Raw genomic sequence first — 57671 nt, forward strand, 5'->3', positions numbered from 1 at the left:
TTTCCGTGAGGGTGGAACATGGTCTTGCCTCTGGTTTGACTCGGTAGGATTTGATGCAGGATAATGTATACATATTTTGGATGATGCAACCCGTTTCCCGTCGCGGCCTGATCTCGGGGTGAGAGCAGGGTTCTGTCAGTTGGCTTGATCGCCTGCCAGAGCGCGGTTCTCGGCAACAAGACGCAGCAAGGCATCCTTGGTGCGCGTGATGTGATCGCGCAGCGTGGCGCAGGCTTTTTCGACATCCCGCGCCTCGGCGTAACGCAGCAGGTCGCGATGCTCTTTCTTTGCGGGTTCGCGTTGCTCCATCACGCTCAGATGCATCCGCACGAACCGATCCGAGTGCAGGCTGATCCCCTGCAGCACGTCATTGGTCAACTTGCGATCCGCAGCTGCATAAAGCGCCGAGTGATACTGGTGGTTCAAGGTCCCCCATTTGCCCACATCGTTGGCATCATAGGAGGCGTCCATTTCCTCGAGCAGTTGATAGCACAGGGCAAAATCCGTGGAGGTCATGGCCGGGATCGCGCGGCGGAACAGATCGACTTCGATCAGGATGCGCAGGTCAAAGATCTCGGCAATCTCCGGCAGGGAGTGCTTGGTGACTGAAGCGCCGCGGTTGTTGGTGAATTGAACCAACCCTTCGGCATCCAGGCGTTTAAGGGCCTCGCGAATGGGCATGCGCGAGACGTCATATTCATCGGCTAGGCTTTCTTGGCGAATGATCTCGCCTTCGGCGAGCTCACCGCTGAGGATGCGCTCTCGCAGATCATTGGCAATGACATCCGGAAGGGTGTTGCGAGAAACCGCGCGTTTGCCAGCCATGAGAATACACTTTGCCCTATTTGTCGGTATTTTGGATACGTTACGGAATTTTCCTATTCTTTCAAGTTGAAAACCCCACGTGCGGACACGGCGGGGGTAGCCGTGTCGACTTGCATGATGTATCCCGTATCCATCACGCAAGTCGAGAGGGTGAGGATGACGCAAACTGAAGATGCCACAACGCAACTGACGCTGGACGAGGTGCGCGCACTCGCCGAGCGAGTCCTGACACATTGCGGCTACGCCTCGGCACATGTCGCGGCCATTTCCGAGATGCTTTATCGCTGTCAGCTTGATGATTGTCAGTCACATGGGCTGTTTCGTCTCTTCATGTGCGCCAACACGATGAAGGACGGAAAAATCGATGCGGCTGCGAGCCCTCGGATCCACTCCGAGGACACTGCGATCATTCGGGCAGATGCGCGCGAAGGGATGTCCCTGCTGGCCGTCCAAGAGGCAATGCCCACGTTGATTGAAAAGGCGCGACGCTATGGTTTGGCCGCGCTTGCCGTGAACAATTGTTTTCATTTTTCAGCGCTCTGGCCAGAGGTTGAGGCGCTGTCAGCCGCAGGTCTTGCAGGTCTGTCCATGGTGCCAAGCCATTCCTGGGTGGCGCCCGCAGGTGGCACAAAAGGGACCCTGGGCACCAATCCGATAGCCTTCAGCTGGCCACGCCAGGGACAAGACCCCTTTACCTTTGATTTTGCCACCAGCGGTTTTGCGCGGGGGGAGATCGAGCTTTACAAGCGGGCCGGAAAACCACTGCCCGAAGGGGTAGCTATTGATGAACGCGGCCAACCGACCTGCGACCCCGACGCGGCGTTGAACGGAGCGATGCTCACATTTGGCGGCCACAAGGGATCTGCACTGTCGATCATGATCGAGCTGATGGCGGGGCCGCTGATTGATGACCTCATCAGTCTGGAGAGTGAAGCCGCTGCCGGGCGCCCGGGATGCGCGCCGTATCATGGGCAAATCATTCTGGCGTTCGACCCAGAGAAATTCTCTGGCGGGCGCGTAGCGCAGAATGATGCACGAGCAGAGCGTCTCTTTGCCGATATTATCGCTCAAGGTGCGCGGCTGCCGTCTCAGCGACGCTATGCAGCGCGTGCGCGCAATCTGGAGCGTGGCTATCTGGAAATCCCGAGCGCATTGTATCGCGATCTTGAAGCGCTGATGGAAAGCCCCATCGGAACAAGCTGACAACCGGCCGAAAGAGAATAAATCAGCGCGCTCTCACGGGCGGTCTCAACGGGGCACTGGCCAGTTGTGACGTGGAGCACTCATCTCGTGGATCAGTCGCCGCGTGCCAGCAGGCTTTGTGCCAACGCGGCGACCAGATCATCGGCACAGGCCTGCGCCTCCGGGCGAAATTTTTTGGTGCGCAAGAGTTTGGCAAACCGCGCACCTTTCTCCATCGCGCGATCATAGAGCATCAGGAGCGCCATTTCATGCAGCCGATGCCGCACCTCGGCGATCTGATCGGCGGAGAGATGCGTCACCGCAGCATCGGGGAGCTCTGTGTCCTTCAGCAACGTCTTGAGCGTGAGTCCATGTTTCGAAGTTTCGGCTTGATCGATCACCGTTTCCACAACTCCGGCCATCTCGGCGAGGAAGGCCGCATAGCCGACCCGCGCCGATTTTTTACTAAAGCCGACTTGGCGCGACAGCAGCAGTTCATCCTGGCGTGGATCATAGGCCACCGACAGGCCGTCAAGCGTGAGCTCCGCAGGCGCGGGGCTGCCATAGATCCTGCGCAGATCGCAGCCCTCGCAAAACAGCACAAGCTGCAACAGGTCATCGCGCGACAGGTCCGCCGAAATACGACTGATGCCGCTTGCGCCCTCTGCCTTGTGAGTGAGGGAAATCCGGCCACTGCCATCGTCGCGGGTACTGAGAATGAGGATCTTTGACGCCATGGCAGGGAGTTACGTCTTCGTCCTGTGTGGTGCAAGCCGTGGAGGTATGCGCGATCACAGAGCATCGGCGCTGTTTCGCCGGTGGTGTCCCACTGTACAGCTTAGGCGTTCTGCTGGGCAGATGGGCGTTCACAAATTGGCAACGCGCGCGACTGGCTTTCTCGGCAAACCTGAGTGTAGATGATGGCAAAGAAATTTTATGCAGGCCCCCTCGGGGGTGGGGCAGCCCCCATAATCGGGTAGCACCCAGAGACGACAAAGGACACAGCATGACGGATTGGAAAGCGGCGGCTTCGGCTCTGTATGATGGCGGGTTTCGCCCGATGTTCATCAACGGAAAATGGTGTGAATCGCAATCCGGCGAGGTGATCGAGGCCCGTAATCCTGCGAGCGGCGCTTTGCTGGCAACGGTGCCCAAAGGCGGCGCAGCGGATGTTGATGCGGCTGTCGCGGCGGCGCGCGCGGCTTTTGAGGGGCCGTGGTCGAAATGGACCCCCTTTGAGCGTCAGGCCCTGCTGCTCCGGATCGCGGATCGCTTTGAGGCGGAGTGGGAAACGCTTTGTCTGTCCGACACGCTTGATATGGGGATGCCGATTCAGCGCACGCTCGCCAACAGCCGCCGTGTTCTGGGGATGCTGCGCTTTTATGCGGGGCAGGCAGTCACCATCCATGGCCACACGATCCCCAACTCCTTTCCGGGGGAGATCCATTCCTCGACCGTGCGCGAACCGGTGGGCGTGGTGGGCGCGATCATTCCTTGGAACGCGCCGATCGCGGGTTCGATCTGGAAGATCGCGCCAGCCATCGCAACCGGCTGCACGGTGGTGCTGAAACCTTCCGAGGAGGCCTCTTTGACGGTGCTGATGATTGCCCGGATCATGCAGGAAGCGGGCCTGCCCGATGGGGTTTTGAATATCGTCACCGGGTACGGCGCCGAGGCGGGTGCGGCGCTGGCGGCGCATTCTGATGTCGACAAGATCGTCTTTACCGGCTCCACCGCGACAGGGCAGGCCATCGCCCGCGCGGCAACCGGAAACCTCAAACGGGTTTCGCTGGAGCTTGGCGGCAAATCCCCGGTGATTGTCTGCCGGGATGCAGACATTGACAAAGCGGTGCCCGTCGCAGCCATGGCGGTGTTTGCAAACTCGGGCCAGATCTGCATCGCCGGGTCGCGGCTGTTTGTGGCGCGCGAGATCCACGACGAATTTGTGCGACGTGTTGCGGAATTCGCTGCCAATCTGCGTATTGGTCACGGCATCGAAGAGAGCACGGACGTAGGCCCGATCATCTCTGCACGACAGGCAGAGCGTATTGCGGGCTACCTCGCTGCCGGCCCAAGCGAAGGTGCGGAGATCCTGACCGGTGGCGCACGGGTGGAAGGCGCGGGTTTTGAAGGCGGACACTTCATCGAGCCAACTGTCTTTGGTGGCGTCACGGACGAGATGTCCATCGCGCGCGAGGAGATCTTTGGCCCGGTGATCTCGGCGCTGCCGTTCGACAGTCTCGATGAGGTTGTCGAGCGGGCCAACGCGACACCTTATGGGTTGGCTGCTGGTGTGTTCTCGAACCACCTCGGGACCGCGCACAAATTGGCGCATCGCCTGAAGGCGGGATCGGTCTGGGTCAATATGTACCACGCGATCGACCCTGCGGTGCCCTTCGGAGGCGTCAAGATGTCAGGCTACGGGCGCGAAGGCGGCACCGAGCACATGGAAGAATACCTCGATACCAAGGCGATCTGGATCAACACGGACTGATCGACTGAGGCATCAGGGAGGAGCGCCCCGGATCTAGGTCCGGAGCAGGGCCGCAGCGCTGTGGCCGCAAGGATGAGGAGTGACATCATGCATGTTGGTATTATCGGCGTCGGGCTTATGGGCCACGGCATCGCCCGTAATGTTTTGTCGCGCGGTGGGTTTGCGCTGAGTTTTCTGGATCATCCGGGCAATCAGCCCGTAGATGAAATTGTTTCACTGGGTGCCGTGGCCTGCGCGACACCTGCCGAAGTGGCTGCGATGTCGGATGTGGTGATCCTCTGCGTGACCGGCTCACCTCAGGTCGAGGCCATTGTTGCTGGCGATCAGGGCGTGGCGACTGCATTGCGACAGAACGCTGTGATAGTCGATTGTTCGACGGCTCTGCCCGAGTCGACTCTGCGCATGGCCGAGATAGTGCGCGCCGCAGGAGGCGATTACCTCGATGCGCCGATGACGCGCACGGCCAAACACGCCCATGAGGGCACGCTGAACCTGCTGGTCGGGGGTGCGACGGACACGCTGGAGCGGGTGCGTCCGGTGCTTTCATCCTTTACCGAGGAGGTGGCGCATGTGGGACCGCTCAGCCACGGTCATCGCCTGAAGCTCCTGCATAATTACGTCTCTGTCGGGTTCATGACCCTCTTGGCTGAAGCTGCTGCGCAATCTGCGGATGCGGGCGTTGATCCTGCCGTCTTTGTCGATGTGCTGGCCTCTGGAGGCGGGGCAAGTGTCGCGCTCGAACGCCTTGCGCCTTTTATTACCGAAGGAGATCGCGAGGGTCTGCCGTTCTTTGTGTCCAACGCGCAGAAGGACATCGATTATTACCGTGCGATGTCAGAGCAAGCGGGAGCACAGCATACCGTTGCAGACGGCGTGTCGCAGGCTCTGGCCGATGCGGTAGCCGATGGCCACGGTCAAGCCTATGTGCCAGAGCTCTGCGCCTTGTTCAAAAACAGCTCATCCTAAGGCAGCCACACGGCTGACCGATGTTTAACCCTGCATGTTTGTGACGTGCAGGCTGGGGAAGCTTGTGAAAAGCCCCCTTATTTCAAAACCATGGACCAACACTAGAGAGGATTACCATGACCGTTTTTTCCCGCAGTCTCCTGGCCGCAGGTGCCAGCTTTGCCTTTGCCGTTCCGCTGGCCGCACAGACTGAGATCAAGATTGGCTATGCACTTGCAGAGGACAGCCATTACGGCGTGGCTGCCAAGACATTCGAGGAGGTTGTGCTGGAGCAGACCGGTGAGGATTTCAGCTTCACGCATTTCCCGTCGTCCGGTCTGGGCGGTGAGCGCGATGTGATCGAGGGCCTGCAGCTGGGCACCGTCGAAGTCACCATCGTGTCTTCCGGCACGCTGGCCAACTTTGTCCCTGAAACCGGTGTTTTCGACATCCCGTTCCTGTTCCGGGATCTTGGCCACGCCCGCTCAGTGCTCGACGGCCCCATCGGTCAGGACATCCTTGAAAAGTTTGACGCTGTTGGCCTACATGCGCTGGCATGGGGCGAGCAGGGCTTTCGCCATATCACCAACAACCGTAATGCAATCAACACTCCTGCCGACGTTCAGGGGCTGAAGCTGCGCACAATGGAAAACCCTGTCCACCTCGCGGCGTTCAACGCGATGGGCGCCGCGCCGACACCGATGGCGTGGCCCGAGGTGATCTCTTCCATGCAGCAAGGGGTGATCGACGGGCAGGAAAACCCGCTCTCGGTGATTGTTTCGGTGAAACTGGACGAAGTGCAGAAATACCTGACCCTCTCCGGTCACGTTTATTCGCCTGCGATGCTCTTGGTGTCCAAACCCTTCTGGGAAGGTCTGAATGACGAGCAAAAGGCTGCGTTTGAAGCTGCCGCCGCCGACGCCGTGGGTGCCATGCGCGGATACGTCGATGGCATCGAAGCCAGCGGTGTTGAAACGCTCAAGGAACGCGGCATGGAAGTGAACGCGCTGAGCGCCGATGAAAAAGCCGCGTTCCAAGCGTCAATCCAGTCTGCCTACGAGGGCTATTACAAGACCTATGGCGAGGATCTCGTGAAATCGATCGTCGCGGCTGAGTGATGAACACACGACTAGCGCTGTTGGTGCAGCGCTGGTCTACCCCCGGGGGCGTGAAATGAAGAAGCTGGAACACTACTTTGTGGCGCTGAATGGCGGCCTTCTGATGGTGTTGATGGCAGCGATGACCTCCGTCGTCGGTGCCAATATTGCGCTGCGGTATTTTACCGGGCACTCACTGCCCTGGGCGGATGAGGCCGCGCGGTATCTGATGATCTGGATGACCTTTTCCGGCGCGGGGCTTGTCTTGCGCGCAGGGGGGCATGTGGCGATCACAAATCTGCAAGACGCATTGCCGAGCTTGGGACAGCGGCTCTTGAGAGGAGCGATCGTGTTGGGGCTGCTCTTGTTCTTTGGATTTATGGTCCACGTCGGTCTGCAATATGCGCAGAGGATGCAATATCAGGTCACGCCTGCGCTGCGCCTGCCGTTTCTCTATATCTATGCGGCCATGCCCGTCGGGTTTCTTTTGTTAATGGTGCATCTGCTTCTTGTAGCGCATCCGTTCATCACGGCTGGACGTTTTAAGCCCACAGGCAAGCCTTCTGATGCGCCAACCGCTTTGCCAGGAGGCGCAAATGGCTGAGATCCTTTTCCCTGCACTTTTTGTCTTGCTGGCGCTTGGACTGCCGGTGGCCTTTGCAATGATGATCGCTGTTTTTCTGGCACTGAGCTTTGGGTCGTCTTACCCGCACCTCGTTGTGGTCAAAGAGATGTTCTCTGGCCTTGACAGTTTTCCGCTCTTGGCGGTGCCTTTCTTTATCCTCGCGGCAGAGATCATGACGGGCGGGGCCGTCACCATGGCGCTGTTGCGATTGGCGCAGTCCTTCGTCGGGCATCTGAGAGGTGGGCTGGGGCACGCCAATGTGGTCAGCTCCGCCATGTTTGCAGGCATTTCCGGGAGCGCCTTGGCCGATGCGGCTGGACCCGGCTCGATGATGATCCGGATGATGGAAAAAGGCGGGTATGATCGCTCTTATGCCGGGGCGCTCACGATTGCCAGCGCGGTAGTCGGGCCCATCATCCCGCCTTCGATCACCATGATCATCTACGCCATGCAGGATCAGAATGTCTCTGTTGGGTCCTTGTTCATGGCGGGGGTGTTGCCGGGCGTCTTGATCACCTGCATGGTGCTTGTCGCCAACGCTTATGTGAGCCGCAAGCGTGGCTACATGAGCGGTGATGTCATGCCGACCTTCCTCGAGATCGGGCGGATTTTTGTCTATGCGCTTCCTGCGCTTTCGCTGATCGTCCTGATCGTCGGAGGCATCAGGTTTGGGGCCTTCACGCCCACAGAAGCCTCGGTCATCGCGGTATTTTATGCGCTGATTGTGGGGATGTTTGTCTATCGTTCGCTGCGGATTCGTGACCTGCCGAACATCTTGCTCAAGGCCGCAACGACCTCCGGGGCGGTTCTGTTGATCCTGGGGGCGGCGCGGGCCTTTGCCTGGGTGCTGATCATCGAAGGCATCCCGCAGCAACTCGCCGAAACGATCATCAGCTGGGAGCTGTCGCCAGTGGTGTTTCTGTTGGCTGTGAACCTGCTGCTGCTGGCTTTCGGGCTCTTCATGGATCCGTTGCCGGGCGTCATGATCCTTGTCCCGATCTTGGCCCCGATCAGCTTTGCGCTTGGGATCGACCCAAACCATTTTGCCATCATTGTGATCGTGAACCTGACGATGGGGCTGACCACGCCCCCGGTCGGGAGCCTGATCTTTGTGGTGTCCTCTACGGTGCATCTGAAGCCGTCCGCTCTGATCCGCGAATTGCCGCCTTTCTTTCTGGCCTTGGTCGCGGCGCTTTTGCTGATCACATTTGTGCCGAACCTGGCGACCTGGCTTCCTGAGGTCAGCGGGTTCTGAGGTCGAACATATCTGTGCGCGTGCTCCGGTTGCCGGGGCACGCGTCAGTCATAGAAGGGCCAAGGGCCGGGATAATCTCCGATGGGAAGCAAGTCGCTGACCAGGCCGCCTGTGTCCTCGCGCCAGTTGTAGACCGTCACTTGACCCGGCTCCAGCACGAGGCTGTTGACCGCATCTGCGCGCTGATCGAGATGCACCGCATGGCAGGGTGCGGGGGCCACCTGATGCAGAATCCCGTCTACGAGGGCGCTCATGGCGCGGTGCAGGTGGCCGGAGATGACGTGCACCGGGGCGTTATGTTCGCGCAGAAGATCCAGCATTGCGGGCCCGTTGCGTAGATTGTTGCGGTCCATGTCCTTCATACCCGAAGGAATCCAAGGATGATGCGTCGCGACCACAACCGGCTGGTCCGGGGTGGTCTTCAGACAGTGCGCCAGAAACCCAAGCCCGGCCTCACACAGCATCCCGTAGGGAGCGCCCTCAACCAATGTGTCGAGGCCCACCATCGCAAAGGGACCAAAATCGTGATGCCATTGAATTGGGCCAGACGCAGGCATCCAATCTTCGGTGGCGAAAGCTGCACGCATGGCCTCGCGCGTGTCGTGGTTGCCGGGGATAGCCCGCAGAGGCACGTTCAATGGCGCAAGCAGTTGGCGCAGATGTGCATATTCCTCCGCGCTGCCGTGATCCGTTAGATCGCCTGTCACCACCACGCAGTCCACGGGATCGAGGACCGGCAGTCTGCTGTTGATTGTGTCCACCGCGCGCGCCAGCGCCGTCGCGGTATCCGAGCGCCCATAGGCGAGTGAACCTTCAGAGACGATATGCGTGTCGGTAAGTTGAATGAAGGACGTCATGTGCAAACTCTAGTGTTGGGGGAGGCAAATCAGGGCCTCAGGCGGAATGGACAGGTGTAGGGTGTCGCCGACAACGGGCGCAGAGATTCCGTGGTGCAGGGCAAACAGGCGCTGATCCGTCAGCCCGGTGAGCCCAAGCCGGTAATGGGTGCCGAGGAAGGTGACAGTTTCCACCTGTGCCCTGAGCGGGCCTTTTGGGTCGACGCGCAGATCTTCTGCACGCACATAGACAGCACCGTTTGCGGCATTGTCCGGCAGCGGCAGGGCACCGCCGGGGAGACGGAGCGTCCGGTCGGAAATTTCTCCGCGCAATGGCATCGCGTGGCCGACAAATTCCGCCACGAAAGCGGATTTGGGATTGCGATAGAGCTCTTCTGGAGTGCCGATCTGGCGGATATGCCCCCCCTCCATCACTGCGACCCGGTCCGCGATGGCGAGGGCTTCGTCCTGATCGTGGGTGACAAAAATCACCGTGGTTCCGAACTGGCGCAAGAGCGCGGCCAACTCGTCGCGCAGCTCCAGACGAAGGGCGGCATCCAGCGCCGACAGGGGCTCATCCAGCAGCATCAGGCGCGGGCGTGGGGCAAATGCGCGGGCCAGTGCGACCCGTTGGCGTTGCCCGCCAGAGAGCGCGGTGATCGCGCGGTGGGCGTAAGGTTCCAAGCGGCACAGCGTGATGACTTCGTCGACACGGCGCTGGATCTCGGCCCGCGGCAGGCGCTGCATCTTGAGACCATACCCGATGTTGTCGCGCACGGACATGTTGGGAAACAGCGCATAGGATTGAAACACCATGCCGATATTGCGCTTTTCAACGGGTAGGCGGGTGACATCCTCGTCGCCAAACCGAATGTTCGCACCGTTATCCGGTACTTCAAGCCCGGCAATCAGCCGCAAGAGGGTGGTCTTGCCGCAACCTGAAGGGCCAAGGAGCGATATGATCTCGCCGGGATCAATTTCCAGATCAGTAGGATTGAGGGCGCGGGTGCCATCGCCATAGGTTTTGGCAACGCGGCAGAGGGTAAGGGTCATGACAGTATCCTTTGGGCGCGGGCAGAGGCCCATTGCATCGCCATCAGAAGCGGGACGATCATCACGAAAAAGACCAGTGTATAGGCGGAGGCGATTTCCAGCCGCATCGAGGCGTAGGAATCCGCAAGCCCTACAGGCAGGGTTTTTAAAAGCGGCGTGTGAAGCATCCATGTGAGATTGAACTCTCCGATAGAGAGTGTGACGACCGTGAGGCTCCCGGCAAGAATACCGGGCAGGGCGTTGGGAACCACAATATCGACAAAGCGCCGCGCCGGCCCTGCGCCAAGAGATGCCGCCCCTTCCTCAAGCGTCTTGAGGTCGATTGCAGCCAGCACAGCCTGCACCGCGCGCACCATGAAGGGCAGGGTGTAAAGAACATGCCCGACAAGGATAAAGCTCCAATGCGCGCGAAACCCCTGCTGCGCGCCGTAGAGCTGCAAGAGCGCAAGTGCGAGCGCCAGCCCCGGCACGGCCAGCGGCAGGGAAATGAACTCTTCCAGGATACGCGACAGTCGGCCGGGATTTCGGGCCAGCGCATAGGCTGCGGGCACGCCCAGGATCAGCGTCATCACAAGGCATGCGACAGCGAGCCAGATGGAGAGAAAGATACTGTCTGCATAAAGCGTCCAGACCTCAGCCACCCATTTGAGTGTAAGACCCGAAGAAAGGCCACGGAAGTAGTTGGCGGTCAGCCCCGCGAGCACCGATTGCACCGTGGGCACCAGCAAGAAGGCGCAGGCCAGCAGCGTGACCATGAGTGATAAGAGATGAGGCAGTCGTCGCATGTCTTATCCTCCTGCAGCTATCGCGCCGCCGGAAAAGCTGCGCGCAATCAAGAGGACTCCCCATGTGACAATGCCCAATGCGATGGAGAGCGCCGAAGCCATGGCGAAATTCGCCGATAGCGTGAACTCGGTGTAGATCACCATCGGCAGGACATCGATGTCCGTGGCCAAGGTGAAGGCAGTACCAAAGGCCCCCATGGCGGTGGCAAAGGCGATCGCCCCCGCCGCGACCATGGCTGGGCGCAGCGCTGGCAAGAGTACATCCCAGAGCACTCGATGGGCTGGCGCGCCAAGGCTGCGCGCGGCTTCTTCCAGTGCAGGATCTATCTTCTCGGCCGCGGCCATCACGGTCAGCAGCACCCGTGGGATGGAGAAATAGAGATAGCCGAGGAAGAGCCCAAAGGTGGAATAGGCAATGACCACGTGACTTGGGGTGATCTGGTTTACCAGCCCCTGCCGACCCCCGAGAAGGATGATCATAAAGCCGACCACAACACCGGGAAACGCGAGGGGCAGTGTCAGGATCGACAAGAGGGCACTGCGTCCCCAGAACCGATTGCGGGTCAGAAAAAGCCCTGCAGTGGTGGAGACGGCCAAGGCCGCGAGAGTCACCGCGCCTGAAACCAGAAGGGTTTGCAGAAGGGCTGAGAGATACCGCGGGGTTTGCAGCATCCTGACATAAACGCTCCAGCCCTCTGCGCCCTCGGAGGAGGACAGCACAAGGCGCACCAAGGGTAGCGCGAGAAAAGCGAGCGTGAAGATCAACAGAGGAAGGAGGCATAAAACGCCAAAGGAACGGGCCGTCACGGGAGTTCTTTCCTGAAGTACCGGGAGCACACAGGGACGCGCGCTCCCGGTGTTGGATTATTTAACTTCGTTCAGGTAGCGTTCGCCAAAACCGGCCTGCGCCTTTTCCATCTCTGCATAGTTCACAGCCTGTGCACGGGCATAATCGCTGGCGGGCAGGAATTTCTCCGCCACCTCAGCAGGCAGCTCAACCGGGCGCGCGGGCTGCAGATAGGCGTTGGTCCAGATCGCCTGCCCTTTGTCAGAGAGAATGAAATCCAGAACCTTCTTGCCGGTCTCGCCGTTAGGCGCATTGCCCACGAGGCTCATGACATAGGGTACACGCACCGACCCCTCGCAGGGCAGGACAAATTCAAAATTTCCATCTTCTTCGTATTTCGCGCGATAGGCGTTGAAGTCGTAATCAAACAGGATCGGGATCTCTCCCGAAACGACCCGCGCATAAGACGTCTGCTTGGGCACGATCGGTGCGTTCTCTGCCAGCTCGGAAAAATACTCGATTGCGGGGTCAAAGTCTTGCAGATCGCCCCCAAAGGAAAGGTTGACGGCGACGGCCCCGGCATATCCGACAAAGGCCGACGAGGGATCCAGATAACCCACCATTCCCTGATAGGCAGGCTTTTTCAGGTCTGCAAAGCACTGCGGGACGGGCGCGCCGCCAAGGGCGTCCACATTCACAAAGAACCCGATGGTGCCGTAATGCACTGCGAACCACTTGCCTTCGGGGTCTTTGAGCCCCTCCGGGATCTCGTCAAAACCTGCGGGCTTGTACGCCTCGACCAGACCTTCCTTGCCCGCCTTGATGCCGGTGGTCACACCGTAATAGGCCACATCTGCCACGGGGCTGTCTTTTTCAGCCACAAGCTGTGCAAATGTCTGGCCGGAGTTCTTGTTGTCATGCGGAAGGCTGACACCGATCTCGGTCTCGATGGCCTCCAGCATGGACGCCCAATCCGCCCATTGCGGGGGGCAATTGTAGCAGATGGCGTCTTCGGCCTGCGCCGAAGATGCAAAAGACGCGGTCAGCGGTGCCGCAAGAGCGGTTGCAGCCAGAACCGTAAGAGCGATATGTTTCATGGGTTCATCCTTGTTTGTCGTTGGACGTGAACGGGGGAACAGACGGCGACTGGGCAGCACCCCGGTCGTCGTCAGGGCTTTTCGCGCGGGGTCCGGACAAGGTTGCCCCGGCGCGGAAAGTAAAAGGCAGGGGCGCAAGTTCTGTCATTGCGCCGCCCTGCAGTCCGGTCAAAAGCGTCTGTGCGGCCTGGCGACCCATTGCCTCTGGGGTGGTCTCGATCGTGGCAAGCGAGCGATCCAGCAAACGCCCGACCTCGATCCCATCGAACCCCACAACCGACAAATCCTGCGGGACATGCCGCCCCATCAAAGGCGCGGCCTTTTGCACGGCGATTGCCAGGAAGTCATTGGAGGCAAAGATCGCGGTCAGATCCGGGTGGTTCGAGAGGCGCTGAGCAAGGATACTGGGCGTGTTGGCTTCGGTCTCGGTGATCTCGATCAGCTTGGGTGGGGCCAGATTGAGGGCGGCACATTGCGCCCGAAACCCGTCAAACCGGTTGCGTGAGCGGTCCGAGGTCGAAAATCGCAACGCCAGAAATCCGGTGCGCTCGTGGCCGTAGAGGGCAAACTGGCGCGCGACTTCTGCGGCGGCCTGCGCGTTGGACACATGCGCGCTGGGCCAGTCGGGCAGAGGGTCGTGAAACATCAGGCAGACGGGGATGTCGCGCGCCCGAGCCTGTGCGAGCGGTACACTCTCCTGTGGCGCGGCCATTGTCACCAACAGGCCGTCTACATCCTTACTCAGGAGAGTTGTGAGAATGTCATTGTCCGTTTCGTCATCGTAATTGGAGCTGGCGACCAACAGCTGATACCCGTGGCTGCGCAACTCTTCCTGAGCCCCCTGCACGGCCTCCGCAAACACCGGGTTGGCGAGCGACGGAATAAGGCAGCCGACGGTCATGCTCTTGCGGCTTTGCAAGGCGCGTCCGGTCGCGGAAAAGACAAAACCCATGCGCCGCGCTGCATCTTCCACACGTGCGCGGGTCTCAGCGCTGGCGGGGCCGGATTTATTTAGCACGCGACTCGCGGTTGCGACGCCACATCCGGCAGCGAGGGCGACATCCTTGATGGTTATGCGGGTCCTGTCGGTCATTTGAACCTTTTGCGAGTCGTGAGATGGAAACGTTTCCAGCCCAGCAAATAGCGGGATAGGGGCACAGTTTTGTGACGTTTGGCACGAAACGCAGCCGGATGACCTAACGGGCGCTCGATGGTTCGGCGTGCCCTGTGCATTGACAATGCCGCAGAGGCTGCCTAGCTCTTTTCCATTCTCAGGGCGGGGTGAAATTCCCCACCGGCGGTTATAGCCCGCGAGCGCCACCTCTACGGGGTGGGTCAGCAGATCCGGTGGAATTCCGGGGCCGACGGTCATAGTCCGGATGGGAGAGAATGTACTGCGTGTACCGATGGGTGCATGTGGTCTTTTGCGCTCTGGGATTCTGTCATGTTGAAAGGATCAATAGCTATGACAAAATCCCCAAAATTCGCCTTCATCAAGGCGCAGTGGCATGCCGATATCGTGGATCAGGCATTGATCGGGTTCCAAGACCAACTCGCCGAGTTTGGGCTTGAAGCCGCCGTCGACGTCTTCGACGTGCCCGGCGCGTTCGAGATGCCGCTGCTGGCTCAGAAACTTGCGGCCACGGGTGAGTATGACGCGATCGCTGCGGCTGCTCTGGTCGTGGATGGCGGGATCTACCGCCATGATTTCGTGGCACAGGCGGTGGTGTCCGGGTTGATGGAGGCCGGCCTCAAGACAGGCGTGCCGGTGCTGTCGGTATCTCTCACGCCGCATCATTTCCAGCCGAGCGAGGAACACCAGACCTTCTATCACGCGCATTTTGTGAAGAAGGGCCGCGAGGCTGCACAGGCGGCAGCGCGGATGGCCAATCTGTACCGCGATCCTACCCCAACTCCGGTCGAGGCCGCGGCCTAAATGGCCTGCGCCGCACCTCTCAGAAAAAGAAGTGCGGCGCTTCTTTGAGTTCAGGATGCGGTAAGCGCACGTTGCAAGGCACGATAAGAGGCCTTCGGCGTGCGCTTCAGCGTCTCAAAGTCGACATGCACCAGACCAAAGCGTTTCTCGTACCCGAGCGCCCATTCGTAATTGTCGAGAAGTGACCACAGAAAGTAACCCTTCACCGGGACGCCCTCTGCAATCGCTTGGCGTACCCGCGCAAGGTGTGCCTCAACGTAGGCGATGCGGGCTGCGTCCGGCACCTCGCCCTCCAGAAGCACATCCGGGTTTGCCATGCCGTTCTCGGTCACGATGAGCGGCAGACCTCCGGTGTAGTCTTCGGCTGTGCGCTTCAGGAACTTGTAAAGCCCATCTGGATAAATCTCCCACCCCATCTGGGTCGTGGGCAGTTCGCCCACCAGCTCTGCGTAATGGGGCCAGGGGCCATTGTCTGGACCGATCACCTTGCGAGTGTAATAGTTCAAACCGCACCAATCGACCTTTTGGGTGATGGTGGCGAAATCGTCCTGCCAGCCCTGCGGCAAATGGGGTTCGAGCCCGCGCAAGGCTGCTTCGGGATAAGCGCCTTTAAAGACCCCGCCGAGGAAAAAGCGGTTGTAGATCGCATCATAGGTTTCTGCCGCGGCCTGAGCTTGGGCACTCTGATCCAGCGGCTCCGCCCATTCAAAATTGAACACCGCACCGAGGTTGTTCATTCCAAGGCCCCGCATCACTTCGATGGCGCGGCCATGGGACAACAGGACATGGTGCATGGCCCGTGCGGTGGCGCGGATGTCGCGCAGACCGGGCGCGTGATGGCCCAGAAAATGCGAAAGCCACCCAACGCACCAGGGTTCGTTGATGGGTGCCACGGAATACATCCGGTCGCCGATCCGGGACATGATGACTTCGGTGAATTCGGCAAACCAGTTGCTGATATCGCGATTGCGCCAGCCGCCCATGTCGGCCAGTGGCTGCGGCAGCTCCCAGTGGTAGAGCGTCGCGCAGGGCTTCAGGCCGCGTTCGAGCATCGCGTCGGTCAGCCGGTCATAGAAATCAAGCCCCTCGGCATTGGGCGTGCCACGCCCCTCGGGCAGCACGCGTGCCCAACTGGTCGAGAACCGATAGCACTCAAACCCCGCTGCAGCGGCGAGATCGAGGTCCTCCTCAAAGCGGTGGTAGTGGTCACAGGCGCGTGCGCCATCCTCAGAACGCACCACATTGCCGGGTGTTGCGGCAAAACTGTCCCAATGGGTCGGCCCTGCGCCGCCATATTGATGGCCTTCAATCTGATAGGAAGACGTCGCGCAGCCGAACAGGAAATCCTCTGGAAAGTCGCGGCGTGTAAAAGTGAAATCCGTCATGTCGTTGATGTCCTGTTGGGGGCGGGGCCTGTTGAGCGGCCGACAGTGAGTTCGGCTTCCAAAAGCTCAGTCAAGGGCGCATCGCCCGGGTCTTCGATCTGTGAAATCAGGAGTTTGGCCAACCTGCGCCCGGCATCGCGCACCGAGGAACGAGTGGCGGTAAAGACCGGCACATCGGCCCCGTTTCGTAGATAAGACAGGTCGTCGTCATGGGTGATAACCGAAATGTCGCGCCCCATCTTGAGCCCGGATTCTTCGATTGCGCGGCGCACACCAAAGGCGGCGATGATCGAGGACACCAGATAGGCGGTGGGCGGATCTTCCAGTGCCTGCGTGCGTTGCACGGTGTCGTAGCCATAGACTTCGGTCATCTCTCCTGCCGTCATCAGGGCGGGATCAACTGGGATTCCGCGTGCCTGCAGCGCCGCCTCATAGCCCTGGCGGCGGCGGTGCGCGAAATCCATGCTCTCTTGACCGTTCACAAGGCAGATCCGGCGGTGGCCCAGATCCAGCAGAAAGTCGGTTGCGCGCCGAAACGCGCTGGTATTGTTCACGTCGAGCCAGCTGTAAGGTCTGGAAATATCGGTGGCGCGCCCATGCACTGCAAAGGGCAGGCCGATCTCTTGCAGCATCGTAATCCGAGAGTCGCGCATCTTTGGTGCGTGCAACACGATGCCATCCACGTTCCGCTTGGCGGCCATTTCGTGATAGGCGCGGGACTGATCTTCGTCGGCGACCAGTGAGAGCACCATGTCGTAGCCTGCTTGGCTGTAGCTCTCTCCGGCGCCCGCAATGAAGTCGCTGAAAATCGGGTTCATCATCTCGTGCTGGGTCGAGAGCGGAATCACATGGCCGATTGCCATCGCGCGCCCCGTCGCCAATGCCTTGGCACGGGTGTTGGGGCGATAATTGTGATCTTGGGCGGCCTGCATCACGCGCTTGCGCGTAGCCTCGCTGACTTCGGGATAGCCGTTTAGCGCTCGGCTCACGGTGGTTTGTGACAGGCCAAGGACTGCCGAAAGTTCTTTGAGGTTCATGGGGCTGGGCCTCCAAAGCGCTTTAAAAAGTCTGCGAGAAGTCGGTCTCCGAACCCGAAGCTCTATTCAAGTTATGTCAAAGGCAACATCGCTAGTTCAAGTGTAAACTAATAATCCGAGCAGAGAATTGTTGACACTTGGGCCCGAATCCGAAATTTTGAAATCAATCAAAGCGCTTTGAATCGCTTGAGGACGCGCCGCCGAGCGAAGGCATCAAGACTGATGCGGCTCTATGGTGGATGCGGAGAGTAAAGGGAGGAGACCCAATGAAACGAGTATTGATGTCAGCCGCAGCGATCACCGCGTTGATGGCAGGAACGGCGAGCGCCCAGGATCTGATTTTTCCGGTCGGCGAAGGCGCCTTCAACTGGGACAGCTACGCAGAGCTGGAGAAGATCGACCTGAACGGTGAGCAGGTCACCGTGTTTGGTCCATGGCTCGGGCCTGACCAGGAGGTTGTTGAAAACGTACTGGCCTATTTCGCAGCCGCGACCGGTGCGGACGTGCGTTATGCAGGTTCCGACAGCTTTGAGCAGCAGATCGTGGTCGATGCCGAGGCAGGCTCTGCCCCCAATGTTGCTGTTTTCCCGCAGCCCGGTCTGGTGTCTGATATGGCCAAGCGTGGCTTCATCACGCCGCTTGGTGAAGAAACCGCCGATTGGGTGCGCGACAACTACGCCGCGGGTCAGTCCTGGGTGGATCTCGGAACCTATCCGGGCGCAGATGGCAATGACGGGCTCTTTGGTCTGTTCTACAAGGTCGATGTGAAGTCTCTGGTTTGGTATAACCCGGAAAACTTTGAGGACTTCGGATATGAAACTCCGCAGTCCATGGAAGAGCTGAAGGCGCTGACCGAGCAGATGGTGGCCGATGGCAACACTCCATGGTGCATCGGCCTGGGATCCGGTGGCGCGACTGGCTGGCCTGCGACCGACTGGGTCGAGGACATGATGCTGCGCACGCAGGAACCCGCAGTCTACGACAAATGGGTCTCCAATGAGCTGAAGTTCGATGATCCTGCCGTCATCGGTGCGATCGAGGAATTCGGTTGGTTCGCCAAGAACGATGACTTCGTTTCTGGTGGTGCTGGTGCCGTGGCGTCTACCGACTTCCGCGATAGCCCCAAAGGTCTCTTTGCCAGCCCGCCGCAGTGCATGATGCACCGTCAGGCGTCCTTCATTCCGGCCTTCTTCCCAGAAGGCACCGAAATGGGTCTGGATGCTGATTTCTTCTACTTCCCTGCCTACGAAGGCAAAGAACTTGGCAATCCGGTACTGGGCGCGGGCACCATCTGGTCGATCACCAATGACAGCCCCGGTGCTCAGGCGCTGATGGAGTTCCTGAAGGCGCCGATCGCTCATGAAGTCTGGATGGCGCAGCAAGGGTTCCTGACCCCGCTGAAGAGCGTCAACACCGACCTCTATGCCACCGACACGCTGAAGAAGATGGGCGAGATTCTTCTCTCTGCAGATACCTTCCGCTTTGATGCATCCGATCTGATGCCGGGTGGCGTTGGCGCCGGGTCGTTCTGGACCGGTATGGTGGATTACGCAGGTGGCAAACCTGCCGAAGAGGTTGCAACCGAGATCCAGTCCTCCTGGGACGCGCTCAAGTAACCAAGAGCGCCTCTCCTGCAGGGCCGTCCCTCCGGCCGGCCCTGCCCCTTGCCGGTGGCCACGCAGCAATCGCGTTTCACCACTCACCACGCCCAAACGGGCGCTCTGTGGCGCCGGCACCCATGTTTTCTTCAGGAGCCAGTCATGCATCCAGCCATTCAAGGGCTGCTGACCATCGCTTTCGGCGTCGGGGGCTGTGTCGGCTATTTCTACCTCTCGAATATCATCCTCGACACCTTTGTTTTCCCCGCCCGTGGCAAGGACATTGCCAAGAATATCCGCCGCGCCAACATGGTACGCCCATGGCTCTTTTTGCTGCCTGCGCTTCTCGCCCTGGGGCTCTACCTCGCGTATCCGGTGTTTGAGACAATTCGTTTGTCCCTCACCGAGCGGGTGCCCGGTGGCGGCTCGGAGTTTGTCGGGCTCGACAACTACAAGCAGATGCTCGCAGAGGCAAAGTTCTGGGAGGCGCTGCAGAACAACTTCCTCTGGCTTCTGGTGGTGCCTGCGGCCTCTACCGCCTTTGGTTTGCTGGCAGCGCAGCTCACCGATCGGTTGGCTTGGGGAAATATCGCTAAGTCATTGATTTTTATGCCAATGGCGATCTCCTTTGTGGGCGCTGCGGTGATCTGGAAGCTCGTTTATGACGCCCGCCCGCCGGGCACCGAGCAAATCGGCATTCTCAATGCGATCTATATCTGGCTCGGTGGCGTTGAACCCCAGCAATGGTTGACGATCCCGTTCTGGAACAACTTCTTCTTGATGATGGTTCTGGTTTGGATTCAGACCGGCTTTGCCATGGTGATCCTGTCGGCAGCCCTGCGCGGTATCCCCGAAGAAACCGTCGAGGCCGCCATCGTGGATGGTGCCGGACCCTTTCAGATCTTCTTCAAGATCAAAGTGCCGCAGATCATGGGCACCATCGTCGTGGTCTGGACTACGATTACAATCGTGGTGCTCAAGGTCTTTGACATCGTGTTTGCGCTGACCAATGGCCAGTGGGAGACGCAGGTTCTCGCCAATTATATGTATGACAAGCTGTTCCGGGCGAATGACTGGGGCGTGGGATCGGCTTCGGCCATGGTGATCATGCTTCTGGTGATGCCGATCCTGGTTTGGAACGTCTACAACGCACGTCGCGAAATGCGCTGAGGGGGATGGGGTTATGAATGCAATCGCAGGACAAAAGCCTGGCCTGATGTGGGCGCTTCGCATCTCTGTCATCGTGTTGGTTGGGCTCTGGCTGTTTCCGACGCTGGGGCTGCTGGTGTCGTCGTTCCGCACCGGTGATCAGATCGCCACATCCGGTTGGTGGAAGGCTTTGTTTCCCACCGAGCAGAACCAGACGCTGCGCACAGCTGCGCCAGAAACACAGGTGCAGGTGGGTGACCTCTGGGTGATCGAAGGTAATCTCTTTGAGGGCGAAACTTCGGCCGAAATCTCTGTCTGGGGCACCAATGCCCGCGAGATTGACGCCTACAGCGCGGGGGAGACCGCGACCCTACGCGGCGGTGAAGAGCTGACCGTCGAGGCAGATGGAAGCTACCGGATGACCTCCTCCACCGAAATGGAAGGACGCCGGGGCGCGCGGGTCTTTGTGACTGTTGTTGTGCCCCCAGAGTTCACAGTTGAGAACTATGAGACGATCCTGATTTCAGGTGGGTCTACCGACAACATGGCGCGGGCCTTTTTTAATACGCTCACCGTGACGATCCCGGCGACGATTATTCCGATCCTTGTGGCGGCTTTTGCAGCCTATGCGCTGGCGTGGATGGAATTCCCGGGCCGCGCGCTGCTGATTGCGGCCATCGTGGGCCTTTTGGTGGTGCCCTTGCAGCTGGCGTTGATCCCGCTCTTGAAGTTTCACAACGAGATCGGCATCGGCAAAGGCTACCTCGGGGTCTGGATGGCGCATACCGGCTTTGGCTTGCCTCTCGCGATCTATCTCTTGCGCAACTACATGGTCGGCATACCGCGCGACATCATCGAGAACGCGCGGGTGGATGGGGCGACCGACTTTCAGATCTTCACCCGGATCATTTTGCCGCTTTCTTTCCCGGCGCTCGCCTCCTTTGCGATTTTTCAATTCCTCTGGACCTGGAACGACCTTCTGGTGGCCATGGTATTCCTGATTGACGCGACTGGCGAAACAACGGTGATGACCAAGCAGATCGTCGAGCTTCTTGGCACCCGCGGCGGCAATTGGGAAATCCTCGCCACCTCGGCTTTTGTTTCCATCGCCGTGCCGCTTGCCGTTTTCTTTGCCATGCAGAAGTACCTCGTGCGCGGGCTACTGGCCGGGTCGGTCAAATAGCGACCCCAAACCTCACACTTACCTCCTGACGACGGACCTCAAGACATGAACGCTCAGACCACAATCAACCCTGCTTCGGTGCTGTCCAATGACCCGGATTGGTGGCGCGGTGCGGTGATCTACCAGATTTATCCGCGCAGCTACCAAGACAGCAATGGCGACGGCATCGGGGATCTGCCGGGTATCACGTCACGTCTGGACCACATCGCCTCTCTTGGGGTGGATGCAATCTGGATTTCGCCCTTTTTCACGTCGCCGATGAAAGACTATGGCTACGATGTCAGCGACTACTGCGATGTTGATCCGATGTTTGGCAACCTCGCAGATTTTGACGCGCTGGTGGCGCGGGCGCATGATCTCGGCCTGCGGGTGATGATCGATCTGGTGCTGTCGCATAGTTCGGATCAGCACCCTTGGTTCGCCGAGAGCCGTCAGAGCCGCGACAACCCAAAGGCCGACTGGTACGTCTGGGCCGATCCCCAAGAAGACGGCACGCCGCCGAACAACTGGCTGTCGATCTTTGGCGGCTCCGCCTGGCATTGGGACGCGCGCCGCGAGCAATATTATCTGCACAATTTTCTGGTCTCGCAGCCTGATCTCAATTTCCACTGTCCGGACGTGCAGAATGCGCTGTTGGATGTGACCCGCTTCTGGCTCGAGCGGGGAGTCGATGGGTTCCGCTTGGACACCATCAATTTCTACATCCACGACAAGGAGTTGCGGTCGAACCCAGCGCTTCCCAAGGATCAGCGCAATGCCAATATCGCCCCTTCGGTGAACCCCTATAACCATCAGGAACACCTCTACTCCAAGAACCAGCCGGAAAACCTCGATTTTCTCGCGCGGTTCCGTGCGCTTTTGGACGAATACCCGGCCAAGACCGCGGTTGGCGAAGTCGGCGATGCGCAGCGCGGGCTGGAACTATTGGGGCAGTACACGGCTGGCAACACCGGTGTCCACATGTGCTATGCCTTCGAGTTCCTGGCCAAAGATCCGCTAACCGCCGCGCGCGTGGCTGAGGTTTTTGATCGCACAGATGAGGTAGCAGCCGATGGCTGGGCCTGTTGGGCCTTCTCCAACCATGATGTTCAGCGGCACGTCAGCCGATGGGGGTTGTCGGACGCTGCGCTGCGCCTCCATGCGACTTTGATCATGTGCCTCCGCGGCTCTGTCTGCATCTATCAGGGCGAAGAACTAGGGCTGCCAGAGGCCGATATTTCCTTTGAAGATCTGCAAGATCCCTATGGGATTGAGTTCTGGCCTGAATTCAAAGGACGCGATGGATGCCGCACTCCGATGGTCTGGCGCAGCGACAATACGCATGGTGGCTTCTCCGAGGCGCGTCCTTGGCTGCCGGTCAGCCTCGAGCATGCGGCGCTGTCCGTAGCAGAGCAAGAAGCAAACCCCGATGCGTTGCTGCACCACTACCGCCGCGTGATTGCCCTGCGACGCGCCCACGCGGCGCTGTCGCACGGAACCCACGACAAGGTCGTGGCAAGCGGGTCTGTCGTTCATTTTCTGCGCAGCGCCGAGTCCGAGGACATCTTCTGTGCCTTCAATCTTGGCGAGGCGGCGGCAGAGGTCAGCTTGCCTGCGGGAACGTGGGAGCAGCTAGGTGCTGACATCGGCACTGCCGAAATCAATGGTGATCTGGTGAAACTTGGCCCTTGGCAAGCCTGCCTCGCACGGCGCGTATAACACTCTCTGGGAGGAGACCATGGCGAATTTGAAACTGACCGGAGTAGAGAAAACCTACGCTGGCGCGGTGAATGTCCTGAGAGACATCAATCTCGACATCAAGCAGGGGGAGTTGATTGTCTTTGTGGGTCCGTCGGGATGCGGCAAGTCCACGCTCCTGCGCATGATCGCGGGGCTGGAACGCATCACCGGCGGGACATTGGAAATCGACGGCGCGGTGATGAATGACATCCCGCCCGCCCAGCGGGGCATCGCCATGGTGTTCCAGAGCTACGCGCTCTATCCACATATGACGGTGCGCGACAACATGGGCTTTGCGCTCAAGATCGCAGGTAAAAGCGCAAGCGAGATTGACGAGGCGATCACACGGGCAGCCAAGATCCTGCAGCTTGAGGACTATCTCGACCGTCTGCCCAAGGCGCTTTCAGGTGGGCAGCGGCAGCGGGTGGCAATCGGTCGGGCGATTGTGCGCGATCCAAAGGTCTATCTCTTTGATGAGCCTCTCTCCAATCTGGACGCGGCCCTGCGGGTGGCGACGCGGATCGAGATTGCGCAGCTCAAGGAAGCGATGCCGGACAGCACCATGATCTATGTGACCCACGACCAGGTGGAAGCGATGACGCTCGCTTCACGCATCGTTGTGCTCGCCAATAAGGGGATCGCGCAGGTGGGCACGCCGCTCGAACTCTACGAGCGGCCCGAAAACGAATTTGTCGCCCAGTTTATTGGGTCTCCGGCGATGAACCTGCTGCCGGGCGAGGTCATCGCAACGGGCGATCTGACCCGCATTCGCCTGGAGAATGGCGAAGAGATCGCCTCCACCGTGCCCACCCGCACGAGCGACATGGGGCTGAAGGTCAATGTGGGCGTGCGACCAGAGGATCTCTTTGAGGAGGGGGAGGGCGGCGCGATGATCGACGCTACGGTCGACATCGTCGAAGCACTTGGTGAAGTGACGGTGCTCTATTTCAAGGCGCAAGCCGGGCAAGATGCGCCTGTTGCAAAATTGTCTGGTATTCACAAAGGTTTGCGTGGAAGCCAAGTGCGACTCTACGCGGATCCGAAGAAGGTACACCTCTTTCACGATGGGCATTCTCTTCTGTATCGCGAGGGGTGAGGTCAGGATCGTTAGGGGCGCAAGCGCGGACGTCGAAGCCGCGTGGCGCCCCTTTCACCAGAGCGCCGAATTTGGAGTTTTCCAGAATAGGCGTTTGCAGGTCATTTTGTGCTTGCACCCACCCGATGGCAGCTATAAACCGCGCCCCAGTGGACCGATAGCTCAGCTGGATAGAGTACTTGACTACGAATCAAGGGGTCGGGGGTTCGAATCCTCCTCGGTCCGCCACTACCCCCTTTGTTGAACGTCAGACGAAATTGACCTAGGCGTCATAAACTGACCCAATCCGCTGTTTTTGCCGTGTGGCTTGTTGCGTTGATCTGACCTTCCTTTCGGAAAATCAGGGCTGATTTGCAGGTTCAGTCTTTGAGCCCGCCGGTTCCTGCTGATCTGCCCCATGTGTCCAAAGGTCGGCGAACGGGAGAGGGGGGCGAGGCAATGCTATTCGACCGGGTTGGTGCGGCCCGCAGGCGCAGCCGAGGACACGGCCCGGTCTAGGGTCAGGATGCATTGATTTCGGCCTCGCTGCATGATTCACGGCTCCGAAAAGGAGTGGTGACATGAGTGATCTTTTCTGGCTGACCGATGAGCAGATGGGCAAACTTGCGCCTTTCTTCCCGAAGTCGCACGGCAAGCCAAGGGTCGATGACAGACGGGTGTTGAGTGGTATTATCTTCATCAATCGCAATGGCTTGCGCTGGCGGGATGCACCGCGAGAATATGGCGCTCATAAAACGCTCTACAGCCGCTGGAAGCGTTGGAGCGAAAAGGGCATCTTCGCGCGGATGATGGCCGGCCTGGCGGCGGAACACGGTGAGAAGACGACCGTGATGATCGACGCGACATACCTGAAGGCCCACCGAACAGCGACCAGCATGGCCGCCAAAAAGGGGGGCGTGGCCGCCTGATCGGACGGACCAAAGGCGGCATGAACACCAAGCTGCACGCCATCTGCGACAGTAAGGGGCGACCAATCGACCTGTTCGTTACCCCCGGACAGGTAAGCGATTACATCGGCGCAAGGGCCTTGCTGCGCGGCCTGCCAAAGGTCAAATGGCTGCTCGGGGATCGCGGCTATGATGCTGACTGGTTCAGAGAAGCGTTACAGGACAAGGGGAAACGCGCCTGCATCCCAGGCCGGAAGAAACGCAAGACGCCGGTCAAATACGACAAGCGCAGATACAAGCGTCGCAACCGGATCGAGATCATGTTCGGCAGGCTTAAGGATTGGAGGCGTGTCGCGACCCGTTATGACCGCTGCCCCAAGGTGTTTCTCTCTGCCATCGCGCTCGCGGCTCTCGTCATCTATTGGTTATGAATCCTGACCCTAGATGACTTGATATCTATGCTGCCCACTATTTATCCTTTCTTAAGAAGTACTGGAAGGTAACCAGATAGAAGGGGATGGCTGGAATGATAAAAAACGGCGAAATAATGGAAACTAAATCTGATGAATAATACCAGTCGAAGAAGGATTTGGGGGCAAATAAAACTAAGGTGAAAGTTATAAAAACTGGAGCTGCAATAATTATTTCTGGACGAAACTTTTTTGCATTAAGCCAGTCCCTGTAACGAGAAATTACTCCAAGAAAAAAAGTTGTTGACCTGTGCGTACGTTTCCAACCTACTCATGATATTTTAGCCTGCACGGTTATCAGTAACGGACGTTTTTGTCATGTGGGATCTCCGTGCGAGTGATGATGTAATCGCTCACCTGTCCGGGGGTAACGAACAGGTCGATTGGTCGCCCCTTACTGTCGCAGATGGCGTGCAGCTTGGTGTTCATGCCGCCTTTGGTCCGTCCGATCAGGCGGCCACGCCCCCCTTTTTGGCGGCCATGCTGGTCGCTGTTCGGTGGGCCTTCAGGTATGTCGCGTCGATCATCACGGTCGTCTTCTCACCGTGTTCCGCCGCCAGGCCGGCCATCATCCGCGCGAAGATGCCCTTTTCGCTCCAACGCTTCCAGCGGCTGTAGAGCGTTTTATGAGCGCCATATTCTCGCGGTGCATCCCGCCAGCGCAAGCCATTGCGATTGATGAAGATAATCCCACTCAACACCCGTCTGTCATCGACCCTTGGCTTGCCGTGCGACTTCGGGAAGAAAGGCGCAAGTTTGCCCATCTGCTCATCGGTCAGCCAGAAAAGATCACTCATGTCACCACTCCTTTTCGGAGCCGTGAATCATGCAGCGAGACCGAAATCAATGCATCCTGACCCTAGGGCGGCGGGGAGAAAATCTCGACCTTGGCACGCTTCCAATGTCTGCTTCCGTCCTTTTTGTTGATCGGATTTTCGCCGCAGCGAAAGCTCACAATCCGCTCGACCTTCGAGTGCTGACGTCATGTTGACCATGTCTGCTTTGGGCTGCTGGCGACCTCTGGCAGCGAAGACCAAGCGCGGTTTCGTTGCAACTACGCTGCCGCAGTGCCGCAAGGCAGCTGTGAGCCCTTCACGGACATTCGGTTTCACATTAGTAGTGTATGAAACCGGCCTTGAGAAAGGCATCAAATGACGGAGATCTCACCGCAACCCAAGGTCAAACTGTCGAAACTTCGCGACATCGGTTGGGGACATTGGGACCCAATTGGTCTGATGACACCGAATGGTTTCTTTCCAGGCAAGTGGGACAAGGAACCCAATCTGTCTTTTGCCGACGAGTATGATAGTTACCTGATTTCTGCGGCTTCCCAACTACGGAGGGGTACGCCTCGCGAAACTGTCATCGAATACCTTATTGAGATTGAGACGCATCACATGGGACTTGGCGAAAACGCCGACACCCGACAACGAGCCGAAGCCGTTGTATCAGCCATCCTTGCTGATCCGGCCATCTGGACTTGGCCAGACGGACAGGGACTGTTCGGATAAGCCAGCGGCAGCAATGTCCCGCTTAGCCGACATCTAAGGGTTTTCGGCGGCCGCACGTGCGGCGAAGGGCAGCTTTTCCTTATGCGCCTGCGGCAGTGAGTGCTCGCCGTGCCGCCAGATCCGAAGACTTTGCAAAGGTCACTATCTGCGCTTCGCTGACATCAGTTCAGGGTGCAGCATCGCCTGGCCCTATTGATCAGATTTGAAGGTCCGCTTTCGGGAAGCCTTTCGCGCGCGCAGCGATCCCTTCGCTGCGCTTTACATGAGTGTCGTGGTTGGGCTGGCTGCCGTCTCTATTTTCGGTGGAGGGAGCGGCAGCGTTGGTCTGCTTTGGGGACGCCCGCGACGACAGCACGGGGTGGGCGCTTCGGCGTAAGCCGCCCACTCAGAGGCAAATCCTTTGGTCAGAAAAGCAGAACTAACTGGTGCTCTTCACTCAGAAAACCGGGAAGCTGTTGTGTTGGCTGCGCTTGGCGCGCTCTCTGCTTTTCGTAAGTTTATTTTTGCTTTGGCTGGGCTATACTGTACCGATGTCGGTGTCCCATTGAAGGACCCATCGCTCTTTTATGAGCCGTTCCCTTGGGGGGGGCGACACCCCAGCGCCTTGGTGAATTGAATGGGGCATCGGGCCATGTGGCCTGCGTTGCCCCTTCCAATGGTTTGGGGACATTTTTCCTGCGGAGAGTTCGTCACTCTAGCACGCCATCATCGAGCGCGGCTTCTCGCTGCCTGACCAGCTGCCGAGCTGCGCGGTACTCGGGTGAGCCAGGGGTTAATGCGTGGAGCAAGTAACGGAGCATCAGATCCTTTTCATCGTCCGAGGTCTCATCCTTCTGCTTGATGGCGGCCAAGACCTGCATTCGAGTGGCCTCAGTCATCTTGCCGTAGTGAGCTTCCGTGATGACCATGCTCTCGTGCCCGAGGTTCAGTGACCAGGCCTTACGCTCTTCAGAGCGGGTGCAGATCTGATCGCCCAGCGCTTTGAGGCAATGGCGCGCTGAATGGGGCGAGTAGGACTGCCCAACGCCTGTGCTTGCGATGCGAAAGGCCTCATTGACCGCCCCTGACGTTTCTAGGATCGGAAGAGGTGCCGGGCTGGTTTTGGGAGTCGAGAGATACTTACTGTCAGGAAACAGAGCATCCTCTCCGCCAAAGCCATTGCTTTCCAGTTCCCGTTTCCATTCCACCACGACGAGACTGATCTCGCTAGGCACCGGAAACCATCGGACGGTGAAGCTTTTTCCATTCTTCGCCCGCATTTCGCGAGCATCTTGCACCGCTGTCTCTGCCTCGCAATCAATGTGTTTGAGACGCATGCTGGAAAGAGCTGCCGCTCGCAGACCAGTAAGAAACGCGCAGGCGACGATTGTGCGGTCCCGGCGTTGGGCAAGCGTGAGGCTTGGCATGGATTGTACCATCGCCTGAGCCTCTCCTACGGACGGGTAGAGCTTGTCCGGTCGCGCCAAGGCCTTAGCCATCTTTTGCCTTGGTAGGTCGAAGTAGTCGGGCAAGGTGACGCCAAGCCGCCCATATCCCTCCTGCATGGTTAGCCATTTGACGAATGCTGCCAGATGAGAGGCCCGATGGCGAATGGTGGATGCACTGAGGCCACCGTCTTCTTGAGGCATCTCGCCCTTCGCTAAGAGCGAAGTCCGGTATTTCCCGACGTCCTTGTCGCGGACCTGAGAGAAGCACCGACCCTCAAGAAAGTCCTCGAAATCGCGGATGGATGTAAGGTGAGCATCCATGGTTTTCTCGTCATAGCGGCCCGCGTAGAGCTGCCAATCGTGGATGATCCTATCGTTCATCGAAGGCCATTCCGGGACTCTAAGTGGGGCTTCTGTCCCAATATCAACTGAGTCTTCCTCCTTCCTTTCGTCTATTTTACTGAGGTTGGCATTGGGACTGAGCGCGTTTTTCAATCGCTCATATCCCGTCGCATCCAGTAACTTCATCACCGTTGCGCCACACTCTGAACAGGCACCTCCAGCCATCCGACTTTCTCTTTCGGTCTGCCAAAGGTTGATACTGAGCGGATGAGGAGACACCGCCACCTTGCAGCACAGGCAATAGAACTGATCCAGCCTCAGGTTGTGGCGTCCTTGAGCGCGCCGTGCGGCATGAAACCTGTTCAGTTCTAAGCCGCGAAAGAGGTGCGGCCCTTGTCCCTGGGAGGGCATGAGCCCAGCGCCGACCCAATTTGAGACGGTGTTGCGACACACATCGAAAAGCTCCATGACGGCGCGAACGTCATAGACGCGGTGTTTCTTCGCCTTGATCTTGTATCGACGGCTCATGTGCGTTTCCTTTCCGGATTCTTGGCTCCATCCTCTGGGGCATAGCGGGGCAGTTTGCGCTCAAACGTCAGGATTTCCTCCAGCCGCCAGCGGGACGTGCCTGCCGAGAGTTTGAAAGGCGCAGGAAAGTGACTGGTCCCTATCCATCGCCATATCGTTTGGCGGCTCACCCGAAAGCGGCGCGCAACGTCTTCGTCTGTCAGGTAGGCGGTAGAAGCACTCCCACCTGACACCGGCTGTTTGGCGGCGACTTTCTGATTGTAAGCGCTGTCCCGGCCCCACGTTGTAGCGCCTATCCCGTACTGCGAGATCTTGCACATCTCACAGTGGGGAGTGCGTTTCGCAATGTGCACTACAAATTCGTTTCTCAAATCGTTGGGCGTGGAGATCTACGCGTCGGGTCACCGGCGGTGGCCGGATGAAGCCAAGGCCCGGGCAGTGGCGGATACGCTCGAACCGGGCGCGACAGTGAATGGCGTGGCGGCGCGGTATGGAGTCTTGCCAAACCAGCTGTCGGCCTGGCGCCGGTTGGCGAAGCAGGGGAAGCTGGTGTTGCCAGCAGCGGAGCTGGACGAACCGGTCTTCGCCCCGCTGGTAGTCTGCGATGTGCCGGAGGTGCTGCCGGAACCGGACATGGCGGCACCGAAAGAGGTGATCCGGATCGTCTCAGGCGAAGTCAGGATCGAGCTGGCGCCCGGCACGCCCGCGACCCGGATCGCCGAGATCGCGCATGCGCTCGGGACCTCGCCATGCTGATGCCCTCACAGGGCCTCCGGATTTTGGTTGCGACAAAACCGGTGGACTTCCGCAAAGGCCATGACGGCCTGGCAGCGCTCGTGCAGTCGACGCTTGCCGAGGATCCGTTCACGGGCACGGTCTTCGTGTTCCGGTCGAAGCGCGCCGACCGGTTGAAGATCCTGTTCTGGGACGGCAGCGGACTCGTGATGGCCTACAAACGGCTGGAAGAAAACACCTTCACTTGGCCCGCGATCCGCGATGGGGCAATGACCCTGAACCGGGCGCAGTTCGAGGCCCTGTTTGCCGGTTTGGACTGGCGCAGGGTTCGATCTCTGGAGGTGCGCCGACCGGCTGTGGCAGAGTGACTCAGCCTATTGAATAACCGGGCATTGGCGCCCCGGGCCCGGTATAATCCAGCCATGCCCGACGCCCCGCCCATCGACCTGTCCGCGATCCCTGAGAGCCAGCGCGCCGCCGTTCTGGCGGTGCTGCAGGAAAACGGCGCCCTGAAGGAAGCCAACCGGCGGCTCGAGCATCTCGTGGCCGAGTTGAACCATGTCGTGCATGGCAAACGGTCCGAGAAGCTGAGTGATGACGACCGGCAGCTTGCCTTCGAAGACCTGGAAACCGCCGTCGCCGAGGTCGAGACCCGCAGGGAGCAGGCCGCCCCCTCCACCCAGACCCCGCGCGCGACACGGCAGCGCAATCTCGGCCATCTGCCCGCGGACCTGCCGCGCATCGAGCGTGTCATCGAACCGGCGAGCCTTGAGTGTCCTTGCGGCTGCGGCCGCATGCACCAGATCGGCGAGGATCGGACCGAACGTCTGGACATCGTGCCTGCGCAGCTTCGTGTGCTGGTCGACATCCGGCCGAAGTATGCCTGCCGCATTTGCTCGGACGGGGTCACCCAGGCGCCCGCCGCGCCGCGGCTGATCGAGGGCGGTCTGCCGACCGAGGGCGCCATCGCTCATGTGCTGGTCTCGAAGTTCGCGGACCACCTGCCGTTCTACCGCCAAGGCCAGATCCTGGCGCGCTCCGGCATCCAAGTCGACCGCAGCACCCTGGCGGACTGGGCAGGCACCGCCGCCTTCCACCTCGGCCCCGTGGTCGACCGGCTGGCGGAACACATCAAGTCCTCCGGAAAGCTGTTCATGGATGAGACCACGGCTCCGGTCCTCGACCCCGGACGCGGCCGAACCAAGACCGGCTACCTCTGGGCCCTGGCCCGCGATGATCGCGGATGGGGCGGAGAAGACCCGCCCGGTGTCGTCTTCACCTACCAGCCCAGCCGCGCCGGCGCCCACGCGGAACAGATCCTTCAGGGCTTCGACGGTATCCTGCAGCTCGACGGCTACACCGGTTATGACCGGCTGACGCGCCCGTCCCGCAAGGGCGGCGCGCCGATCACGGTGGCCCACTGCTGGGCGCATGCGCGGCGCAAGCTGAAGGAGGTCTTCGACCGCGACGGCTCGGAAATCGCCGCCGAGGGCCTGCGCCGGATCGCTGAGCTCTACCGCATCGAGGCCGAGATCCGGGGCATGGGCCCGGGCCAACGTCTGTCGGCCCGTCAGGCCCGCAGCGCGCCCCTCGTGGCCGAGTTCGGTGATTGGCTGCAGGCACAGCGTCTGCGTATCTCGGCCAAGTCGCGCCTCGGCGAGAAGCTGACCTACATCCACCGCCAGTGGGGCGGCCTGCAGACCTTCCTCCACGACGGCCGCGTCGAGATGGACTCCAACGCCGTCGAAAACCTGATCCGCCCGATCGCCCTGACAAGAAAGAACGCACTCTTCGCCGGCCACGACGAGGGCGGCCGCACCTGGGCCCGCATCGCCTCCCTGATAGCCACCGCGAAGATCAACGGCGTCGCGCCCTTTGCCTATTTGAAGGCGACCCTGGAAGCCATCGCCGCCGGTCACCCGGCCAGCAGGATCGACGAGCTGCTACCTTGGAACTTCACCCCGTAAAGCTGAACAGGCGTGGGGTGGCGACAGCGCTTACTTCTGATTTGCCCCGCGCCGAATTCGTTTTGCAGGTTTCTGCTTTGTTTCAGTCGGATGTGGGGGCTGATGGGGAGGAGAGCCTGCCTCCAACCTTTCGAACAAATCCGGTGTACCCTCCGTCAGCATTTGACATCATGCACCTCCTTGCGACGGATCGAAGGAGGGATGCTCTCTGACATCCGAAGGGGAGTTGTCTTAGGTTCGTAGGCAATACTTGCGCCGCTCATGGCGCATTGGGCCGAGCACTTCATCGCGCGTCCAGCCAAGCTTGAACAACTGCTGCACGCCAGCCTACTGCGCGTTTGCTCAGCTTGACTGAAGGCGGAAACTTGCCCTCGCTCATCATAGCGTAGAGGGTGCTGCGTGAAAGGCCGGTCAAAGCCATCACGTCTTTACATCTCAGAATGCGGTCTGGGGAGGTCATAACCATCTCCTATATTTTGCCAGTAGTGACAGGAGGAGATGATCTGACAAGATGCACGCTTCCTCCCGCCAAGCGGGGTGTCCACGGAGGGACGGGAAACGACACATCTTGCGTCTATTTCATGATCGGATACTAACCCTGCGATTTAAGCCCGACAAGATCCTTTTGTATCTATTGGACAAGTGTAGAATATTTTGCATCCTACTCCGTCTGACGCTGTCCAGAGCCGTCAGCGAGCTCCTGCAAATACTTTGCCCACCACGTCGCAATTTGGACCCTCTCGTCCCAATGGGCACCGCGTGCATAGGCTTTACGAATCTCATTTCTCTCTACGTGAGCGAGTGCGCGTTCGATTGCATCCGCACTCCAGAGACCAGATTCGTTTGCCACGGTGGAGAAGGTTGCCCGGAAGCCGTGCGCGGTCATGTCGTCCCCGCTATAGCCTATTCGACGCAGAGCCGCGTTCAGGGTATTTTCGCTCATGCAGCGTTTCGAAGATCGGATAGAGGGGAACAGCAACTCGCCCCAACCGGTTAGAGTTTGCAATTCGTTCAGCTTGCCCAGCGCCTCTGGCGCCAAGGGCACCATGTGCGGGCGGCGCATTTTGGCGCGATGAGCCGGGACCGTCCAAATCGCTTTTTCCAGATCTATCTCGGCCCATTCGGCCATGCGCAATTCGCCGGGACGCAAAGCGGTCATCGCCAAGAGCTGGAGGGCAATGCGCGTGGTCGGTTGACCGTCAAAGCCTTCAATCGCGCGCATCAGCCCGCCCACCTGTTCAGGGTTGATGAGGGCGGAGCGGTGTTTGACCGGAGCACGGGTCAGGGCATCCTTGAGACCGAATCGAAATCCGTGCATTGTTGCCCCTTCCGGCGCATGGGCTTTCAGCCATTTGTTCAACCCAGCACTGGCAGAATTCGCGTTGGTCTTGCCGGTTGCGTTGTAGCGCGGAAATGCGAATGGGCTATCAACCTGATTGGCCCTGAGCCGCTCGGCAGCCCACCGTGCAGATCCCTCCAGTGGTACGACACGCCGACTGCTGTCGGTCTTCAGGGACCGCCATGGATGCGGGACAATACTCACGGACCAGTTTCCCTCCTCATCCCGGTGAAAGTCGTCACGCAACAAACCGGCAGCCTCGCCGATCCGCATTCCCGTATCCGCCACCAAGGCCACCAGCCAACGCATCTCATCGTCAAGCTCACGGCATTGCTGTTGGACCTTGCGAATGTCTCCTACGGGAATGGGCAGCCGCTCTGAAACCCCGGCTTGGCGGTCGTAGTAGACCTTGGAAAAGGGGCTGGAGGTTTCGATCCCTTCCTCTGCGACCGCGAAGTTGAACACCGCCCGCACCGTCCCGAAAATCCGGGTGATAGAACTGCCAGTCAGACCTTTGGCAATCAGGGCATCCCGGAAGCGGTTCGCATCGGCCTTGGTATAGTCGGGCAAAGGCTTGTCGCCACAGACGTCGATTACATAGCCGCATGAGCGTTGTGCGGCCCTCTCGAAGGTCTTGGGGCGGCCAACGCCCTTGAGACGGATGTATGTGACGACAGCCTCAGTGAGCGTCAAAGCGTCGGTGGTGACGGCTCCTGTAGATGTGTCGCTACGGGATCCCGAAAGCCCATTACGAAGAAGGTGCTTCCCGGGTAGTTCTGCGTCGTGAGACCTAAGGTGATACCAGTACTCGTCCAGCTTCACTGCTGCGGCATTCGCTTGGGCGATAGCGACAGCACGGGATCTGGTCCGGAGGGAGTAAGCAATCTTGTCCGATGAATAGTGCCGTCGAAGATCCGCAGGCACCCGCCTGTTGAAGTAGAAAATGCCGTCCTTCACGAAGACATGCTGGGGGTATTTGTACGCCAATTTGTTCTACGCCTCGCTCTGCTAGATGCAAAAGCTGGCGATTATCAACGGCTTAGTACGGATAAATGGTGCCCGGGGGCGGCATCGCAGAGCAATGTAAGTTCAATGCCTTAGGGATCGGTGGGACAGTTTTTGTTCCCATGGTTTATTGAATCTTTTCGGATCGGCGTCCCACCCACGACCAATGTTGAACCGGCGGGCTAGCCTTGGACTATATTTGCCGACGAGCGTGAGAAGTATCCCGCTCAGGTATGAGAGGCAGCTATGAGACGGCTTTTTGCCGCTGCGAAATGTCCTCCAGCCACTCGGCAAGAGCTTTGAGTTCGACTTCGATCTGGTCAGGAGTTGGGATCGAGGGGTTCATTGCATCACTGGCGTGATGGAGGAGTTCGGAGCAACGACCGTAGGCTGCACGCATGGATTCTGCATCGGCCTCTGTGATCACGGAGAGCTTGGCGAAACCTTTCGTGTTGACCTTGTGAGAGAAGGTTTTGATGACCGGCGCCACGGCGGCCTCGACGGCACTCTCCCAAGTGTCGCGAATTTGACCGAGGATGCCTTTCGCGGTAAAGAGCCAGGTAACTTCGGGGTCTTGATCATACTGCAGTCGCGTGTTGGCGAGGTGCTTTCCAATGGTTTCGACCCGTTTGGTAGCACTCTGCGCTTTCATCGGGGCCTGATTTTCGCAATGACCGGGTCGGTCTCCGCGTTTGGCTACGTGCCTGATGGCGACGGGTGTTTGCGGCAGGCCATCGTCGGGCTCACTACACGCGCGCTCCATCAAAAACAGGAACGGCAAGTCATGGGTGAAGACAATCACCTGTCGATCCCTGCCCTCTCGCGCGAGCCGTTTGGCGATGGCTTCCCTGTGGAGGTGATCGAGCGAGGAAACCGGATCATCAAAGATGATACCCGAATGGTTGTCGGTCGTAGAGAGCTCGGCCATGAAACCGGCCAGCGCAACGCAGCGATGCTCACCTTCGCTCAAGATAGACCCAGCCTTCGCATCGGGTTTGTGAATAAGGCTGACCCTGAATTGGGGAACGCCGTGCTGGCTGCGCTCCTTTTTCAGCTCAACGGCAAGCCCTGCAATCCCGAGATGGTCAACCTCCTGGGCGAACCGGCCTCGAAGCCTGTCAGTCACGAGGGCTTCGGCGAGCTCGGTGCTTTTGGTTGTGATCTCGTTCTGCCTGGTATCCCGGATGGCTTGCTTGAGTTCATGGAGCTGTTTCTTGCGACCGATCTCGGCGATGACATCGTCTTTGACACCGGCCAGCCACTTTCGGTCGGAGAGTTCTTGGTATTCTTGGTGCAGGGCTTGTCTCTCCGGGCTGTCCTCATCGGCACGAAGGGTGTCGATGCGTTGGCTAATCGAGACTGCCGCTTGTTCAAGCGCTTCGAGAGGCGACGCGAGAGCGCCGGGCATGGTCCCTGCGCGCTTCCGAAGGATTTCCCGAAGAACCCATTTGGCTGTCAGCGCGAACCGGCGAAAGGCCTGGCTTAGCTCGCTCTCGGCCAAGTCATCTGTTAGGAACAATACCTCCTCGCGAACACGGCGCGCGGAAGGGAGCTCTTCGATCAAGTTCGCGATGAACTCGGAGACTGCGTCGCGCGCGGCCTCTTCGTCTCGTTGTGTGCGGTCCCTTATGAAGGTCTCGAACCGTTCGAGACGGCCTGAAGCCTCCGGCGTCAGCGTTTGCTGACATAGCACGCAACGGGACCCCTCGGCGACCGACGGAAAGGTCTGCTCAGGATAGGCTTCTTGCGTGGAGTATACGCGCGCCGCGTCCCACAAGAGACGCCAGACTTCTCCACCTGTTCCCGGTAGGACATCGGCATCGAAGTGGCTGCTTGCAGCCATGCGCGCAGCCTCCCTCTTCCGGCGAAAATCCTCATCGAGGGCGTTCAAGCAGTCCAGCGTTTCGGCGGATGCGGCACTTTCCAAAGCGGCGATATCCGCTGACAACAGCCCGAGACGTCTGACATAGCTTTCCATGCGCTTGATGAGGGCGACCGGGTCTTGGCTTAGGTCTGCGGCAAGTTGCGCGTGGCGCTTGATCTCATCGTCGGAAAGTACCGACAGTCGCGAAATGTCATCTACCGTAGTGTCCTTATCGAGATCGGCGATCAGCTTTCCTACGGCGGTATCTGCTGCACATGAAGGCTCGGAAAGCACGTGCGGAGTCTGTGCTTCGATCTCAGTCACCTTCGCATCGAGCCGGCCTTTTACCGCGCGGCAGGCCTGGACGAGCCGCTCTAGCAGCTTCATCGGCAGCGGCGTGTAGGCCACGTCGTTCGTGGCATCGACGTGGACATTGGCGGTCGCCGTATCAAACACACTAACTGCAGTTAGAAGATCGGTATCAGGGGCGCCGTCTTGCCATTGTGCCGATTGGGTCTGACCACCGGACAGAAAGCCGATCTCGGCTGTCCGCGGGCCACTCGCTGCCTCATAGATGTTGGTGAGGATGGGATCGTGGCGGCCTCGCGCGCGGCAGGCCTGTTTGAGGATGCGGACATACCCCGACTTTCCGGCGCCGTTGTCACCGTAGATGATAGTGATGCCCTTATCGAGGAAGCTAAGCCGCTGGTTCTCGGCAAGAGCGTTGACGTTATGGACGTTGCCGACCGATTTCAGCTGAACAGGCGGTAGCCCGGAGGCAGGCGACGACAGATCGGCTTCTTCGAGCGCAGCGCTTTGAAGAGCGTCGTCGAGGCACAGCGCTGTCAGCTCATCGATATCCTGCTCGCTGAGGGTATCCTTTTTTATCAATCGTTTCAGAGCGTCACACTGCCAGACAGGCCTAGCCTGCGACCACGCGAGAATGTCCTTCAGGGCATCGGCTTCGGATTTTATCGCGTTTGTCACGGCTCTGCTCTACCCCTTAAATGACGAAGCTCTACTCCACACCGAGCGCCTTGAATGCCGCATCGACAGGATCGCTATAGAATGACGTTTGGAATTTCGCGAATAACTCACCCGGAATCGTCGGGATATCGCCCACGCTTGCCATAGGCAGCAGGATACGCTTGGCCCCACTGTCGAAGGCAACCTGTAGGCATTCGGCAAGATTTTCTACAGGAACGATATTTCCGCCCAGGCTCATATCACCAAGAACGACGAGCTGTCCTTGCAGTGGCTTCTGCATGACGCCAGAGCAAAAGGCGATGAAGCCGCTGAGTGTCATTGTTTTGGTTGGCCCCGTATTCTGAAGCTCGACCGAGTGAACATGGAAGTCATGATCACCTGCTTTCGTGCTCCCACTGACACGAGAGATGTTGGCCTTGAAATAGTCGAACGCGACGCGAAGAGCCTCCTTTGCCGCAGCGTTCGAGCCAAGCCCTGAAGTCGTTAGCTTGCCGTTGCCTGCTGTCGTTTGCGTCTCGAGTCGATATAGGCCGAGGTGTCCCGAGCTGCCGGTAGCGACAGTGTGCAAGACACCAGGCTTCAGTGGACCTTCAGGGATCAGGTTTCCGCCACCCTGCTCGGGCACGGCTACGAAGTGCTCTTCTCGGTTTTCGTTATCAATGTATGAGAAGTGAACGTCATAGAATTCCATGCCACCGATTTTCTTGAGCTGCTCTTTCACACGGCGACGCGTCTCAAGTGCGTATTCGAGGCAACGACGTACGGCTTCCTTATCATAGTCGCCATGTGGGTAGAGGAGCTTCAGCAGACCCGACACCGTCCTGCGCACGGCGATGGTATCGCGTTGATTGAGATTGTTTCCGAGCTTGAAGAACTGGTCGATGGCGTCCGCGAAGGTGCGCTTTCGCATCTCGCGCATAAACTCAGCCAGGTAGTCGGTGATCAGCCCATAGCGGTTTGTGAAGAATTCAGGCCGCATCTTAGGCACTTCCCACCCTGGAATATAGGCGTGGAAGCGATCAAAGAACGCAGAGTCGATCATCGCCTCGGGGAAAGGCGCAAGCAGGTGGCTGGTCTTCACGAGCGTATCGACCGGCTGGTTGATGTTTCCGACGAAGACCATACTGGCTGACGCCGAAATCGCGTCACGACCACGTGCAAAGGATCCGGACGCCATATAGTCCTTCATGATCTGTACGCCGTCTTTGTCCTTGAAGGAGATGCCAGCTACCTCGTCGAAAGCGACCAAATCCCACATCCCGACAAGACCGACCTGGCGGCGGCTCATGTTGTAGAACAGGTTCGCAACGGTAGTCTGGCCACCCGAAATCAGAATGCTATTCGGGCTACACTCTTTGTAGATGTGGCTTTTGCCTGTGCCGCGAGGCCCTAGCTCACAGACATTGTAGTTGTTCTCGACGAAGGGGATCATTCGCGCGAGCAAGTGCCACCGCACGCGCTCGTCTAGCACCGTCGGCTCCATGCCCGTCGAGCGGAGCAAAACGTTGATCCACTCTTCTTCGCTAAAAGCCATCCGTCCTTCGAAGAACTCCTGCATGTCCATGTTGGGCATCTGGATCGGCTTCAGGTCACCGATGGTGAACGGCGAACCCTTCTGGCCTTCTTCATGGTAGTAATGAACAGTGACGATGCACCAGATGCCGCCTACGAGCAGCTTTTCGAAGCGCTTCACGTCATTAGCTGACACTTCGGCATCCTTGATGCCAAGGTTTGAAAGCAGTGCTTCATAGATGTCGCGCTTTTCATTGAGCCTGACGGTGACCTTGTCGATGACCTTGAAGCTTCCGCGTTCTTTGATCTTCGATTTGATCTTTTCGGCCTCGTCGGGGCGCACGTAGTTCTCGGCGAGCACCTTCTTTACAGTCTTCAGGCCCTCCTGAATGATCTCGTCATCATCCGAGGCGCAGTACATCCCGAGCAGGTACTCAAGGACATAGACGGGGACGTTCGCCCCTTCTTTAAGGAGTTTGGTCAGGTCTTTCCGAACGACCTTGCCCGCAAAATTCCGGTTCAGTTGCTCATCTAGCCCCACATCAATTGTTAGTTCAGAAGTCATTATCGAATGCCAGGTCTATGGTTACGTCCATCCGCACCTCCTCGACGTCTGTCTCGGCGTTGCGGGCAATTAGTTGGTAGCGGCGCTTCTTGTCGAAGGTTCGACTGGCAAGGGTCAGCCAGACCTCCTTGCGCCACTCGTTCATGTCACTTGAATCGTTGTCGAAAGAAAGCGTCTCGACATTGGTGACAGGGTCTTCGCCATCGTAGATTGCCACCCTCACCTTAAGCGGCTTGATGCGCTCTGACACGGCCTCTGTCTGGATGAACTTGAAGCGGTAGCGGCTCGTCGTGATCTTCAGGCTCGATCCGAGCAAGCTGATCCCCACGCTTCTTGTGCGCGTCTTAACCGCGCTCTTACCTTTTAACTGCGTGATCTGGATGACAGGCACGGCAATTTCTTGCGGCATGGCTCCGCCATGAATAAATCGTGAACCGCCAACGAAGTGGAAGCGGTTTGTGCCGCGAGGCACCCAAAATTCCATGTCACCATTCGCCGAGGCCGTAACGCTGGTCTTTCCATGATACGCGCCTGCATGGTGGGACAGCGCCTTCCCAAGGAGGTAGCGCTTTTTACTGATTACAGTGCCCGACGGCTTGTCTGTGATGGGATTCTTGTCGCTCTCTGTTGGTGCACTCTCCTGGAACAGGAAACCGTGGTCCGCCGTCACGACGACGTAGTTGCCGTTCAGCGTATTGACGATCCTAGCAACGATATTCCCGAGTTCGGCGATCGTGTTGCGAACCGCCGCGAAGGTCTTTTCCTCGTTGCCGGTGTCAGCCGTCTGATCGATCTGGTTGTGATAGATATAGATGACTCTATAGGGCTTGATGAACTCACGGCCGACAGTCTTGCTCATCGCCATGAAGTCGTCAGCCTTGATAGCCGTACCATCCACCTTGGCGAGAATTTTCTGTCGGTTGGCGAGACCACTCGTCGGCATATCGTCCGCCATCACAGCGCCCGCATCGGTGTAGCTCAGTGTCTTGTGCGGAAGAAGACTTGCCATCCCAAGACCAGTGTACGACGGCAGAACCCCTAGTTGCGGCTTGAGTGTCGCTGAAAATCGATAGCGCCCGTTCAGTTCCTGCAGAAGTTCCTGCGCCGCTTCGTAGCGGAAAGCATCACTGATGACGACGTAGACGCGACGGTCATCTGCCTCATCAAGTCTTGGCTGCAGATTCCGCTTGAAGAAGTGCTGTTGGCTATCCACCGCTGGGAGTCGCCACGTATCCAGCAAGCCACCCCCATCGAGAGCTTCACCCCAACGTACTGCGAGATGACCAAGATACCAGTTGCCATAGGCATCTTCGATCTTGTCGCGCAGCGCCTTAAGAATATCCCAGCCCTCGGCTTCCGCTGAATCAGCGGCGTCGCAGAAATGACGATAGAGCTGATCGAACTGATAGAGCTCGCCAACATAGGCATCAAAGAATGCTTTTCCGTCTTTGAAATTAAAGCCTGTCGGGTATTTGCCGCGCAAATCAAGGAACTCAGCGGCGGACATCAGTGCGGTATAGACCTGGTCAAGCGCCAGTCGAGGTGCATTGTGGCTCGACGGCAGTCTGCTATTCGCCCAGTAACCGTTCTGCCGTCTAGTGACGATGTCTCGGATTGCCTCAAGATTGATCGTCTCAGCCGTATCGATGATCCTGTCGCGCAGACGACTAGCGATGTACTTCTCGGTGAGCAAGAAGGTGCGAGCTTCCGCCACTTCATCGATATCAAGATCGCCAAGGTGGTCTCCAAGCTTGACGAGTTCAGCGACGGCCGCGGATAGCGCATCATAGCTTTCGTGCAGCCTTGCACTATCACGCCATTGCCCGACACAAACGACGGCGTTGGAAGCCCCTTTGCTCGGCAATACAAGATGAGCGAGCGCCTTCGGACACGCGCCATCGAGGCTGCGCGCGAAATCAGTAATCAGCAAGCGCATCAGGAAGGACTTGAGACTAGGCTCTGCCTCATCAAATCCAAAGGTATCGCGTACCTGGGTCCATAAACTGTCTGCCAAGTCGTACTTCTCGATTTCCAGCCATGTTGTCGGCGTCGCATCAAGATTGTCGTGGTCGATGGTATGAAGAAGCGCCCGAACCAAGGAGAATATGTCTGTCTGCTCTGTACGCAATATGGCTGCCATCAAAGCACGGTCGATTGCAGCGGCATCATCAGAGGGTTCAATGAACTTCTGCGCTTTCGCGAGACGTTCCTTGCTCGCAAAGAACTTGCCGCGCGCTGCGACGTGATCCCTAAGCGCCTGCTCCAGAATACCGAGCTCGCGCAAGATCATGGTCGAACGATCAGCAGCAAAGGGTTCCGCATAGAAGCGCACGTCGAGAAGCCAGTCCATTTCAGGATCAGGCACACGACCCTTCTCATATAGAAGGAACGGTACGTCTGGGCTTTCGAGCTCCAGCTCTGACTTCAGCGCCAGCGCAGGCTCTTCACCAATATGGCGCAACTCGACCCCATCGATCTTCAGTGACGACAGCATCTCTTCGAACTCACCATCTTCGTCGCGCCAAAACACGACGCGCGCACCTTTTGCGAAAAGACGTTCTAGGTTCGATTTGATCTGCGCGCTATCCATTACTTCTCCCCTGTAATGGCTTTGCGCTCAGCAAGGAGGTTTCCGAACTTGCCGTAATTGACCTTCACGCCGTCATCGAGATCGAGAGAAATGCGTTGATCTGCAAAGTGCCGTAGTTCCTCATCGAAGGCGCGCAGCTCTTCAAGCTGCTTCATCATGAGGTCTTTTTCCTTTTGTGCCTTTGTGCGGGCGGCAGAAGACGACGCCGCGGCGATATCATCGTTAAGACTATCAATCCGTGCAGCCATGCGGCTTTGCAGTGGCGTCACGTATTCCATCCGCATTCGCGACAGGGTGCCCTCATTATAGCGATGGAGATAAACCAAGCACTCGAAAGCCTTCAGCTTACCACTGGAGAAGAGCCAATAGATCGGGCGCTTCTTGTAGGTTTGCATATGATCCTTGAAGAAGCTTTTCGAAATGTAGTTTCGGATCGACCTCTGCGGATCGTTGCCACCAGTGGCGGCCAGGCCCTCAGCGACAAAACGAAGGTTCTCTCGCAGAGTTTCGGGCAACCAAGCGACCTTCAGGAACTCCTCGAACCGCAGCGCGGCATCATCGTCGAACCACTCAACTTCGGTGATCGGCACGATGCCGTCATCATCTGCCGGGAAGTCGCCATAGCGCGACGCATCAAAGTCTTCGTTCCCAGCATTCGCATAGATGAGACCGGGCTCTGCGAGGCTGTAGCGCCCCATCATGCAGCCGATGGCGTAAGAGATCAGCTCCTTCATCGTGTCGGAGCGCAGACGCTCCTCCCGCTCCACTTCCGTGCCCTTCACGCCATAGCGATAGGCCGGGTTGCAGGTGAGCGTGATCTCCTCAATCGGCACCTCAGGCGTTAGCTCGTCCTGCAAACCATAAGCGTCGATAAAGATGCGATTGTTCTCTTCCTCCAACCTTTGCATCTCGTCGGTCATGCCCTGCCATTGGGCGCGGACTAGTTTATAGCTGACTTCCAACGTGTCGGCCTTGAGTTCCGGTGCGAGCAACGGCAGCGAGGCAAAATCCCAAGAAGTTTCGTAGGAGTCCCAGTCAGACTTGGAACTGTCGATCATCTTTTGAACAGGTCGGGAACCGAAGTTTGGAACGCTTGAAGGAATTGGCAAGTTGGCCAAAGTTCCCGGATTGAAGTCCATTGTAGGACTGAGAACCTTCAAAAAATAAGACACGGCGGAAGATAACATTAGCGCCAAAAAGTAGCGTGTATTCTGAATATCATCAGGAAAAATCATACTTCCTTTTTGATCAAAAATACCAACATCGTCTGTGTAGCGAGCAGCAAAGAAGGATGAGCTAATATTCGTATAAGTTATTCCTTCACGGAAATAGTGCTTCCAGTTCCTTACGACGGCACTCGGATGAGACTTTATTTCTGCCCCATCATCTTTCCAAAAAACGACCTGGCTGCGGTTTCCATACCAGCGCCTGTAATCTCCACCTTTACAATAAGGTATCCAATCGCCACTACCGCCCTTCGAATTTCGAAAATTGGCCTTGGAAACTTCGTGCCAGAGCCTAATAAACCGTGAGTTATCTCCCGTTTGGAGGCCGACCATTGGCTTTGCTTCTTCAGAAAGTGGGGCCATTGTCTCGAAGTCAGCAAACGCATTGGGACTCAAGCTAAATGCTACTGGAGTGCCGGGTATGGCCTTAAGTCTCTTGGTCGGCAAGTCGAACCGCCAAGGTAATGATTGATCTTCAATCGCTTGCCTCAAACGAGGGGCTTGATCTTCTCGGCGTTTGAATTGCTCAAGATCGAAGAAGGTTGACGCTTGCTCTCGGGGTGCATGGCGAGCGATGCAGTAAGCCGAGATTGGAACAGCTGCGCTGTCAAATAGAGTATGATACTGGGGCTTTACTAGGCTTAATAAGTCCATCTCTTCGACAAGCCGCTTGCGGAGTTTCTCGAAAGACGTCAGGTACATCCAGGTGAACGGTGTCATCATCCCGGAGATTCCGTGCTCCCTCACGAGTTGTACAAGGCGCCACATAAATGCAGCATAGAGATCATTGGACGTGTCCTTGAAATGACACCTCAAAAAGCCTCTAAGCTCTGAATTCATTCCTGTACCGCCCATATACGGCGGGTTGGCCACCACCACGTGATACTTCGGCGAAAGCGCCTCGGCCATGCGCAGAACCATCACCACGCGATCCTGCACTTCTTTCAGCAGCAGGTCAGAGCTGAAGTCCCGCGCCTCGACCAGCCGTAATGTTTCGGCCGGATCGCGCAGCCTGGGCACGATCAGCGAACCGAAGTTTTTGGCTTGCTCAAACTGCGACAGGGTTTCACGCAACTCATCTGTGAAGAGATCGCGCCCGACTACAGCCTGCACGTCTGTCATCTCTTCGGGCGTGAAGGCGACATCATGCAGCACAACGACATTGGGCTTGACGTCCATCCGCAGGAACCGGCGCCGCCCGAGTTTGTTTGCTGCCTTCATTGCCAAGGCGAAAGCCGCTAGGGCACCTGCGCGGTCATCGATCTCAATGCCAGTCAGGTTATGCTTGAGGATGAGGGCCGGAATTTCCTTCGGGTCATAGCCCTCTTCCTCATAGATCGCGTAGAGAAGATCGAAGGCGTAGGTCAGCATATGCCCGGAACCGCAGGCTGGGTCACAGACCTTGATCTCTTCGGGCTTGCCGATCTTCAGAAAGTCGGTCTCAGGCTCCTCTGGCGCGATGTAATAGTCCATCCGCTCGGCGAGCCGTGAATCTGGTCGGTTCAGAAGCCAGAGACGCCCGAGCGAATTCTCGACTAGGTAGCGAACGATCCAGTGCGGGGTGAAGAGCTGGGTTGCAGCCGGAATCTTGTCAGCCGTGATCTTCTGGTTCTTCTTCAGCCCCGCGAAGACCTCATCTTTCTTCTCGGAGATGTAGAACTGGTAGAGCCAGCCGATGACCTCGATATCCTGCCAGTCCGCCTCGTCGATGGCGGCGACGAGTGTTCGTATCAGGGAATCTGAGTGCAGGAGATTGTCAGGTAGGAGGAGCTCGGTCTCGTCATCGATGCGCTCGAACAGGAACGGCATCGCGCGGTGCAGCGCGTTGCACTGAGCGATCAAGAGCATCCGGTAGAGCTCGGCATCTTTGGTGCCATCGATCTTTAGATCGATAACCTTGCTCTTGTCGAGCCCCGGGAAATCAAGGTGCTCGGCGTGCTCCAGGATTTCAGGGAGCTCCTTGCCAGACGGGTGGCTAAGTACGCGGTAGCCGTGTTCAAGGAGCCCGTGAAGCTCCATGTAGCGGATGGCAACCAAGCGGTTGAACCAAGTGTAGGCCACCGATTCCATCGCCTGCTCGAAACCATTCTGCTTTATGCGGATGGCTAGTCTTTTGCGCTGCTCGCCGACTTTCTTGGGGAGAGCATCTGATCCGACAATGACGATTTCGCCCTGCTCTCGCTGCTCGACTATCTCCTTTTTCGAAATGCCAAACTTCGCGGCACGGGCGACCATGGCCGCAATGAAGTCCTTGCGAGCCTTGGGGGCATATGTCTTGAGCGCATTAGTATTGATCGTCATCCTGCTCGTCTTTCTTAGCGTATTTCGACGCGTTCGTTGTTAGTGATGGCGTCTTCGAGCTCCTTGCGAAGGGTTTCGAGGAAGGTATCAACCTCTTCCTTGGTCTCAAGATATGTAGAACCAGCAATGTGGCTGGGTTCCACGATACGCCGCTTCTTGGCAGGAGCTTTCTTGACCTGTGGCTCAGCGTCAGGTTCGGGTGGCGTCGCTTTTCCACCCCCATCAGGAGGAACAGGGACATACTTTTTCGCAGCTTGCTCGATGGCAATGAAGGCTTCATCGGCAGCGTCTCGGGCTGCCGTCTGCATCTGGAAGATATGCGCGATACTCTCTTCACCTTCAATGCCGGATCGTATGGTCTGGATCGGATGCAGGCATTGGTTCCGAAGTTCCGGCGCGGCGCCAGCCTCGTCGAGCTCAGCTTTCACTTTTCCGAGGTGTTCGTCGATCTTCTCAATCGCATGGTCACGACGCTTCTTAAGGAGCGCCTTATTCACCTCTTCAACTCGGCCAATGATCGTGACCGCATCCTTGATCATGCCGTAGGGTTTCTCGGCGGAAAGAATGTTATCCATGCGCTGCAGTGCTTGTGCTGCATCAGTGTCCTTCAGAAGCTCATAGCGGTTTAGATCAAAACGCTGCTTAGCCTTTCGTAGCTTCTCCCAAGTCGGTCGCTGGGATTCATAGAAGTTGCGAAGCTCCGCGTAGGAATCCGCCACGTCGAGGAAGTCATCCTGAAATTCTATGAAGTGGTTCAGGAACATGTAACTGTCATTGATGCTCAGTGCCTTCGCGATCACGCCGAGATTGTCAGCGATACCAGCCGATCCGGGGTAATTGCCAGTCTCGGCGAGTGGTTTCCAGCCGGAGAGGTCTGCCTGCCAAGTGCCAAGCTGCGCACGTATATGCGTATTCAAGGCGTCTTCGCCGTCAGGAGCGATAGCCTCAAAAACGTCCTTGGCGATGCCGCGCGCTTTTTGAAGGCTGCCACGATCAACGGTCTGTCGCTTAACAACATTGATCCGACGCCATTTGTTCGGCCCATCAATGGCGCCGTAAATCAGGTCGGGCGTCAGGGTTTTGTCGCCGTCACTAACGAGGCTGATCTCGCCCAACATGACAAGGCGCACGACAAGGAGAACAGTCTCCCAGTCGTTCCAGCCGTAGGGACGACGCCCGAAGCGATCTTCAACCAGATCGTAAAGAACAACCTTATGATTCTGAGAGTTCTTAAGGGAAACGAAGTTCAAAACTTCCTTGAGCGCTTCCTCGTTGGCAACCGAACCGCCATCGAGACCTAGGCCGTCTTGCGCCGGTGCGGCTAGAACAGAACGAATTTCAGCCTGGGGATTGCTGACAGGGTTCTTGAGGTAGCTGAGTTTGGGGAAGCTATTCTTGACGAGATAGCCAAGCGCCTCCTCGACCGCAGCGCCGACCGAGCCGGAAGGTGCGGGACGGGACTGACCAGCCGCATAGTATTTCGCCTCCTTCATAAGACGCTCAAGGATCGTCTTCAGGCGCTCTTTGCGTTCTCGGTTCTCATCACTACGTTCCCGCAGGATTTTCTGCGTTGTGTGGGTCGCGGTGCCGTCATTCTTCCGCTTGATATACTTGTCGGTCTGCAGGTAGGTGCGCAGCTCTCTGGCAAGCGCCTTGTCATCATCGACGCGGATCACGACCTGGCCATCATCGGCTGTACTTTGAGTAATACACCGAGCATCGCCGAAAGCGTCGTACTCATCGGAAAGCGGCGTGATGACCGAGATTACCAGATCGCCTTCACTGCGGCTGCCATAGGGATGCAAGTCCACAAGCCGCGAAATCCCGAAATCCTTATTGTTTTCGGGGTAACGGTACTTGCGCAGGGTGCCAAGCACTTCATCGAAGATGATGTCGCCGAGGAGCTTGGTTTCCTCACCCGACCCGAGATCGACATCTTTGATTTCGCGGCTGATGTCGCGTTCTTCGTTGGTCAGGAAGAAGTAGTCTTCGCCATTACGATTGACGAGCGTCTCTTTCTCCAGGCGTTGCAGGCTGGCCTCGATCTTTTTGCGCAACTCTAGGCGATCAGCGTCAATTTCATCGACGAAGAGCGTTACGAGATTATCGACGTTGCCGGTGATCTCATCAACGTAGCGAATGAGGAAAAGCGTCTTGAGAACGTTTTCGTCGAACTCTTCGAGATTGGGGTTGCTCTTGACGCTTTCAATCGCTCTGCGCACTACGCCTTCGAGGAAGCTCTCGATGGCAGGATAAAAACGGTACAGTGGCACTAGAACGCCGATTTCTTCGTTCGCCACATCCATCGCGCCTGTCTGGAAGGCGTCCAGCATCGAGCGCTCGCCCTTTGCAAGATGAAGGCCGGTAGCACCATAGCGGCGGCTGCTGTCGAAGATTTTCTGGACCAGTTGGAACTGGTACGGCGCGAACGGATACACATCGACGAAGTCATCTTTGTCGGCATAGGGCTTAAAGGTCATGCCAACGTTCTTGAAACTGAGCTGGTTCTTGAGGATATCGGCCTTCTGGTCGTAAACCTTGCCCAGCTCTTCCTTGGCCAGTTCCACCTTGGAGAGAAGCCTCTTCTGAATGACTTCGTCCGCGTTCGCGCCCGACAAAGACAAGCGCGTTTTGAAACGTCCTTGAATCTTGGAGAAGTCATTGGACTTGGATGCACGCAACTCGCCGAGCACAGCATCCATGTCTTCTTGCGACGTCACGCATACCCAAGCACGTCCACCGCAAGTCGTTCCGAGGTTCTCGGTGATCGTTTGCAGGTTGAGCATCAGGTGAGTGTCCTGACCGATGAACTGTCCAATCTCATCGACGAGGAAAATGATACGGTGGTCTGGACCTTGGCTGTCTAGGTACTCCTTGACCCATTTGGAAAAGCTCTCAACCGAGAGGGAGAAATCCTGCTCGAACCTTTCGAGCCAGGCATCAGCGTCTTTAATGTCCTCGCCGAGCGCCTTGGAGAGCGCATCTGCCAACGCATCCGAATGGAACTGATAAGCATCGCGCTCATCTTCCCAGACGAGGCCATGCTCAGCCTTCAGAGCGTCTTTGAAAGACTGGAACTCACCCTTCTTATCGAGGTAGCGCTCCATGTGCGCGATATGCGGGTGGTCTCCGCAATAGCCCAGTCGCTCATTGAAGACCTTCAAGAACACGCGGAGGATCACGTCCCGCCCGTCGGCATTGCTGGCCTTACTATCGATGTTGAACAAGATTACATCGATATTGCTGCTGACGGCGCGCTTAATATCCGCTGCCAGCATGGCGTCTTGAATCTTGTCCTTAAAGAAATCGATGGCCTGCCTGGTCTGCCCATCCTTGGTGACTTCACGGTTTTCGAGAAGGTAGGAAAGAATCTTAATGAAATGGGATTTACCCGAGCCAAAAAAACCGGAAACCCAAACGCCCACCTTGCTTGCGATGTCGGGATCGCGCGAATTGTCGATCGCGTTCAGATACGATTCGAAGAATTTTCTAAGATGAACGTCGAGTTCTTTGGTGACGACATACTCTTCAAGCTCCTGCCAGACGGATTCAGCATCAAATTGCTCGGCCTTGATCACACCGTTGATAGGTCTGTCGATAGGTCTTTCAAAAAGGGACTTTACTTGCATATCTTACTTCTCTTCTCAGTCCACCAGCCGGAAGGCGCGGTAATACGGGTTGTCTTTCAGGAGGCCAAACAACCGCAGGCTCTGGCCGTCATATTTGCCGGGGTAGAATAGCACCAATGGCGTGCCCCCCATAAGCGAGTGCAGGTTGTTCAGGAGGTTGTGGGTACGAACTAGCGGGTACGCAGCGCCAACACCTGACACAATGATCAGGTCTTGATCTACAGGCGGTGCCTTCTCGACGAGTGCTTTCGCCAGCTTAGAGGCGTCCAGCGGTGCTTTGAGCGCTTTTAGGGCTGCACCGCCGCCCTTGGCCCGCTGCATCTCAACCGCTCGATCATAAAGCTTTCGATCTTTCAGGTAGTCTACGACAAGCTCCCACAGGTTCACGTGCTGAACGCGCAGCTCGGGTCGCCTCTTAGCGATCTGGGAAAGGACGAAATTGATATGCTCACGAACGGCAAGTTCCTCTTTAGGGTCGTAGTCGAACGCGTAGAATGGGATTTCCCCTGACAGTTTGCGCCCAGAAAGAAAGTCATCAGAGGTGACACGGTCTAGAATCTTGTTAAGGCGCTCGTCGAGGTCAGTCATAACGCCACCTGCATTCTCTCGATGACGTATCTCTCATCATGATCCCGCAGGTAGGCGAGAACCTCGGACGACATCTGTACCGGTTGCAAACGGTAGGTCTTCGTGTCGGTGATGAACCCGACCTCCTTCAAAATTTGGAAGATGCTGTCACCGAGCTTGTTGGTTGTAGCATCGTTCCAGACTGGCATGGCCTCGTCCTCATTTCGTAGATGCTCAACGAATTCGAGCCAGAGCTTGCGCGGCAGGTCGTGCTTAAAGGTGCGAAATTGCTCCCTGACAACGCGGTCCAGGAAGGCCGCCAAAATTGCGCTATGCTTGATTGCAGCCGCGAAGAGAGCGTGGGTCGCAGCTTCTTTCGATCCCTCTTGGACAATCTGCCACAGCCCCGGTCCCATGGTTTGAAGCCTCGCCCTTAGGAGCGACGCTTGACGCATCGCTGTGCCGGGCGAGCGCTTCTGCAGGACATTTTTGTCTTCAATTGCATAGCGCCATTCCTCCGCTGAAACTTCATCCAGCAGGAGCCCAGCGACAATGCGGCTCTCTTGGAGCTTTAACGAGCCCCCCGCGATATCGGCTTTGTACTTTGACTTCTTCATCGGTCCACTTTCGGCAGCGGTCGCAGCCTTGCGCGCGGGCATTCGGGATGACACAGCCTCAAGGGTCAGCGACTGGCTATCGCCGTGGTGCAACGTCTTGTCCGCCAGCCCCTGTACCGCTTGCCCCTTCTCCACTTGGCACTGCGTCTGCATCCGCTCCCTCTGTATTGTTATGATCGCGAACATAGGCTCGCATAAATTCTCTAAGCACCTGCGCGGCTGGCTTGTCTTCCGCTTTGCAGGCCTCAAGAAAGCTTTCGCGCAGCTCGCGCTGCACCCTAATGCGAAACCCTACATCTTTCATCGGATAGCAGTGTAGCCAATGGATACACATTTGTGTAGCAAATTTATCAATATTTTTCCGGCACTTGCCGCCCTGCTTCGCCGGAGCCGTCCGTCACCCCTCACTTGCTGATGGGGGTGCGGCGGCGAGGGCGCAGCAGGCACCAACGCCCGCCCTGCTTTGCTGGTAAGGCCCAGAACAGTCCTTCGCCTTTACAAAACCCTTAATTGCAGCGCCAAGGACGCTGAAAAGCAGACTTTCTTAAAGAGAATTGTGGCGTGCTCTTTAAAAATATGTCATTATAGGCGTCATGGACACCGAAAGATCGCAAAATCTGAAGAAAGTTCTTGAAGCAGTGCCTGCAGGGTATCTGGTCGATGCGGCATGGCTCACTGACCACGGCGTCACCTATGAGACGTTCCGCGACTACGTCAAACGCGGCTGGCTAGACCGCGTCCATCGCGGCGTCTTCCGCCGCCCTGCACCGAACGCCTCGAAAGCCAACACACTCGACTGGAAGACCTGCCTGCTCTCATTGCAGCACATCATGGGCTATGACGTCCATGTCGGCGGTACGACTGCCCTCGGCCAGCAAGGCTACGACCACTATTTGCGCCTTGGCAGCAACGCCCCTGTCTGGGTCTATGGCGATACCATACCGAACTGGCTCGCCAAACTGCCACTGAACGCACCATTAGAAACCCGCAGCACCTCGCTGTTCGCCGATCCGTCCCTCGGCCTAACCAAAGACGAGACTGACGCCAGCACCACCCTCCCGTGGGACTGGAAGCTCAAGATGTCATCCCCTGAGCGGGCGATCATGGAAGCGATAAACGAACTGCCTGACCACGAGAGCTTCCATAACCTCGACATGGTGTTTCAAAGCCTGACCACGCTGCGCCCGCGAACGCTGTCAGCGCTGCTTCACAGTTGCAAGAAGATCAAAGTGAAGCGCCTCTTCTTCGTCTTCGCCGACCGCCACAACCACGCCTGGCGCAAGCGTCTCGATCCGGAAGAATTCAACCTCGGCAGCGGCGACCGCGCTCTGGTCAAGGGTGGCAAGATACACCCACGCTACCGGATCATGGTGCCGGAAGAATTTGTAAGCATGGAGGCCAGCGATGGCGCGTGACATTTATAAAGCCCAGGTCGCGCTGCTCGTGCGCATACTCCCGTATGTCGCAAAAGAAGAAGTATTCGCACTCAAGGGAGGCACGGCAATCAATTTGTTCTACCGTGATCTGCCGCGCTTGTCGGTCGATATCGACCTGACTTACCTGCCAATTAAAGACCGCGCCGAAAGCCTGACTGAGATCAATGAAGCGATGGATCGCATCGCTGCCGCCATCCAAGACGGCATCACAGGAGCAAACGCGCAGCGAATCCAAGGCGGCGGGGGCGGCGCCACTCGTGTCCTGGCTCGCTTGAACGGTGCGGAGATCAAGATCGAGACCTCGCCCGTGACACGTGGTGTTGTCCACGAACCTGAAACCCTTCCCGTCTCCGAGGCTGTAGAGGAAGCATTCGGGTACGCGGAGATGCAAATCGTCTCATTCGAAGATTTGTTCGGTGGGAAGCTACACGCGGCTCTCGACCGCCAACATCCGCGAGACCTCTATGATATTAAGTTACTCTACGAGAATGAAGGCCTGACGGACGATCTGTTTCGCACATTCCTGATTTACATTGCGAGCTCTGGGCGCCCAGCACATGAACTGTTGAACCCGAACCTGATCGATCTCGACCAGCCCTATGCCAAGGAATTCGAGGGCATGACCAAAACGCACGTTGCCCTCGACGAACTTCAGGAAGCGCGCGAACAACTGATCGCAGATATCCGGTGCCGCTTAGATGATAATGCCAAGCGTTTCCTCCGGGGCCTGCATGATGCCGCCCCCGACTTTGAGGCGATTAACCGTCCCCAGGCTGCCGATCTTCCTGCAGTGAAGTGGAAATTGTTTAATCTCAAGAAGTTAATCGCCAATAATCCTCAAAAGCACGCCGCCCTGCGCGAAGAGCTTGAAGCACTCTTCTAAATACCCTTTTGTCGGCCCGCGTACGATAGGCCACCGAGCCGTGGACAACCTTTCGTAGAGTGTTCACAGAATGAATTCAGGGCGTTAGGATTACCAGAGACAAACTATGCAAGACATACGCAAGTGAAGTCTTTCAGGGACAGGTGGCAAGTTGAACGAAACGATGACAAAAACGAAAGTGAAGGGTAGCGCGCCGGGCCAATATCTTGGCTTCGCGCTTCAACCCGTTCGCCTCTTCCACCACCTGATTACCTGCGATCCTGAGGAAAGCGCCGGACTTGAGTATGTAGACGATGTCTCCGTACACGCTTCTGGGCATGTCCGAATTGCGGAACAATGCAAGAGCGCCTTATCAGGTAACCCAATTTCGAACTGGGCCGTCGATTTCTGGAAAACCTTGGCAAACTGGATCGAGAATATCGAAGCGGGCCACCTAGATGCAGCGAAGACAGTCTTTCAACTATACGTAACGCCAGTCAAAAAAGCCGGTTTTGCCGCGAAGCTAAGCGATACAAAGAGCGACAAAGAAATAGATTCCATTCTGGAGGTGATTAAGAAAAAACGACAAAAACTAGGCAGTGCGCCAGAGTGTGAACCTTATTTGGAAAAGGTTCTGTCCAGTGATCCCGATGCTCTTAGGAGTCTCCTTCGAAATTTTATACTTATAAATACAGACGAGAGCCCGCTTACTCCAATCGAAGCCCACCTTGATGCCACGCTGCGCCCAGAAATCATGGAGGCCGCTATCAAACATGGCATCGGCGACGCAAAACGAGAAGTAGATGCGCTGATCAGGGCGGGACAACCAGCGATTATCAAAGCCGCGAATTTTAGGAAACGGTTCCATGCCTTTATTTCGGCCTATGACCCCGAGAGGTTTTTGCAGTCCTTTTCCGAAGCCCCTAGCGAAGAGGCGGTTGGGTCAACCATTGCCAAAGCGCCCGTGTTTGTGCGCCAACTCGATCTTGTTGAAGCAGACGTTGAAACAAAAACACGTGCGACCAGTGATTACCTGCAGGCTACAGGTGACCGCACTAAATGGGCGGAATCCGGCGTCGTGTTCGAGGGAAGCATGGACGACTACGATGACGCGTTGCGCCGCCGCCATAGTAACCTGAAGACGGAGCTCAACATTACGCAGAAGGCCCTGAACGATGTGGAAAAGGGGCTTTTGCTATACACAAAATGCTGTGCCACGGAACAAATTCCGCTCGAAGGTCGGGTAGTACCGCTGCACTTTCTGCCGGGGAGCCTGAACTCACTCGCCGACCGTAGTGAAATCGGGTGGCACCCTAACTTCAAGGCTCTGCTGACCAAGGATAAATGATGACTGAATTCGAGCCAAATGCCTACCTTTCCGAGATTGAGCGGGTACAAAATCCAGCTTTGGGCGCGTTGTTGATTTGGGAGTATGGCCGATCGTTCCAAGGTAACTTTTCTGCCGAGTCCAGCCATTATCTACTGACTTTCTTGATTCTGCCACTATGCCTACACCGGCCTACTCTTGATCTAGTAAAGCGCACCTATGCCAGCTCGGGTCTGGGCAAGCTTTGCGAGAAGCTCGCCGACGAACGAGAAGAGCTGTTCGCCATTCATGAGCGAAGCTTGAAGCTAAAGCGTTTGACGCTGAGCTCACTAGCATACGGCGAAAGCTCGGGCCTCTTATCAATAGACTATGAAAACGCCAAGGTACGTGCGCATGACTTGCCCAGACCAAAGTTGCCGGAAAGGATTCAGGATCATGCAAAGGGAGCGGCAAAGCTGGGAACGTGGTTTTCAGCTCTGAGGCCTGTTGAAATTTTTCACGCTCTGAGAGTAGAGGCATAATGCAATTTCAAATAACAAAATTGGTGCTTTGGCCGCGCGCAAACCACAGCCCTCGAATTATTGAATTCGAAGCTGGCAAGGTAAATGTGATTAGCGGCGCGTCGAAAACTGGCAAATCAGCCGTGATCCCAATCATCGATTACTGTCTATGCGCAGATAAATGCGCCATCCCAGTCGGCACTATCCGCGAAAGCTGTGAGTGGTTTGGAATTGTCGTGAGTACAGCCGAAGGTGAAAAGCTTCTGGCGCGACGCGAACCGGGAGATCAGAAGCAAACGGGGGATATGTTCGTTCTAGAGGGCGCCACTATCGAGGTGCCCCAAAGAATTTCTCAGAAAAATTCGAACACCGATCAGGTGAAGCGTCAGCTTAACAGGCTGGCTGGCCTTTCTTCTTTAGGAATGGAGCCTAGCTCAGAGGGCTACGCGGGGAAAAGAACCGGGTTTCGGGATTTGATGGCATTCACCTTCCAGCCTCAAAATATTGTTGCGAACCCGGACGTACTCTTCTTCAAAGCCGATACCACCGAACATCGAGAAAAACTAAAAGCGATCTTCCCGTACGTGCTGAACGCGGTGACGCAGGAGGTACTGGAAGCGAGGTGGGAACTTGACCGTTTGCATAGACTACTAAGGCAAAAAGAGGCAGCTCTGAAAGCTGTGAATGCGTCGGTGGAATCTTGGGTCGGTGAGGCCGAACTGTGGCTGCAGCAGGGGAAAGAACTTGGGCTACTCGAAACGGACTACGCGCTTCCTGATACTTGGCCGGACATGCTGGATGCGTTGCGAACACTTTCTGAAGCAAGCTACCGCGTTGCTCGACCTTCACTCGAATCAATAGAAGGCGTTCTGGGCGAACTGGACGGCTTGCGGGAGCAAGAGAGCGAAGAAGCCCTAGCGTTGTCCCGGTTCCGCCAACGTCTTTTAGAAATAAACCGGTTAGTTGACAGCAGTCAGGCTTATGGCGGCGCTCTACATATTCAACGTGATCGGCTTGCTGTCTCGACATGGTTGAGAGAATTGGGCAACGATTCACAAGACGCGCTTACGGCAATTGCTCCGGAAGGAAGAGAGCACCTTGATGCGCTGTGCGAGGCGCTGGAGGGCCTAGAGCTCGAAATCCAGTCTCGTACAACCGTTACTGACAAAATGGACCGCGAACAGTTGCGGCTTCGAACGCACGCGGAGGAGAGCATTGCCCGGCTCAACGAAATTCGGGCAAAGATTGGCGATTTAGAGCGCCGATCAACTGAAGCTCGCGCTGAGATTTACCGTGCAGATCAAATCGAAAGGTATCTTGGACGCCTGGAACAGGCGATCAGCTTGTATGAGCGATCGGGTGAAGATGCTGAGCTAACCGAAGAGGTGAATAGTCTTCGCGAACAAGTTCGTAGGTATCGGGCAATAGTCTCTGAGAGAATGATCCAAGAGAGGCTACGCGCTTCACTTTCCACTGTTGAAACGATAGCCGGGCAAATATTGCCAACTTTGGATGCAGAGTGGCCAGATGCGCCAATACAGTTGGTAGTACCCGACCTGACCATAAAGATAGTCCACGATACGCGGGACGACTATCTGTGGGAAATCGGAAGCGGCGCGAACTGGCTTGCCTACCACATCTCGGTAACGCTGGCATTGCAGCGTTTTTTCATGAAGACCCCTGCGCACCCGGTGCCAAACTTCATCATCTACGATCAACCAAGCCAAGTTTATTTCCCGAAAGGAAGTCACTCGGAAGAGGTTGATCCAGACTGGCGAGACGAAGACATTGAGGCCGTCCGTAAAGTCTTCCTCGCTGTTAGCCGCGAGACGCAAACGGCCAAAGGCAACTTCCAAGTCATTCTACTCGACCATGCAGATCGCAACGTCTGGGGCGGCGTTGAAAACACCGTCTTGGTTGAAGAGTGGCGTGACGGCAAGAAGTTGGTTCCAATCGAATGGCTTGAAGGTAGCGAAGACAACAACCGGCCTTAATTCCCGCGCCGGTACCCATAACCGCCACGCTCGCGCCCTTGCTTCAGGCCTTTGTCTTTCGCGCGCTGCTTCCAGTTCCGCTTCTTCTTTTGACCGTCGTCATCATCATCACCGCCACGATCATCATCGTCGTAGTGATGATCACCGGCCGCCTCGTGATTGAATTCATCCTGGAAGGCGCGTTCTTCAAGAAGACGCGGGTCGGTGCGCAAGAGATCTGTAAGCGCTGTCGCCACCCCACGCCTGTTCAGCTTTACGGGGTGAAGTTCCAAGGTAGCAGCTCGTCGATCCTGCTGGCCGGGTGACCGGCGGCGATGGCTTCCAGGGTCGCCTTCAAATAGGCAAAGGGCGCGACGCCGTTGATCTTCGCGGTGGCTATCAGGGAGGCGATGCGGGCCCAGGTGCGGCCGCCCTCGTCGTGGCCGGCGAAGAGTGCGTTCTTTCTTGTCAGGGCGATCGGGCGGATCAGGTTTTCGACGGCGTTGGAGTCCATCTCGACGCGGCCGTCGTGGAGGAAGGTCTGCAGGCCGCCCCACTGGCGGTGGATGTAGGTCAGCTTCTCGCCGAGGCGCGACTTGGCCGAGATACGCAGACGCTGTGCCTGCAGCCAATCACCGAACTCGGCCACGAGGGGCGCGCTGCGGGCCTGACGGGCCGACAGACGTTGGCCCGGGCCCATGCCCCGGATCTCGGCCTCGATGCGGTAGAGCTCAGCGATCCGGCGCAGGCCCTCGGCGGCGATTTCCGAGCCGTCGCGGTCGAAGACCTCCTTCAGCTTGCGCCGCGCATGCGCCCAGCAGTGGGCCACCGTGATCGGCGCGCCGCCCTTGCGGGACGGGCGCGTCAGCCGGTCATAACCGGTGTAGCCGTCGAGCTGCAGGATACCGTCGAAGCCCTGAAGGATCTGTTCCGCGTGGGCGCCGGCGCGGCTGGGCTGGTAGGTGAAGACGACACCGGGCGGGTCTTCTCCGCCCCATCCGCGATCATCGCGGGCCAGGGCCCAGAGGTAGCCGGTCTTGGTTCGGCCGCGTCCGGGGTCGAGGACCGGAGCCGTGGTCTCATCCATGAACAGCTTTCCGGAGGACTTGATGTGTTCCGCCAGCCGGTCGACCACGGGGCCGAGGTGGAAGGCGGCGGTGCCTGCCCAGTCCGCCAGGGTGCTGCGGTCGACTTGGATGCCGGAGCGCGCCAGGATCTGGCCTTGGCGGTAGAACGGCAGGTGGTCCGCGAACTTCGAGACCAGCACATGAGCGATGGCGCCCTCGGTCGGCAGACCGCCCTCGATCAGCCGCGGCGCGGCGGGCGCCTGGGTGACCCCGTCCGAGCAAATGCGGCAGGCATACTTCGGCCGGATGTCGACCAGCACACGAAGCTGCGCAGGCACGATGTCCAGACGTTC

45 protein-coding genes, 1 tRNA gene, 1 pseudogene and 1 riboswitch (2 of these 48 running past the window's edge) are annotated in these 57671 nt (G+C 57.7%); of the genes and pseudogenes, 23 read left to right on the top strand and 24 right to left on the bottom strand.

From position 1 onward, the window contains the following. Together ACZ1HH_RS17815 and ACZ1HH_RS17820 are read right to left on the bottom strand one after the other, a co-directional pair. Positions 1 to 20 carry the start of an aldehyde dehydrogenase (NADP(+)) gene (locus ACZ1HH_RS17815; protein WP_472635561.1) on the bottom strand. Its footprint begins 1501 nt before the window's first position, so the window shows 20 of its 1521 coding nt (coding positions 1-20); the start codon lies at positions 18 to 20; its stop codon lies beyond the left edge, outside the window. 115 nt (positions 21 to 135) lie between these two features. Next, positions 136 to 825 (bottom strand): GntR family transcriptional regulator, encoded by a 690-nt coding sequence (locus ACZ1HH_RS17820; RefSeq protein ID WP_416369719.1) that lies wholly within the window; start codon positions 823 to 825, stop codon positions 136 to 138. Between the two features lie 156 nt (positions 826 to 981). Between ACZ1HH_RS17820 and ACZ1HH_RS17825 the strand changes: the two genes are divergently transcribed. Further along, a complete protein-coding gene (locus ACZ1HH_RS17825; protein ID WP_487320469.1) occupies positions 982 to 2028 on the top strand; it encodes an Ldh family oxidoreductase in 1047 nt (348 codons plus the stop codon). A gap of 92 nt (positions 2029 to 2120) precedes the next feature. On the opposite strand, the gene ACZ1HH_RS17830 is transcribed toward ACZ1HH_RS17825, so the two are convergent. After that, complete coding sequence (locus ACZ1HH_RS17830) at positions 2121 to 2744, bottom strand: hypothetical protein (protein WP_472635562.1); 624 nt, start codon at positions 2742 to 2744, stop codon at positions 2121 to 2123. A gap of 269 nt (positions 2745 to 3013) precedes the next feature. Between ACZ1HH_RS17830 and ACZ1HH_RS17835 the strand changes: the two genes are divergently transcribed. The 5 genes from ACZ1HH_RS17835 (at position 3014) to ACZ1HH_RS17855 (ending at position 8423) form a co-directional block, all read left to right on the top strand. After that, positions 3014 to 4501 carry an aldehyde dehydrogenase family protein gene (locus ACZ1HH_RS17835; RefSeq protein WP_487320470.1) on the top strand — a complete coding sequence of 496 codons (1488 nt, stop codon included), beginning with the start codon at positions 3014 to 3016 and terminating at the stop codon, positions 4499 to 4501. 87 nt (positions 4502 to 4588) lie between these two features. Then, positions 4589 to 5467: an NAD(P)-dependent oxidoreductase gene (locus ACZ1HH_RS17840; protein WP_472635563.1), complete on the top strand. Its 879-nt coding sequence runs from the start codon at positions 4589 to 4591 to the stop codon at positions 5465 to 5467. Positions 5468 to 5583: 116 nt separating this feature from the next. After that, positions 5584 to 6564 (top strand): TRAP transporter substrate-binding protein, encoded by a 981-nt coding sequence (locus ACZ1HH_RS17845; RefSeq protein WP_472635564.1) that lies wholly within the window; start codon positions 5584 to 5586, stop codon positions 6562 to 6564. 55 nt (positions 6565 to 6619) lie between these two features. Then, positions 6620 to 7147 (top strand): TRAP transporter small permease, encoded by a 528-nt coding sequence (locus tag ACZ1HH_RS17850; protein ID WP_416369713.1) that lies wholly within the window; start codon positions 6620 to 6622, stop codon positions 7145 to 7147. Then, the gene (locus ACZ1HH_RS17855) at positions 7140 to 8423 is read left to right on the top strand and encodes a TRAP transporter large permease (protein WP_472635565.1); all 1284 of its coding nucleotides are present in this window, start codon (positions 7140 to 7142) and stop codon (positions 8421 to 8423) included. The genes ACZ1HH_RS17850 and ACZ1HH_RS17855 overlap by 8 nt, the downstream gene beginning before the upstream one ends. 44 nt (positions 8424 to 8467) lie before the next feature. Here ACZ1HH_RS17855 and ACZ1HH_RS17860 read toward each other — a convergent pair whose 3' ends face one another. The 6 genes from ACZ1HH_RS17860 to ACZ1HH_RS17885 are packed head-to-tail and all read right to left on the bottom strand — an operon-like array spanning position 8468 to position 14074. Continuing rightward, the gene (locus tag ACZ1HH_RS17860) at positions 8468 to 9280 is read right to left on the bottom strand and encodes a phosphodiesterase (protein WP_487320471.1); all 813 of its coding nucleotides are present in this window, start codon (positions 9278 to 9280) and stop codon (positions 8468 to 8470) included. Between the two features lie 9 nt (positions 9281 to 9289). After that, positions 9290 to 10312, bottom strand: coding sequence for an ABC transporter ATP-binding protein (locus tag ACZ1HH_RS17865; protein WP_487320472.1), 1023 nt, complete (start codon positions 10310 to 10312; stop codon positions 9290 to 9292). Beyond that, on the bottom strand, positions 10309 to 11097 hold the full coding sequence (locus ACZ1HH_RS17870) for an ABC transporter permease (RefSeq protein WP_011536929.1): 789 nt from the start codon (positions 11095 to 11097) through the stop codon (positions 10309 to 10311). Before ACZ1HH_RS17870 ends, ACZ1HH_RS17865 begins: the two co-directional genes overlap by 4 nt. Positions 11098 to 11100: 3 nt before the next feature. Further along, positions 11101 to 11904, bottom strand: a complete 804-nt coding sequence (locus tag ACZ1HH_RS17875; RefSeq protein WP_011536928.1) for an ABC transporter permease — start codon at positions 11902 to 11904, stop codon at positions 11101 to 11103. A gap of 57 nt (positions 11905 to 11961) precedes the next feature. Continuing rightward, entirely contained in the window at positions 11962 to 12981 is a 1020-nt protein-coding gene (locus tag ACZ1HH_RS17880; RefSeq protein WP_472635570.1) for an ABC transporter substrate-binding protein, read from the bottom strand. A 4-nt stretch (positions 12982 to 12985) separates the two neighbouring features. Further along, complete coding sequence (locus ACZ1HH_RS17885; RefSeq protein ID WP_472635571.1) at positions 12986 to 14074, bottom strand: LacI family DNA-binding transcriptional regulator; 1089 nt, start codon at positions 14072 to 14074, stop codon at positions 12986 to 12988. A 170-nt stretch (positions 14075 to 14244) separates the two neighbouring features. Next, positions 14245 to 14376, top strand: a riboswitch (FMN riboswitch). A 70-nt stretch (positions 14377 to 14446) separates the two neighbouring features. Between ACZ1HH_RS17885 and ACZ1HH_RS17890 the strand changes: the two genes are divergently transcribed. Then, positions 14447 to 14917, top strand: coding sequence for a 6,7-dimethyl-8-ribityllumazine synthase (locus ACZ1HH_RS17890; protein WP_472635572.1), 471 nt, complete (start codon positions 14447 to 14449; stop codon positions 14915 to 14917). Positions 14918 to 14967: 50 nt separating this feature from the next. Here the strand turns inward: ACZ1HH_RS17890 and ACZ1HH_RS17895 are convergent, their stop codons facing one another. Both ACZ1HH_RS17895 and ACZ1HH_RS17900 read right to left on the bottom strand, forming a co-directional pair. Next, on the bottom strand, positions 14968 to 16302 hold the full coding sequence (locus ACZ1HH_RS17895) for a GH1 family beta-glucosidase (protein ID WP_472635573.1): 1335 nt from the start codon (positions 16300 to 16302) through the stop codon (positions 14968 to 14970). Then, entirely contained in the window at positions 16299 to 17339 is a 1041-nt protein-coding gene (locus tag ACZ1HH_RS17900; protein ID WP_472635574.1) for a substrate-binding domain-containing protein, read from the bottom strand. Before ACZ1HH_RS17900 ends, ACZ1HH_RS17895 begins: the two co-directional genes overlap by 4 nt. 266 nt (positions 17340 to 17605) lie before the next feature. Here ACZ1HH_RS17900 and ACZ1HH_RS17905 point away from each other — a divergent pair, with 266 nt between their 5' ends. The 7 genes from ACZ1HH_RS17905 (at position 17606) to ACZ1HH_RS17935 (ending at position 25402) form a co-directional block, all read left to right on the top strand. Continuing rightward, positions 17606 to 18955 (top strand): ABC transporter substrate-binding protein, encoded by a 1350-nt coding sequence (locus ACZ1HH_RS17905; RefSeq protein ID WP_011536922.1) that lies wholly within the window; start codon positions 17606 to 17608, stop codon positions 18953 to 18955. 144 nt (positions 18956 to 19099) lie between these two features. After that, the gene (locus ACZ1HH_RS17910) at positions 19100 to 20107 is read left to right on the top strand and encodes a carbohydrate ABC transporter permease (protein ID WP_011536921.1); all 1008 of its coding nucleotides are present in this window, start codon (positions 19100 to 19102) and stop codon (positions 20105 to 20107) included. 13 nt (positions 20108 to 20120) lie between these two features. Further along, a complete protein-coding gene (locus tag ACZ1HH_RS17915) occupies positions 20121 to 21269 on the top strand; it encodes a carbohydrate ABC transporter permease (RefSeq protein WP_472635575.1) in 1149 nt (382 codons plus the stop codon). Between the two features lie 45 nt (positions 21270 to 21314). Next, positions 21315 to 22967: a beta-galactosidase BglA gene (bglA, locus tag ACZ1HH_RS17920; protein WP_487320473.1), complete on the top strand. Its 1653-nt coding sequence runs from the start codon at positions 21315 to 21317 to the stop codon at positions 22965 to 22967. A 19-nt stretch (positions 22968 to 22986) separates the two neighbouring features. Continuing rightward, complete coding sequence (locus ACZ1HH_RS17925; RefSeq protein ID WP_472635576.1) at positions 22987 to 24084, top strand: ABC transporter ATP-binding protein; 1098 nt, start codon at positions 22987 to 22989, stop codon at positions 24082 to 24084. 151 nt (positions 24085 to 24235) lie between these two features. Next, positions 24236 to 24312, top strand: a tRNA-Arg gene (locus tag ACZ1HH_RS17930). A 332-nt stretch (positions 24313 to 24644) separates the two neighbouring features. Then, positions 24645 to 25402 (top strand): IS5 family transposase gene (locus tag ACZ1HH_RS17935; protein ID WP_472635577.1). Its coding sequence is split into 2 segments (ribosomal slippage): positions 24645 to 24969 and positions 24969 to 25402, totalling 759 coding nucleotides; the frame shifts between segments, so codons are not numbered across the junction. Between the two features lie 384 nt (positions 25403 to 25786). Here the strand turns inward: ACZ1HH_RS17935 and ACZ1HH_RS17940 are convergent. Beyond that, positions 25787 to 26238, bottom strand: a pseudogene (locus tag ACZ1HH_RS17940) (IS5 family transposase); the annotation flags it as partial. 354 nt (positions 26239 to 26592) lie between these two features. Between ACZ1HH_RS17940 and ACZ1HH_RS17945 the strand changes: the two are divergent. Beyond that, on the top strand, positions 26593 to 26952 hold the full coding sequence (locus tag ACZ1HH_RS17945; protein WP_472635578.1) for a hypothetical protein: 360 nt from the start codon (positions 26593 to 26595) through the stop codon (positions 26950 to 26952). Between the two features lie 689 nt (positions 26953 to 27641). Here the strand turns inward: ACZ1HH_RS17945 and ACZ1HH_RS17950 are convergent. Further along, on the bottom strand, positions 27642 to 29249 hold the full coding sequence (locus ACZ1HH_RS17950; RefSeq protein WP_472635579.1) for a phage integrase N-terminal SAM-like domain-containing protein: 1608 nt from the start codon (positions 29247 to 29249) through the stop codon (positions 27642 to 27644). Positions 29250 to 29594: 345 nt separating this feature from the next. Between ACZ1HH_RS17950 and tnpA the strand changes: the two genes are divergently transcribed. Genes tnpA through tnpC (ACZ1HH_RS17965) form a run of 3 tightly spaced genes read left to right on the top strand, consistent with a single transcriptional unit; the run spans position 29595 to position 31951 of the window. After that, positions 29595 to 30005: an IS66-like element accessory protein TnpA gene (gene tnpA / locus ACZ1HH_RS17955; RefSeq protein WP_472635111.1), complete on the top strand. Its 411-nt coding sequence runs from the start codon at positions 29595 to 29597 to the stop codon at positions 30003 to 30005. Continuing rightward, complete coding sequence (tnpB, locus tag ACZ1HH_RS17960; protein WP_168595277.1) at positions 29999 to 30352, top strand: IS66 family insertion sequence element accessory protein TnpB; 354 nt, start codon at positions 29999 to 30001, stop codon at positions 30350 to 30352. The genes tnpA and tnpB overlap by 7 nt, the downstream gene beginning before the upstream one ends. Positions 30353 to 30406: 54 nt before the next feature. Further along, complete coding sequence (gene tnpC, locus ACZ1HH_RS17965; protein ID WP_168610441.1) at positions 30407 to 31951, top strand: IS66 family transposase; 1545 nt, start codon at positions 30407 to 30409, stop codon at positions 31949 to 31951. A 283-nt stretch (positions 31952 to 32234) separates the two neighbouring features. Here the strand turns inward: tnpC (ACZ1HH_RS17965) and ACZ1HH_RS17970 are convergent, their stop codons facing one another. The 9 genes from ACZ1HH_RS17970 to ACZ1HH_RS18010 form a co-directional block, all read right to left on the bottom strand. Next, positions 32235 to 32417, bottom strand: a complete 183-nt coding sequence (locus ACZ1HH_RS17970; protein WP_472635580.1) for a helix-turn-helix transcriptional regulator — start codon at positions 32415 to 32417, stop codon at positions 32235 to 32237. Positions 32418 to 32612: 195 nt separating this feature from the next. Further along, entirely contained in the window at positions 32613 to 34247 is a 1635-nt protein-coding gene (locus ACZ1HH_RS17975; protein WP_487320474.1) for a tyrosine-type recombinase/integrase, read from the bottom strand. 292 nt (positions 34248 to 34539) lie between these two features. After that, on the bottom strand, positions 34540 to 37146 hold the full coding sequence (locus ACZ1HH_RS17980; protein WP_472635582.1) for an AAA family ATPase: 2607 nt from the start codon (positions 37144 to 37146) through the stop codon (positions 34540 to 34542). 31 nt (positions 37147 to 37177) lie between these two features. Then, positions 37178 to 39223 carry a protease Lon-related BREX system protein BrxL gene (gene brxL / locus ACZ1HH_RS17985; protein WP_472635583.1) on the bottom strand — a complete coding sequence of 682 codons (2046 nt, stop codon included), beginning with the start codon at positions 39221 to 39223 and terminating at the stop codon, positions 37178 to 37180. After that, positions 39213 to 41813, bottom strand: a complete 2601-nt coding sequence (gene pglZ, locus ACZ1HH_RS17990) for a BREX-1 system phosphatase PglZ type A (RefSeq protein ID WP_472635584.1) — start codon at positions 41811 to 41813, stop codon at positions 39213 to 39215. The genes brxL and pglZ overlap by 11 nt, the downstream gene beginning before the upstream one ends. Beyond that, on the bottom strand, positions 41813 to 45340 hold the full coding sequence (gene pglX / locus ACZ1HH_RS17995; RefSeq protein WP_472635585.1) for a BREX-1 system adenine-specific DNA-methyltransferase PglX: 3528 nt from the start codon (positions 45338 to 45340) through the stop codon (positions 41813 to 41815). The genes pglZ and pglX overlap by 1 nt, the downstream gene beginning before the upstream one ends. Positions 45341 to 45354: 14 nt before the next feature. Then, the gene (brxC, locus tag ACZ1HH_RS18000; RefSeq protein WP_472635586.1) at positions 45355 to 48969 is read right to left on the bottom strand and encodes a BREX system P-loop protein BrxC; all 3615 of its coding nucleotides are present in this window, start codon (positions 48967 to 48969) and stop codon (positions 45355 to 45357) included. Between the two features lie 15 nt (positions 48970 to 48984). After that, a complete protein-coding gene (locus tag ACZ1HH_RS18005; RefSeq protein WP_472635587.1) occupies positions 48985 to 49557 on the bottom strand; it encodes a DUF1788 domain-containing protein in 573 nt (190 codons plus the stop codon). Continuing rightward, entirely contained in the window at positions 49554 to 50339 is a 786-nt protein-coding gene (locus tag ACZ1HH_RS18010; RefSeq protein ID WP_487320475.1) for a DUF1819 family protein, read from the bottom strand. Before ACZ1HH_RS18010 ends, ACZ1HH_RS18005 begins: the two co-directional genes overlap by 4 nt. A gap of 407 nt (positions 50340 to 50746) precedes the next feature. Between ACZ1HH_RS18010 and ACZ1HH_RS18015 the strand changes: the two genes are divergently transcribed. The 5 genes from ACZ1HH_RS18015 (at position 50747) to ACZ1HH_RS18035 (ending at position 56272) form a co-directional block, all read left to right on the top strand. Next, positions 50747 to 51568 carry a type IV toxin-antitoxin system AbiEi family antitoxin domain-containing protein gene (locus ACZ1HH_RS18015; RefSeq protein WP_472635589.1) on the top strand — a complete coding sequence of 274 codons (822 nt, stop codon included), beginning with the start codon at positions 50747 to 50749 and terminating at the stop codon, positions 51566 to 51568. Further along, complete coding sequence (locus ACZ1HH_RS18020) at positions 51558 to 52472, top strand: nucleotidyl transferase AbiEii/AbiGii toxin family protein (protein WP_472635590.1); 915 nt, start codon at positions 51558 to 51560, stop codon at positions 52470 to 52472. Before ACZ1HH_RS18015 ends, ACZ1HH_RS18020 begins: the two co-directional genes overlap by 11 nt. 151 nt (positions 52473 to 52623) lie before the next feature. Beyond that, positions 52624 to 53799, top strand: coding sequence for an ABC-three component system protein (locus tag ACZ1HH_RS18025; protein ID WP_472635591.1), 1176 nt, complete (start codon positions 52624 to 52626; stop codon positions 53797 to 53799). Next, on the top strand, positions 53799 to 54299 hold the full coding sequence (locus tag ACZ1HH_RS18030; protein ID WP_472635592.1) for a three component ABC system middle component: 501 nt from the start codon (positions 53799 to 53801) through the stop codon (positions 54297 to 54299). The genes ACZ1HH_RS18025 and ACZ1HH_RS18030 overlap by 1 nt, the downstream gene beginning before the upstream one ends. Beyond that, positions 54299 to 56272, top strand: a complete 1974-nt coding sequence (locus ACZ1HH_RS18035; protein WP_472635593.1) for a DUF3732 domain-containing protein — start codon at positions 54299 to 54301, stop codon at positions 56270 to 56272. Before ACZ1HH_RS18030 ends, ACZ1HH_RS18035 begins: the two co-directional genes overlap by 1 nt. On the opposite strand, the gene ACZ1HH_RS18040 is transcribed toward ACZ1HH_RS18035, so the two are convergent. Beyond that, entirely contained in the window at positions 56269 to 56484 is a 216-nt protein-coding gene (locus ACZ1HH_RS18040) for a hypothetical protein (RefSeq protein WP_487320476.1), read from the bottom strand. The two genes, ACZ1HH_RS18035 and ACZ1HH_RS18040, sit on opposite strands and share 4 nt — an antisense overlap. A gap of 41 nt (positions 56485 to 56525) precedes the next feature. Continuing rightward, positions 56526 to 57671, bottom strand: the 3' portion of a protein-coding gene (tnpC, locus tag ACZ1HH_RS18045; protein ID WP_168610441.1) for an IS66 family transposase. The gene runs 399 nt beyond the window's last position; the window shows 1146 of its 1545 coding nt (coding positions 400-1545); its start codon lies beyond the right edge, outside the window; it ends in the stop codon at positions 56526 to 56528.

Source organism: Epibacterium sp. HA2-3 (assembly GCF_055693725.2).

Excerpts from the sequence above, each read along its gene's own strand:
- bglA (WP_487320473.1), top strand. The coding sequence starts at position 21,315 with ATGAACGCTCAGACCACAATCAACCCTGCTTCGGTGCTGTCCAATGAC.
- ACZ1HH_RS17850 (WP_416369713.1), top strand. The coding sequence starts at position 6,620 with ATGAAGAAGCTGGAACACTACTTTGTGGCGCTGAATGGCGGCCTTCTG.
- pglZ (WP_472635584.1), bottom strand. The coding sequence starts at position 41,813 with ATGGATAGCGCGCAGATCAAATCGAACCTAGAACGTCTTTTCGCAAAA.
- ACZ1HH_RS17925 (WP_472635576.1), top strand. The coding sequence starts at position 22,987 with ATGGCGAATTTGAAACTGACCGGAGTAGAGAAAACCTACGCTGGCGCG.
- ACZ1HH_RS17840 (WP_472635563.1), top strand. The coding sequence starts at position 4,589 with ATGCATGTTGGTATTATCGGCGTCGGGCTTATGGGCCACGGCATCGCC.
- ACZ1HH_RS17880 (WP_472635570.1), bottom strand. The coding sequence starts at position 12,981 with ATGAAACATATCGCTCTTACGGTTCTGGCTGCAACCGCTCTTGCGGCA.
- ACZ1HH_RS18030 (WP_472635592.1), top strand. The coding sequence starts at position 53,799 with ATGACTGAATTCGAGCCAAATGCCTACCTTTCCGAGATTGAGCGGGTA.
- brxC (WP_472635586.1), bottom strand. The coding sequence starts at position 48,969 with ATGCAAGTAAAGTCCCTTTTTGAAAGACCTATCGACAGACCTATCAAC.
- pglX (WP_472635585.1), bottom strand. The coding sequence starts at position 45,340 with ATGACGATCAATACTAATGCGCTCAAGACATATGCCCCCAAGGCTCGC.
- tnpC (WP_168610441.1), top strand. The coding sequence starts at position 30,407 with ATGCCCGACGCCCCGCCCATCGACCTGTCCGCGATCCCTGAGAGCCAG.
- ACZ1HH_RS17895 (WP_472635573.1), bottom strand. The coding sequence starts at position 16,302 with ATGACGGATTTCACTTTTACACGCCGCGACTTTCCAGAGGATTTCCTG.
- ACZ1HH_RS17835 (WP_487320470.1), top strand. The coding sequence starts at position 3,014 with ATGACGGATTGGAAAGCGGCGGCTTCGGCTCTGTATGATGGCGGGTTT.
- ACZ1HH_RS18010 (WP_487320475.1), bottom strand. The coding sequence starts at position 50,339 with ATGTTCGCGATCATAACAATACAGAGGGAGCGGATGCAGACGCAGTGC.
- ACZ1HH_RS17865 (WP_487320472.1), bottom strand. The coding sequence starts at position 10,312 with ATGACCCTTACCCTCTGCCGCGTTGCCAAAACCTATGGCGATGGCACC.
- ACZ1HH_RS17885 (WP_472635571.1), bottom strand. The coding sequence starts at position 14,074 with ATGACCGACAGGACCCGCATAACCATCAAGGATGTCGCCCTCGCTGCC.
- brxL (WP_472635583.1), bottom strand. The coding sequence starts at position 39,223 with ATGACTTCTGAACTAACAATTGATGTGGGGCTAGATGAGCAACTGAAC.
- ACZ1HH_RS17845 (WP_472635564.1), top strand. The coding sequence starts at position 5,584 with ATGACCGTTTTTTCCCGCAGTCTCCTGGCCGCAGGTGCCAGCTTTGCC.
- ACZ1HH_RS17970 (WP_472635580.1), bottom strand. The coding sequence starts at position 32,417 with ATGGTTATGACCTCCCCAGACCGCATTCTGAGATGTAAAGACGTGATG.
- ACZ1HH_RS17950 (WP_472635579.1), bottom strand. The coding sequence starts at position 29,249 with ATGAGCCGTCGATACAAGATCAAGGCGAAGAAACACCGCGTCTATGAC.
- ACZ1HH_RS17905 (WP_011536922.1), top strand. The coding sequence starts at position 17,606 with ATGAAACGAGTATTGATGTCAGCCGCAGCGATCACCGCGTTGATGGCA.
- ACZ1HH_RS17900 (WP_472635574.1), bottom strand. The coding sequence starts at position 17,339 with ATGAACCTCAAAGAACTTTCGGCAGTCCTTGGCCTGTCACAAACCACC.
- ACZ1HH_RS17915 (WP_472635575.1), top strand. The coding sequence starts at position 20,121 with ATGAATGCAATCGCAGGACAAAAGCCTGGCCTGATGTGGGCGCTTCGC.
- ACZ1HH_RS17945 (WP_472635578.1), top strand. The coding sequence starts at position 26,593 with ATGACGGAGATCTCACCGCAACCCAAGGTCAAACTGTCGAAACTTCGC.
- ACZ1HH_RS18005 (WP_472635587.1), bottom strand. The coding sequence starts at position 49,557 with ATGACTGACCTCGACGAGCGCCTTAACAAGATTCTAGACCGTGTCACC.
- ACZ1HH_RS17820 (WP_416369719.1), bottom strand. The coding sequence starts at position 825 with ATGGCTGGCAAACGCGCGGTTTCTCGCAACACCCTTCCGGATGTCATT.
- ACZ1HH_RS17825 (WP_487320469.1), top strand. The coding sequence starts at position 982 with ATGACGCAAACTGAAGATGCCACAACGCAACTGACGCTGGACGAGGTG.
- ACZ1HH_RS18015 (WP_472635589.1), top strand. The coding sequence starts at position 50,747 with ATGGACACCGAAAGATCGCAAAATCTGAAGAAAGTTCTTGAAGCAGTG.
- ACZ1HH_RS17830 (WP_472635562.1), bottom strand. The coding sequence starts at position 2,744 with ATGGCGTCAAAGATCCTCATTCTCAGTACCCGCGACGATGGCAGTGGC.
- ACZ1HH_RS18035 (WP_472635593.1), top strand. The coding sequence starts at position 54,299 with ATGCAATTTCAAATAACAAAATTGGTGCTTTGGCCGCGCGCAAACCAC.
- ACZ1HH_RS17860 (WP_487320471.1), bottom strand. The coding sequence starts at position 9,280 with ATGACGTCCTTCATTCAACTTACCGACACGCATATCGTCTCTGAAGGT.
- ACZ1HH_RS17890 (WP_472635572.1), top strand. The coding sequence starts at position 14,447 with ATGACAAAATCCCCAAAATTCGCCTTCATCAAGGCGCAGTGGCATGCC.
- ACZ1HH_RS17855 (WP_472635565.1), top strand. The coding sequence starts at position 7,140 with ATGGCTGAGATCCTTTTCCCTGCACTTTTTGTCTTGCTGGCGCTTGGA.
- ACZ1HH_RS17910 (WP_011536921.1), top strand. The coding sequence starts at position 19,100 with ATGCATCCAGCCATTCAAGGGCTGCTGACCATCGCTTTCGGCGTCGGG.
- ACZ1HH_RS18020 (WP_472635590.1), top strand. The coding sequence starts at position 51,558 with ATGGCGCGTGACATTTATAAAGCCCAGGTCGCGCTGCTCGTGCGCATA.
- ACZ1HH_RS17870 (WP_011536929.1), bottom strand. The coding sequence starts at position 11,097 with ATGCGACGACTGCCTCATCTCTTATCACTCATGGTCACGCTGCTGGCC.
- tnpA (WP_472635111.1), top strand. The coding sequence starts at position 29,595 with ATGTGCACTACAAATTCGTTTCTCAAATCGTTGGGCGTGGAGATCTAC.
- tnpB (WP_168595277.1), top strand. The coding sequence starts at position 29,999 with ATGCTGATGCCCTCACAGGGCCTCCGGATTTTGGTTGCGACAAAACCG.